This is a genomic window from Sphingopyxis macrogoltabida (assembly GCF_001314325.1).
GTDB lineage: Bacteria > Pseudomonadota > Alphaproteobacteria > Sphingomonadales > Sphingomonadaceae > Sphingopyxis > Sphingopyxis macrogoltabida.
In genome coordinates, this window is the sequence record NZ_CP009429.1 from 283,533 (window position 1) to 339,398 (window position 55,866).

58 protein-coding genes and 1 pseudogene (2 of these 59 running past the window's edge) are annotated in these 55,866 nt (G+C 64.2%); 40 read left to right on the plus strand and 19 right to left on the minus strand.

Translation table 11 applies throughout. The features are described from left to right. Positions 1–48, plus strand: partial view of an OmpA family protein gene (locus LH19_RS01435; RefSeq protein ID WP_054724277.1) — the 3' end only. The gene continues 552 nt to the left of window position 1, outside the view; the window shows 48 of its 600 coding nt (coding positions 553–600); the start codon falls outside the window, past its left edge; the stop codon is at positions 46–48. 21 nt (positions 49–69) lie between these two features. On the opposite strand, the gene LH19_RS01440 is transcribed toward LH19_RS01435, so the two are convergent. Both LH19_RS01440 and LH19_RS01445 read right to left on the minus strand, forming a co-directional pair. Then, positions 70–516 (minus strand): NfeD family protein, encoded by a 447-nt coding sequence (locus LH19_RS01440; protein WP_054724279.1) that lies wholly within the window; start codon positions 514–516, stop codon positions 70–72. A 1-nt stretch (position 517) separates the two neighbouring features. Beyond that, positions 518–1,429 (minus strand): SPFH domain-containing protein, encoded by a 912-nt coding sequence (locus LH19_RS01445; RefSeq protein WP_054586585.1) that lies wholly within the window; start codon positions 1,427–1,429, stop codon positions 518–520. 83 nt (positions 1,430–1,512) lie between these two features. On the opposite strand from LH19_RS01445, the gene LH19_RS01450 reads away from it, so the two are divergent. After that, positions 1,513–2,322, plus strand: a complete 810-nt coding sequence (locus LH19_RS01450) for an HpcH/HpaI aldolase/citrate lyase family protein (RefSeq protein WP_054724281.1) — start codon at positions 1,513–1,515, stop codon at positions 2,320–2,322. A 70-nt stretch (positions 2,323–2,392) separates the two neighbouring features. Beyond that, a complete protein-coding gene (locus tag LH19_RS01455; protein ID WP_234716050.1) occupies positions 2,393–3,889 on the plus strand; it encodes a M28 family peptidase in 1,497 nt (498 codons plus the stop codon). A 99-nt stretch (positions 3,890–3,988) separates the two neighbouring features. On the opposite strand, the gene LH19_RS01460 is transcribed toward LH19_RS01455, so the two are convergent. Then, a complete protein-coding gene (locus LH19_RS01460; protein ID WP_054724284.1) occupies positions 3,989–5,362 on the minus strand; it encodes a class II 3-deoxy-7-phosphoheptulonate synthase in 1,374 nt (457 codons plus the stop codon). A 263-nt stretch (positions 5,363–5,625) separates the two neighbouring features. Between LH19_RS01460 and LH19_RS01465 the strand changes: the two genes are divergently transcribed. Next, complete coding sequence (locus LH19_RS01465) at positions 5,626–6,303, plus strand: Crp/Fnr family transcriptional regulator (protein ID WP_054724286.1); 678 nt, start codon at positions 5,626–5,628, stop codon at positions 6,301–6,303. A gap of 115 nt (positions 6,304–6,418) precedes the next feature. Further along, complete coding sequence (locus tag LH19_RS01470; RefSeq protein ID WP_054724288.1) at positions 6,419–6,763, plus strand: arsenate reductase; 345 nt, start codon at positions 6,419–6,421, stop codon at positions 6,761–6,763. Positions 6,764–7,165: 402 nt separating this feature from the next. On the opposite strand, the gene LH19_RS28335 is transcribed toward LH19_RS01470, so the two are convergent. Next, entirely contained in the window at positions 7,166–7,495 is a 330-nt protein-coding gene (locus LH19_RS28335; protein WP_145923321.1) for a hypothetical protein, read from the minus strand. A gap of 219 nt (positions 7,496–7,714) precedes the next feature. Continuing rightward, a protein-coding gene (locus LH19_RS01475; RefSeq protein WP_145923318.1) for an IS3-like element ISSpma3 family transposase occupies positions 7,715–8,886 on the minus strand; the annotation gives its coding sequence in 2 pieces (ribosomal slippage) (positions 7,715–8,634 and positions 8,634–8,886; 1,173 coding nt in all). Positions 8,887–9,020: 134 nt separating this feature from the next. Between LH19_RS01475 and LH19_RS01485 the strand changes: the two genes are divergently transcribed. From LH19_RS01485 to LH19_RS28980, 3 genes are all read left to right on the plus strand, one after another. Next, the gene (locus LH19_RS01485) at positions 9,021–9,287 is read left to right on the plus strand and encodes an ATP-binding protein (RefSeq protein ID WP_054724290.1); all 267 of its coding nucleotides are present in this window, start codon (positions 9,021–9,023) and stop codon (positions 9,285–9,287) included. 121 nt (positions 9,288–9,408) lie between these two features. Continuing rightward, positions 9,409–10,041, plus strand: coding sequence for a DUF6641 family protein (locus LH19_RS01490; protein ID WP_234716051.1), 633 nt, complete (start codon positions 9,409–9,411; stop codon positions 10,039–10,041). Continuing rightward, positions 10,038–10,379: a DUF3768 domain-containing protein gene (locus tag LH19_RS28980; protein ID WP_054724292.1), complete on the plus strand. Its 342-nt coding sequence runs from the start codon at positions 10,038–10,040 to the stop codon at positions 10,377–10,379. Before LH19_RS01490 ends, LH19_RS28980 begins: the two co-directional genes overlap by 4 nt. 171 nt (positions 10,380–10,550) lie before the next feature. Here the strand turns inward: LH19_RS28980 and LH19_RS29290 are convergent. Next, a pseudogene (locus tag LH19_RS29290) lies at positions 10,551–11,384 on the minus strand (recombinase family protein); the annotation flags it as partial. 49 nt (positions 11,385–11,433) lie between these two features. Between LH19_RS29290 and LH19_RS01505 the strand changes: the two are divergent. Genes LH19_RS01505 through LH19_RS01515 form a run of 3 tightly spaced genes read left to right on the plus strand, consistent with a single transcriptional unit; the run spans position 11,434 to position 13,762 of the window. After that, positions 11,434–11,757, plus strand: a complete 324-nt coding sequence (locus LH19_RS01505) for an ArsC family reductase (protein ID WP_201258405.1) — start codon at positions 11,434–11,436, stop codon at positions 11,755–11,757. Continuing rightward, entirely contained in the window at positions 11,754–12,830 is a 1,077-nt protein-coding gene (locus LH19_RS01510; protein WP_054724298.1) for a glycerophosphodiester phosphodiesterase, read from the plus strand. Before LH19_RS01505 ends, LH19_RS01510 begins: the two co-directional genes overlap by 4 nt. After that, positions 12,827–13,762: an aldo/keto reductase gene (locus LH19_RS01515; protein ID WP_054724300.1), complete on the plus strand. Its 936-nt coding sequence runs from the start codon at positions 12,827–12,829 to the stop codon at positions 13,760–13,762. The genes LH19_RS01510 and LH19_RS01515 overlap by 4 nt, the downstream gene beginning before the upstream one ends. A gap of 67 nt (positions 13,763–13,829) precedes the next feature. Here LH19_RS01515 and LH19_RS01520 read toward each other — a convergent pair whose 3' ends face one another. The 3 genes from LH19_RS01520 to LH19_RS01530 form a co-directional block, all read right to left on the minus strand. After that, complete coding sequence (locus tag LH19_RS01520; protein ID WP_054724302.1) at positions 13,830–14,051, minus strand: helix-turn-helix transcriptional regulator; 222 nt, start codon at positions 14,049–14,051, stop codon at positions 13,830–13,832. Then, entirely contained in the window at positions 14,044–14,469 is a 426-nt protein-coding gene (locus tag LH19_RS01525) for a hypothetical protein (protein ID WP_054724304.1), read from the minus strand. The genes LH19_RS01520 and LH19_RS01525 overlap by 8 nt, the downstream gene beginning before the upstream one ends. A 66-nt stretch (positions 14,470–14,535) precedes the next feature. Next, a complete protein-coding gene (locus LH19_RS01530) occupies positions 14,536–14,955 on the minus strand; it encodes a hypothetical protein (protein ID WP_054724306.1) in 420 nt (139 codons plus the stop codon). 128 nt (positions 14,956–15,083) lie between these two features. Between LH19_RS01530 and panB the strand changes: the two genes are divergently transcribed. From panB to LH19_RS01560, 6 genes are all read left to right on the plus strand, one after another. Beyond that, positions 15,084–15,947, plus strand: coding sequence for a 3-methyl-2-oxobutanoate hydroxymethyltransferase (gene panB, locus LH19_RS01535; RefSeq protein WP_054586593.1), 864 nt, complete (start codon positions 15,084–15,086; stop codon positions 15,945–15,947). A 111-nt stretch (positions 15,948–16,058) separates the two neighbouring features. After that, positions 16,059–16,874: a tetratricopeptide repeat protein gene (locus tag LH19_RS01540; RefSeq protein ID WP_082395371.1), complete on the plus strand. Its 816-nt coding sequence runs from the start codon at positions 16,059–16,061 to the stop codon at positions 16,872–16,874. A gap of 1 nt (position 16,875) precedes the next feature. After that, complete coding sequence (locus LH19_RS01545; RefSeq protein ID WP_054724308.1) at positions 16,876–18,210, plus strand: outer membrane protein assembly factor BamB family protein; 1,335 nt, start codon at positions 16,876–16,878, stop codon at positions 18,208–18,210. Between the two features lie 47 nt (positions 18,211–18,257). Beyond that, the gene (gene der / locus LH19_RS01550) at positions 18,258–19,646 is read left to right on the plus strand and encodes a ribosome biogenesis GTPase Der (RefSeq protein WP_054724310.1); all 1,389 of its coding nucleotides are present in this window, start codon (positions 18,258–18,260) and stop codon (positions 19,644–19,646) included. After that, on the plus strand, positions 19,636–19,863 hold the full coding sequence (locus LH19_RS01555) for a sulfurtransferase TusA family protein (protein WP_054724312.1): 228 nt from the start codon (positions 19,636–19,638) through the stop codon (positions 19,861–19,863). Before der ends, LH19_RS01555 begins: the two co-directional genes overlap by 11 nt. A 116-nt stretch (positions 19,864–19,979) precedes the next feature. After that, positions 19,980–20,384, plus strand: a complete 405-nt coding sequence (locus LH19_RS01560; RefSeq protein ID WP_234716052.1) for an Hpt domain-containing protein — start codon at positions 19,980–19,982, stop codon at positions 20,382–20,384. Here LH19_RS01560 and LH19_RS01565 read toward each other — a convergent pair. Then, the gene (locus LH19_RS01565) at positions 20,378–21,628 is read right to left on the minus strand and encodes a DUF418 domain-containing protein (protein ID WP_054724314.1); all 1,251 of its coding nucleotides are present in this window, start codon (positions 21,626–21,628) and stop codon (positions 20,378–20,380) included. The genes LH19_RS01560 and LH19_RS01565 overlap by 7 nt on opposite strands. 131 nt (positions 21,629–21,759) lie before the next feature. Between LH19_RS01565 and LH19_RS01570 the strand changes: the two genes are divergently transcribed. Next, positions 21,760–22,539, plus strand: coding sequence for a Coq4 family protein (locus LH19_RS01570; protein ID WP_054724316.1), 780 nt, complete (start codon positions 21,760–21,762; stop codon positions 22,537–22,539). A 67-nt stretch (positions 22,540–22,606) separates the two neighbouring features. Here the strand turns inward: LH19_RS01570 and LH19_RS01575 are convergent, their stop codons facing one another. From LH19_RS01575 to LH19_RS01595, 5 genes are all read right to left on the minus strand, one after another. Further along, positions 22,607–22,957, minus strand: a complete 351-nt coding sequence (locus LH19_RS01575; protein ID WP_234716053.1) for an endonuclease domain-containing protein — start codon at positions 22,955–22,957, stop codon at positions 22,607–22,609. A gap of 100 nt (positions 22,958–23,057) precedes the next feature. After that, positions 23,058–23,798: a DUF72 domain-containing protein gene (locus LH19_RS01580; RefSeq protein ID WP_054724318.1), complete on the minus strand. Its 741-nt coding sequence runs from the start codon at positions 23,796–23,798 to the stop codon at positions 23,058–23,060. Between the two features lie 17 nt (positions 23,799–23,815). Continuing rightward, complete coding sequence (purL, locus tag LH19_RS01585; protein ID WP_054724320.1) at positions 23,816–26,071, minus strand: phosphoribosylformylglycinamidine synthase subunit PurL; 2,256 nt, start codon at positions 26,069–26,071, stop codon at positions 23,816–23,818. A gap of 84 nt (positions 26,072–26,155) precedes the next feature. Beyond that, positions 26,156–26,446: a hypothetical protein gene (locus LH19_RS01590; RefSeq protein WP_054724322.1), complete on the minus strand. Its 291-nt coding sequence runs from the start codon at positions 26,444–26,446 to the stop codon at positions 26,156–26,158. Positions 26,447–26,578: 132 nt separating this feature from the next. Beyond that, entirely contained in the window at positions 26,579–27,238 is a 660-nt protein-coding gene (locus LH19_RS01595; protein WP_054724324.1) for a metal-dependent hydrolase, read from the minus strand. 84 nt (positions 27,239–27,322) lie between these two features. On the opposite strand from LH19_RS01595, the gene LH19_RS01600 reads away from it, so the two are divergent. From LH19_RS01600 to tgt, 13 genes are all read left to right on the plus strand, one after another. After that, positions 27,323–27,586: an exodeoxyribonuclease VII small subunit gene (locus tag LH19_RS01600; RefSeq protein WP_054724326.1), complete on the plus strand. Its 264-nt coding sequence runs from the start codon at positions 27,323–27,325 to the stop codon at positions 27,584–27,586. Positions 27,587–27,589: 3 nt separating this feature from the next. Beyond that, entirely contained in the window at positions 27,590–28,507 is a 918-nt protein-coding gene (locus tag LH19_RS01605) for a polyprenyl synthetase family protein (RefSeq protein WP_054724328.1), read from the plus strand. Continuing rightward, positions 28,507–29,013 carry a pantetheine-phosphate adenylyltransferase gene (coaD, locus tag LH19_RS01610; RefSeq protein ID WP_054724330.1) on the plus strand — a complete coding sequence of 169 codons (507 nt, stop codon included), beginning with the start codon at positions 28,507–28,509 and terminating at the stop codon, positions 29,011–29,013. Before LH19_RS01605 ends, coaD begins: the two co-directional genes overlap by 1 nt. 86 nt (positions 29,014–29,099) lie before the next feature. Further along, entirely contained in the window at positions 29,100–29,927 is an 828-nt protein-coding gene (locus LH19_RS01615) for a peptidylprolyl isomerase (protein ID WP_054724332.1), read from the plus strand. A gap of 36 nt (positions 29,928–29,963) precedes the next feature. Then, entirely contained in the window at positions 29,964–31,001 is a 1,038-nt protein-coding gene (gene queA / locus LH19_RS01620; RefSeq protein WP_054724334.1) for a tRNA preQ1(34) S-adenosylmethionine ribosyltransferase-isomerase QueA, read from the plus strand. A gap of 136 nt (positions 31,002–31,137) precedes the next feature. Then, positions 31,138–31,368, plus strand: coding sequence for a hypothetical protein (locus tag LH19_RS01625; protein WP_234716054.1), 231 nt, complete (start codon positions 31,138–31,140; stop codon positions 31,366–31,368). Positions 31,369–31,414: 46 nt separating this feature from the next. Next, on the plus strand, positions 31,415–35,614 hold the full coding sequence (locus LH19_RS01630) for an RHS repeat domain-containing protein (protein ID WP_234716055.1): 4,200 nt from the start codon (positions 31,415–31,417) through the stop codon (positions 35,612–35,614). An 11-nt stretch (positions 35,615–35,625) separates the two neighbouring features. Next, positions 35,626–36,090: a tetratricopeptide repeat protein gene (locus LH19_RS27620; protein ID WP_158514379.1), complete on the plus strand. Its 465-nt coding sequence runs from the start codon at positions 35,626–35,628 to the stop codon at positions 36,088–36,090. Between the two features lie 470 nt (positions 36,091–36,560). After that, positions 36,561–37,064, plus strand: a complete 504-nt coding sequence (locus LH19_RS01635; RefSeq protein WP_054724339.1) for an RNA polymerase sigma factor — start codon at positions 36,561–36,563, stop codon at positions 37,062–37,064. Further along, positions 37,061–38,062, plus strand: coding sequence for a FecR family protein (locus LH19_RS01640; RefSeq protein WP_054724341.1), 1,002 nt, complete (start codon positions 37,061–37,063; stop codon positions 38,060–38,062). The genes LH19_RS01635 and LH19_RS01640 overlap by 4 nt, the downstream gene beginning before the upstream one ends. Positions 38,063–38,212: 150 nt before the next feature. Next, positions 38,213–40,399: a putative bifunctional diguanylate cyclase/phosphodiesterase gene (locus LH19_RS01645; protein WP_054724343.1), complete on the plus strand. Its 2,187-nt coding sequence runs from the start codon at positions 38,213–38,215 to the stop codon at positions 40,397–40,399. A 49-nt stretch (positions 40,400–40,448) separates the two neighbouring features. After that, positions 40,449–40,937: a hemerythrin domain-containing protein gene (locus LH19_RS01650; protein ID WP_054724345.1), complete on the plus strand. Its 489-nt coding sequence runs from the start codon at positions 40,449–40,451 to the stop codon at positions 40,935–40,937. 44 nt (positions 40,938–40,981) lie between these two features. Next, positions 40,982–42,106, plus strand: coding sequence for a tRNA guanosine(34) transglycosylase Tgt (tgt, locus tag LH19_RS01655; protein ID WP_054724347.1), 1,125 nt, complete (start codon positions 40,982–40,984; stop codon positions 42,104–42,106). Between the two features lie 2 nt (positions 42,107–42,108). Here the strand turns inward: tgt and LH19_RS28345 are convergent, their stop codons facing one another. Then, a complete protein-coding gene (locus tag LH19_RS28345) occupies positions 42,109–42,279 on the minus strand; it encodes a NepR family anti-sigma factor (RefSeq protein WP_156343990.1) in 171 nt (56 codons plus the stop codon). Between the two features lie 210 nt (positions 42,280–42,489). Between LH19_RS28345 and LH19_RS01660 the strand changes: the two genes are divergently transcribed. The 8 genes from LH19_RS01660 to LH19_RS01695 all read left to right on the plus strand — a co-directional run bounded on the left by LH19_RS01660 (position 42,490) and on the right by LH19_RS01695 (position 50,315). Further along, positions 42,490–43,284 carry a response regulator gene (locus LH19_RS01660; protein ID WP_054724349.1) on the plus strand — a complete coding sequence of 265 codons (795 nt, stop codon included), beginning with the start codon at positions 42,490–42,492 and terminating at the stop codon, positions 43,282–43,284. A 53-nt stretch (positions 43,285–43,337) separates the two neighbouring features. Continuing rightward, positions 43,338–46,055: a bifunctional [glutamine synthetase] adenylyltransferase/[glutamine synthetase]-adenylyl-L-tyrosine phosphorylase gene (locus tag LH19_RS01665; RefSeq protein WP_054724351.1), complete on the plus strand. Its 2,718-nt coding sequence runs from the start codon at positions 43,338–43,340 to the stop codon at positions 46,053–46,055. Beyond that, a complete protein-coding gene (locus LH19_RS01670) occupies positions 46,052–46,519 on the plus strand; it encodes a peroxiredoxin (protein WP_054586615.1) in 468 nt (155 codons plus the stop codon). The genes LH19_RS01665 and LH19_RS01670 overlap by 4 nt, the downstream gene beginning before the upstream one ends. 1 nt (position 46,520) lies before the next feature. Then, on the plus strand, positions 46,521–47,312 hold the full coding sequence (locus LH19_RS01675) for a ferritin-like domain-containing protein (RefSeq protein ID WP_054586616.1): 792 nt from the start codon (positions 46,521–46,523) through the stop codon (positions 47,310–47,312). 141 nt (positions 47,313–47,453) lie between these two features. Next, positions 47,454–48,128, plus strand: a complete 675-nt coding sequence (locus LH19_RS01680; RefSeq protein ID WP_234716056.1) for a M23 family metallopeptidase — start codon at positions 47,454–47,456, stop codon at positions 48,126–48,128. Between the two features lie 88 nt (positions 48,129–48,216). Next, the gene (gene erpA / locus LH19_RS01685; RefSeq protein WP_054586618.1) at positions 48,217–48,558 is read left to right on the plus strand and encodes an iron-sulfur cluster insertion protein ErpA; all 342 of its coding nucleotides are present in this window, start codon (positions 48,217–48,219) and stop codon (positions 48,556–48,558) included. A gap of 39 nt (positions 48,559–48,597) precedes the next feature. Next, positions 48,598–49,368, plus strand: coding sequence for an exodeoxyribonuclease III (gene xth, locus LH19_RS01690; RefSeq protein ID WP_054724355.1), 771 nt, complete (start codon positions 48,598–48,600; stop codon positions 49,366–49,368). Positions 49,369–49,580: 212 nt separating this feature from the next. Beyond that, positions 49,581–50,315 (plus strand): TorF family putative porin, encoded by a 735-nt coding sequence (locus tag LH19_RS01695; protein WP_054586620.1) that lies wholly within the window; start codon positions 49,581–49,583, stop codon positions 50,313–50,315. 60 nt (positions 50,316–50,375) lie between these two features. On the opposite strand, the gene LH19_RS01700 is transcribed toward LH19_RS01695, so the two are convergent. Continuing rightward, positions 50,376–51,941, minus strand: a complete 1,566-nt coding sequence (locus LH19_RS01700) for a toll/interleukin-1 receptor domain-containing protein (RefSeq protein WP_054724357.1) — start codon at positions 51,939–51,941, stop codon at positions 50,376–50,378. A gap of 179 nt (positions 51,942–52,120) precedes the next feature. Here LH19_RS01700 and creD point away from each other — a divergent pair, with 179 nt between their 5' ends. After that, complete coding sequence (creD, locus tag LH19_RS01705; protein WP_082395374.1) at positions 52,121–53,596, plus strand: cell envelope integrity protein CreD; 1,476 nt, start codon at positions 52,121–52,123, stop codon at positions 53,594–53,596. An 82-nt stretch (positions 53,597–53,678) separates the two neighbouring features. Here the strand turns inward: creD and LH19_RS01710 are convergent, their stop codons facing one another. After that, on the minus strand, positions 53,679–54,827 hold the full coding sequence (locus tag LH19_RS01710; RefSeq protein ID WP_054724360.1) for an alpha-hydroxy acid oxidase: 1,149 nt from the start codon (positions 54,825–54,827) through the stop codon (positions 53,679–53,681). A gap of 19 nt (positions 54,828–54,846) precedes the next feature. Then, positions 54,847–55,866: the 3' portion of an NAD(P)/FAD-dependent oxidoreductase gene (locus LH19_RS01715; protein WP_054724362.1), read on the minus strand. Its footprint extends 252 nt past the window's final position; the window shows 1,020 of its 1,272 coding nt (coding positions 253–1,272); its start codon lies off the right edge, out of view; it ends in the stop codon at positions 54,847–54,849.

Here is a 55,866-nt window from a genome sequence, read left to right on the forward strand (position 1 = left end):
GCGAAGAATCGGCGGGTCGAAGTGGTGGTGCCGACGGCAGCCGGCTGAACTGCGGCGCCGCCGGTGGCGTCAGACGGCTTCGACGACCAGCACGCCGCCATCGGCGCTGACGACACGGACCTTGGCGCCTTCGGCGACGTCGGGCCCGCGCACCGGCCATTCGCCGTCGCCGACCTTCGCGCGACCACGACCATCCTCGATCGCCCGCGTCACCGTCAGCACTTCGCCGACCAGCCGCCCGCCGCGCTGGTTGAGGTGCGGATCGGTGGTGGTGATCGGGTTCGCCTTCAGCCAGCGGCGACCGCCATAAAGCGCGACGATCGCCAGTACGGCGAAGATACCGAGCTGAACCGGTATGCTGAGCGGGAGCACCCAAGCGAGAACCCCGGTGACGATCGCGGCGGCACCGATCCAGATCAGGAAGAAGCCAGGCGCGACGATTTCGGCGGCGACCAGCAGTACGCCGACCGAGAGCCAAACCCAATGCGGGTCCATATCGGCGATGAAGTCGGGCATGTCAGGCTCCCTTGCGTTCGAGCGCGTCCTTTGCGAGTTCGCCAATGCCGCCCAAGGTACCGATCAGCTGCGTTGCCTCGACGGGGAACAGGATCGTCTTCGCATTGGGGCTGGTCGCGAACTGGCTTACCGCCTCGACATATTTCTGCGCGATGAAGTAGTTGATTGCCTGCGCATTGCCCCCGGCGATCGCGTCCGACACCATCTGCGTCGCTTTCGCTTCGGCTTCGGCCTCGCGCTCGCGCGCCTCGGCGTCGCGGAAGGCGGCCTCGCGGCGACCCTCGGCCTGCAGGATCTGGCCCTGCTTCTCGCCCTCGGCGCGCAGGATTTCGGAGGCGCGCATGCCTTCGGCCTCAAGGATGTTGGCGCGCTTCTCGCGCTCGGCCTTCATCTGGCGCGCCATGGCGTTCGAAATGTCGGCGGGCGGGCGAATGTCCTTGATCTCGACGCGGGTGATCTTGACCCCCCACGGGGTGGTCGCATCGTCGACGACGTGGAGCAGGCGGGTGTTGATCTCGTCGCGCTTCGACAGCGTTTCGTCGAGGTCCATCGAACCCATCACGGTGCGCAGGTTGGTCGTCGTCAGGTTCATGATCGCGAGATAGAGATCGCTGACCTCATAGGCGGCGCGCGCGGCGTCGAGTACCTGGAAGAAGACGACGCCGTCGACCGCGACCATCGCGTTGTCCTTGGTGATGATCTCCTGCCCCGGAATGTCGAGCACCTGTTCCATCATGTTCACCTTGCGCCCGACGCGGTCGAAGATCGGCATGATGAAGTTGAGCCCGGGCTGCGCGGTGTGGGTGTAGCGGCCGAAACGTTCGATCGTATAGGCGTAGCCTTGCCGCACCGGCGTCAGCGCCCAAACGAGAAACACCAGCGCCAGAACCACCAGTGCGAGTGCGAATTCCATCGAACATCCCCTCTGCAAAATTGCGACTTTGCAAACCCGCTTCCTTATTGCGGCAATGGCGGGGTTGCGCCACAGAAAAGCGCATGACCCCAATCGAATATGCCCCCCGCTCGCTCCTCTATGTTCCCGGCTCGAACGCCCGCGCGCTCGAAAAGGCGCAGGGGCTGGCGGCCGACGTACTCATCATCGACCTTGAGGATGCGGTGCCCGCCGACCGCAAGGGTGCGGCGCGCGAGGCGATGCGCGCGGCGGTTCTGGCAAGCTTTCCGGGCAAGCGCGTCGCGGTGCGGGTCAACGGCACCGGCAGCGCCGGGCAGGCGGCCGATATCGCCGCGCTGGCGGGGCTGGAACTCGACGCGGTCGTGCTGCCGAAGGTCGACGCGGTCGCCGATCTCGATCCCTTGCGCGGGCTCGGTTTGCCGATCTTTGCCATGATCGAGACCCCGGTCGCCATCTATGCCGCACGTGATATTGCCGCCGACCGCGACGTGCGCGGATTGATCGCGGGGCTCAACGACCTTGCACATGAACTCAGGCTGCCCGACGGCATGGACCGGGGTGCGATGAGCCATGCGATCCAGGCGATCGTCCTCGCTGCGCGCGCGGGCGGCTGCTGGTGTTTCGACGGCGTCTACAATGCGATCGACGATGCCGCGGGCTTCGTCGCCGAAGCGGACGAAGGACGCCGCCTCGGGTTCGACGGCAAGACGCTGATCCACCCGTCGCAGGTCGATCCGTGCAACAGGGCCTTCGCGCCATCGCCGCGCGAGATCGCGGCCGCCGAAGCGCTGGTAGCGGCGGCCACCGGCGGGGCGCAGCGGCACGACGGGCGGATGATCGAGGATATGCACGTCGCCGCAGCGCGCGCGTTGCTCGAACGCGCCGGGCGCTGAATTCACGTACCGTTCGTCGTTCGACGAACGCGCCTTGCCTGCCCAAGGCGAAAATGCGATGCGCCGCGTCATGCAAAAAAAGACGTTTCGCGCCGGATTGACGGCTCTCGCTCTCGTTGCTTCTGCCAGCCCGGTTGCGGTTTTGGCCGCCGATGCGCCCGTCACCGAGGCCCAGCTTGCAGAACATATCAAGGTGCTGGCGAGCGATGCGTTCGAAGGGCGCGCGCCGGGAACCGAGGGCGAGGATCGCACCATCGCCTATATCGTCGGCGAATGGGCCAAGGCGGGGCTCGAAGCCGTGCCGGGGAGCGCCACACCCTGGTTGCAGCCGGTGCCGCTGATCGAAAGCCAGTCGACGGGCAGCTCTGCCAAATTCAAGGTCCGTGGTCGCGATTTCGCGCTGGCCGACGACGGGATCATCCTGACCGGCCGCGAGCCTTCGGTGTCGCTGGCGGGCGTGTCGGCGGTGTTCGTCGGCTATGGCGTCGACGGCGCTGGCAAGGTCAATGCCGACGTAACGGGCAAGCTCGCGATCATGCTGTTCGACAATGCGCCGTTCGGCGACAAGCTGCCGCGCTATCGCGAACGGCGGCAGATGCTGGCCGATGCCGGCGCGGCCGGCGTGCTGGTGATCGCGACCGATGCGCTGCCGTGGGAACAGCTCCGCGAGGCGGTGGGAGAGAAGTCGACGCGTCTCGCCAACGCCAAGGCCGGGCCGCAGATCAGCGGTTTTCTGTCGGCGGAAGCGGCCGATGCGCTGCTCGCCGGGGCGGGACAGGATGGCGCAGCGTTGCGCGAAGCCGCGAAGTCGAAGGATTATCTCGGGCTGGCGCTGCCGGTCACCGCCGACCTTGCGGCGACTTCGACCATCCGCGCCTATGACAGCCACAATGTCATCGCGAAGCTGCCGGGCGCGAAACCCGACGGTAAGGCGGTGCTGTTCCTCGGGCATTGGGACCATCTGGGCATCTGCCGCCCCGACGACGCCACCGACCGCATCTGCAACGGCGCGGTCGATAATGCGAGCGGCATCGCGGTGCTGATCGAGACGGCGAAGCGCCTCGCCACCGGACCGCGTGCCGATCGCGACATCTATTTCCTCGCGACGACCGCGGAAGAGAAGGGACTGCTCGGCGCCCATTATTTCGCCGATCATCCGGCCCTGCCGCTTGCCGACATCACCGTCGCGCTCAACGTCGACACCATCGCCATCTCGCCGCGCGGCACGCCGGTGGCGACGATCGGACGCGGCCAGCCGGCCTATGACGCGGTGGTACGCGACGTGGCGACGAAGCTGGGACGCAAGCTCGACGACGACGGCGAGGCCGACGCCTTCATTCAGCGGCAGGACGGCTGGGCGCTCGGCGCCAAGGGCGTCACCTCGCTGATGGTCGGCGGCAGCTTTTCGGACATGCCGCTGCTCGAGGTTTTCCTCGGCAGCGACTATCATCAGGCGAGCGACAATTTCTCCGACCAGATCCCGCTCGGCGGGGCGGCGGAGGACGCCGACCTGCATGTCGCGCTGGGGCGGGCGTTTGCCGATACCAAGCGGTGGCCGGGGAAGTAGTTTTTCAGATCGTCATTGCGAGCGAAGCGAAGCAATCCAGAGTAGGCGTAAACCGCTCTGGATTGCTTCGCTTCGCTCGCAATGACGAAGGTGGTGGCTTTACGCCGCCTGCTTTGCCCGATCGGCCATTTCCTGATTGAGCATCTCGGCCAGCAGGAACGCCAGTTCGAGGCTCTGCCCCGCGTTGAGGCGGGGGTCGCAATGCGTATGATAGCGGTCGGCGAGATCCATCTGGGTCACGTCCATCGCGCCGCCGGTGCATTCGGTGACGTTCTGGCCGGTCATCTCGATATGGATGCCGCCGCCATGCGTGCCCTCGGCGCGGTGGACGGCGAAGAAGCCGCGCACTTCGGCGAGGATGCGCTCGAACGGGCGCGTCTTGTAGCCGTTGGGCGTCTTGATGACATTGCCGTGCATCGGGTCGCATGACCAGACGACCGGGTGGCCCGATTCCTTCACCGCGCGCACCAGCTTGGGCAGATGCGCCTCGATCTTGTCGTGACCGTAACGCGTGATCAGCGTCATGCGTCCGGCTACATGGTTCGGATTGAGCGTGTCGAGCAGGCGCAGCAGCACATCGGCTTCGAGGCTGGGGCCGCACTTCATGCCGACCGGATTGCCGATGCCGCGCAGATATTCGATATGGGCAGAGCCTTCGAAGCGGGTGCGGTCGCCGACCCAGAGCATGTGGCCCGACGTGTCGTACCAGCCGCCGGTCAGGCTGTCCTGCCGGGTCAGCGCCTGCTCATAGGGGAGCAGCAACGCCTCATGGCTCGTATAGAAGCTGGTTCCCTTGATCTGCGGGACCGTCTCGGGGGTCACGCCGCAGGCTTCCATGAAGGCAAGCGCTTCGGAAATCCGCGCTGCGGTTTCCTGATATTTCTTCGCCCACGGGCTGCGGTCCATGAAGTCGTGCGTCCAGGCGTTGACCTGATGCAGGTTGGCATAGCCGCCGTTCGCGAAGGCGCGCAGCAGGTTCAGCGTCGCCGCCGACTGGTTATAGGCCTTGACCATGCGCTGCGGGTCGGGCTCGCGACCTTCGGCCTCGAAGGCGATATCGTTGATGATGTCGCCGCGATAGCTCGGCAGCGAAACACCATCGACATCTTCCATGTCGGCAGAGCGCGGCTTGGCGAACTGGCCCGCCATGCGGCCGAGCTTCACCACGGGCATCTTCGACGCAAAAGTCAGCACGACCGCCATCTGGAGCAGGACGCGGAAGGTGTCGCGGATATTGTTCGGATGGAATTCGGCGAAGCTTTCGGCGCAGTCACCGCCCTGCAGCAGGAAGGCCTTGCCCTCGGCGACGCGGCCGAGTTCGGTCGTCAGGTCGCGCGCCTCGCCGGCGAAGACGAGCGGCGGATAGCCCGCAAGCTCGCGCTCGGCGGCCGCCAGCGCGGCGTCATCGGAGTAGGTCGGAAGCTGGCGGGCTTCGTGCGAGCGCCAGCTATGCGGCTGCCATGGTTGCGTCATCGTCCCTAAATCTTCTGTGTTTCCGAGCGCCAAAAATCGACTCGCGCGCCGCCATGGCGCGAATGCACCTTGGAAGCAAGGAACCGGAAATTAGCATCGCGGTGCGATTTGCGCACCCCCTGCTTTTCTTCACCTGCGAAAACTGGTAGTTTGCGATGCTTCGGGAGGGTGTAGCCGGGAGCGCGCCCAAGGCGTTTGGTAATCGGTAACGTTATATACCTAAGTGTCCCAGCTGCGGGACCGCGACGCGAAACGACTTGGTTATGGCGAATTTCAATCCGGCTCTGTTCGGTTATGGGGCGTTGCTGCTGCTGCTTGCGGCCTCTTTTGTCGCACGCCTCGATCATTTTCGCCTCGGGTTGGCGGTCGCGGCCCTGCTTGCGATGCCGGTTGCCGTCTTCAGCCCCGGGGGCATGGGTTATGCGGCGTTTTTGCTGGTGATCCTGATCGTCAATCTCGGCATGGCGGCGCGTGTCTGGCTTAGCGATGCCGCGATCCGCTTCTCGACCGAGGAGCAGTCGCTCCGCCGCCAGCATTTCGAGGGATTGAGTCCGGCGACCGCCCGCCGCCTCATCGATCAGGGCCACTGGATTTCGGCACGCCGCGGCGAAGTCCTGATCCGCGAGAACCAGGCGGCGCCGAGCCTGTTCTATCTCGCCGAGGGCGAGGCGCTGATCCAGCGCGACGGGATCGAGGTCGGCACCGTCTCCGGGGGGACCTTGATCGGCGAAGCGACGGTGCTCGACGGTGCCCATGCGACGGGCACGGTATCGCTCGCGACCAATTCGCGGCTGTGGTTCGTGCCTGCGGCGGCGCTGCGCGCCTTCCTCGCCGCCAATCCCGATATCGCCGGTGCCCTTCACGAAGGCTTTGCGCGCGCGCTGCGCGGCAAGCTCGCGAATGCGAATGCTCGCATTGCCGACATGCCGCCGCTATCCTGAGGGGATGACGCTGATTCTCTATGGTATCCCGAACTGCGAGTTCATTGCAACACTGTAGACAAAATTTTCTACGATATAACCCGCTGATTTTAATTTGAAATTTGAAGGTATAAAAATGCCCGTCACCGTATTTGGGATACCGAACTGCGATACCGTCAAGAAAGCCCGCGCCTGGCTTGCGGAGCGCGGCGTCGATTATGCGTTTCATGATTACAAGAAGAGCGGAGTCGACGCCGACAATCTGGCGGATTGGACCCAGCGATTCGGGTGGGAGAAGGTGCTCAATCGGTCCGGCACGACCTTCAAGAAATTGCCCGACGACGTGAAAGTGGATTTGGACGCCGCGAAGGCCATAGCGATCATGACCGAAAATCCGTCGGCCATTAAGCGTCCGATCGTGATTTATGATGGCGGCGCGTTGCTTGGTTTCAACGCGGCGGAATGGGAGAAGGCGCTATAGCGGAGCGCGCCGTATAAATACGGTATGAGATTTTGCGAGTTCGCTACCACCAAACCTAAGAAGCCGAAGAAACCGAGCAAGCCGCTAACGCCTGAGCAATCGGTTGTGGCCGCCCGAAAGAGCGATGTGGATCAGGCCAAACAGGCTTTGGATCGGACGAAGGATCAGCAGAAGCGCCGCAGAGAATTCGAGAAGGCGATCAAGGCATCCTATATCTTCAAACTACAGGATCGCTGAATGCCCCGCCGCGCCGGGCGGCAATTTTCACTTCGGGTGGGAAGGATATATGAAAACGCTCCCACGGACATAATCTTTGAGAGCGCATCAACGGCCATCGCTAGGACGCATAAAGCACCTATGGGCTAATATGTACTGCCACACTGACGCGGTGGCAGGCGGCGTTTAGACTATGCGACTTTCCCAAGGGCTATTATCGCCAATCGCTGCGTCAAAAATTTTCTTGACTACAGCAGCGAGCTTCGCGTCACGCAAATTATGGGTCATTGCTAAATCGCAATAATGACCAGTAACTCTGAAAAAAGATTCTCGAGCATTTTTGATATTTTTCAGTTCTTTCTTTAATGCCTTAATTGTATTTTTTCCACTTGGTATAAAATTAGTCCCGCATCCAATGGGTAGGTTTATGCCAATTGCTACGCCGTCCCTTCCAGTTCTTGCACAATTTTTTAAAAGCTCTGAAGTGACAGCATTTTCAAAATCAGATGTATTCATTCGATATACTCCTTTTATCAGCAGGCTTGATTGCGGCTGATGAAAGGATTTTCGCATGGACCATCGGCTCGTAGTCAATACCCCTACGGTATGTTTATTAACGGCCTAAGATCAGGCAGTTATGTGTCGTTTTCCCGAATAAATGCCGATCTTGGCCGCGTTAATTTTTTCGGGGCCGAGCAGTTTATGACGTGACCCCCTGGTTTCCACCAGCCGGGATTAGAGCCCAGCAGCTTTGTTGCGCATGAGCGCGGTGTAAGCAATGGCCTGCGCAGCGGAGCCCGAAGGGCGTAGCTGCGCAGGCCATTGCTTATGCAGTTCGGCGGCGAACGCCGCCGGTGTCTCATATCCAAGTGCCGAGTGCGGCCGCGACTGGTTGTAATCTTCGGCCCAGGCCGCGATCACTGTGCGGGCATGGTCGAGGTCGAGGAACAGCGTCTCGTTCAGAAGCTCATCACGCATCCGGCCATTGAAGCTCTCGACATAGCCGTTCTGCATCGGCTTGCCGGGTGCGATATAATGCCACTCGACGCCGACCTCACCGCACCATGCGAGCACCGCGTTCGATGTCAGCTCGGTCCCGTTGTCGCTGACGATCATCCCCGGCCTGCCGCGTTCCTCGATCAGATCGCTGAGCTCGCGCACGACCCGGCGCCCGGAGATCGACGTGTCGGGCACCGCGCGCAGGCACTCCCGCGTCACGTCGTCGACGATGTTGAGCACCCGGAACCGCCGGCCTGACGCCATCTGATCATGCACGAAGTCGAGGCTCCACCGCTGGTTCGGTAGCGCCAGCACCGGTGCGGGCGCCCGAGCACCGATCGCCCGGCGCCGGTTACGTCTTCGTCGGACCATCAGTCCTTCCTCCCGATACAGGCGCTGAGTCTTCTTCCTGTTGATCATCACGCCCTCCCGGCGCAGCAGGATATGCAGGCGTCGATAACCGAACCGGCGACGCTGCTGCGCCAGCTCGCGCAGCTTCTCCCGAACCTCGGCATCGTCACCACGCTGCGACCGGTAGCGCATGCTCTTCCGATCGGCCCCTGTGACACGGCACGCCCGCCGCTCGCTCATCCCATGGCAAGCCTGGAGATGGGCGACCGCTTCCCGCTGAACGGCGGGCGTCACCATTTTTTTGTGAGAAGATCCTTCAGCGCCGCATTGTCGAGCATCGAGTCCGCAAGCAGCCGCTTCAGCTTCGCGTTCTCGTCCTCGAGCGAGCGCAGCCGCTTCGCCTCGGACACCTCCAGGCCGCCATACTTGGCCTTCCAGTTGTAGATCGTTGCTTCCGACACCCCGTGTCGCCGCGCCAGCTCGCCGGTCTTCGCGCCCGCCTCCGCTTCCTTCAATACCCCGATGATCTGCTCTTCCGAAAACCTCAAACGCTTCATCTGTCCGTCCTTCCTTCAAGGCCGGACTCTAATCACTGTTGGAGGAAAATCAGGGGGTCACGTCAGTCAGTTCGACACCATCAAGCAGGCAATCAAGGACGCGAAGAAGATCAAGCGTATCTGGCCTTAAGCGAGTGCTTGGCCGTGAGCTTATCACCAACGATGAAGTCGCGATCTTCGAGCTGGTAAAAAACTCCTTCGACGCAGGAGCCGACAAGGTCCAACTCTACTTCGGAGAGGATTGCGTGCTCATTGCGGACAACGGAAGCGGTATGAGCTACGACGATGTAACAGGGAAATGGCTGTTCGTCGCGTACTCGGCTAAGCGTGATGGGAATGATGACGATTTCCGGGACCGTACAGGTCACCAGGTCAAAAACGCGTTATTGTCCAGCAAATAATATGACTTCGCCTTCAGCGGGCCACAAACGCAATCTCCTCGATCCCACTTCGAGTGCGAAATGACCGCGTTCTTCCAGCCCCCCATATCTTGTCGTCGCCATCGGATTAGTGGCGGCGAAAGTGGGGCGCTCAGATTGCATCAGAACGCATTTTCGACTGTGGCTCCGCTGCGACGTAGCTGCTGACCGCATTATCTCCCCAGAAAAATCAGAACGATACCTGCCTTCTTCGATCGACTGTCTGGTCGTCGGTATTACCGACATGGCTCTCAACAACGGCCAAGGAGGTGCCAATATGTCGATCCTCAAGAACCTGAAACTTGCCACCGCCGCGCGCGGCAATCCCGCTTCATCGGAATTCGGTTTCCGCGCCAAGGTGCTCGCCTATCTCGCGGAGCAGAAAGCTCTCGCCGAGGCCGAGATTGCGGGAACGCCCTTCACCGCGACCAAGAGGGTCACGCGCAAGAACGCCGAGGGCGAAGACATCCGCGTTGATGTTCCCCGCAATGTCCGCAAGGGCTGGTTCACCGACGCTGGCGGCAAGATGTTCTTCCAGATTCGCTACGGCGGCAAGCCGCTGGAATTTGCCAAGGGCATGAATGCGGTCGAGGTCGAAAATGTCGCCGACGTTCCGGTCATCATTGCGTCGATCATCGAGGCGATCAACGCGGGCGAGTTGGACCCCCAGCTTAACGCCGCTCGCGCTTCCCGCCGTGCTAACTTTACGACCAAGCAGAAGAAGATTGCGGCATGACCGAACAGGCAAAGAGGCGGGCGACCATTGCCCGCCTCAATGACCAGCTTCGTTCCACCGGCGAAGATGGCTGGACCTATTTGTCGCGCGGCGTTTCCCGGCTGCCTACCGTAATTCAGGAGGACGTGATCCGAGCGATTCGCCTGTTCTGCGATTTCACGCCGGACAATGACCCACGCGGCGAGCATGACGGCGCGGCCCTGACGGTCGGCGAACATCGTATCGCGTGGAAGATCGACTATTATACGCGCGGGCAAGCCTGCAACGGAAAGGTAGATCCCGCCGACCAATCCGCCACGCTGCGGGTGATGACGATCATGTTCGTGGAAACGATTTGATACAGCGCCTCGCTTACAGGACATCGCAATCGGCCGATCAGGTAAGGCGTTGCTGCCCTTATGCTCATAGCAGCCGGTCCCGTTGCAGACCGCGCAGCTTAGGAGGCCACTCAGCAAATTATAGCTGCGGTTGTAATCGCGCCCGCCGCTCTTGGCTTTCGTGCTGCGGACCTCCTGCGCGCGAGCGAATTTCTCAGCAGTAATCACCTGCGGGAAATAGTCCGCCGCGAGGCATTCGCCTTCCAGCGTGATATATTCTCCCAACACGGCCCGATTGTTCAGCAGCCGATGGACATAGGGCATATACCAGCCGCCCGCGCCGTCCTTCTTCCTGATCGGCCAAGACGGTTCCTTGCGGTCGTTGAGGCGCTGGACGATCTTATAGATACCAAGGCCCGCAATATAGAGGTCATATATCTCGTTGAGCACCTGTTTGCGGTGCTCGATCGCGTGGTATTTGCCGTCGCGGATGGTGAGCCATGCAGGTGCGCGTCCGGCCATCGTCGCTTTCGACCCGTTCGCGATTTCGGCGTGCCGCTTGTCCCAACTCGCCTTTGTCCGGCGGCTCTTGTTCGCGCTTTCCTCGTGGGCGAGCTGCGCTTTGATGATGACGGAGAACAACTCCATCATGTCGCCGTTATTGCCTGTCTTGTAGACAAAACCGTCATGATAGGTGGCTACATCGACACCATGTTCGTTGAGCGCCCATATCAATTGCGCTGCGGCCTTCGCGCCCTGCCTGCTGAGGCGGTCGATATTTTCGACGATCAGCACCTTACCTTGATGCAGGCCGTTCCGGGCTTCGAGTTCGAAATCGTGAAGGGCAGCGCCTTCGAGGCGATTGGCACCGTGAAATGCGCTGCGGCCTTCGTCCGCGATTTCCTGTTCGATCTGCCAACCCATGCGCGCGGCATATTCGCGCCCCAAGTTTTTCTGGCGATCGGGACCGTAGCCCTTGATTTGTTCCGTGGAGGAAACTCTAAGGTAAAGGATGGCGGGTTTCATCCGTATGGCTTCGCAGCTAGGGGTTAGTATTCTGTCTACAACCTACACAATGAAGGATACGGTGAAAAAGGCGCGGCGCTGGCTCGACGAGCGGGGTGTCGCGCACCGGTTCCACGATTTCCGCAAGGACGGACTCGATCCCGGCCTTTTGCAAGGCTGGATCGACGCGCTCGGCTGGGAAAAATTGCTCAACCGGAGCGGCACGACCTTCCGCAAGCTTCCCGATGCGCAAAAGGACGGGCTCGATGCGGCAAAGGCCAAGGCGCTGATGCTCGAGCAGCCTGCGATGATCCGCCGCCCGGTTATCGAAGCCGGCGGCGACGTGTCGGTCGGCTTTTCGGCCGATGACTGGCAATCGCGCTTTGCGGCATGACGCGCAGGCTCGCGGCGCTGCTGGCGGCTTTGTTGTCCGCCGGTTGCAGCGCTGATGCCGTGACTGCGCAGCCGACCCTTGACGGCGAGCCGCCGATTGTCATCGCGCACCGGGGGGCGTCGGGCGAACGTCCCGAACATACGCTGGCGAGCTACCGGCTCGCGATCGAATTGGGCGCCGACTATATCGAACCCGATCTGGTGCTTACCAGGGACGGCGTGCTTGTCGCGCGGCACGAGAACGAGATTTCGGAAACGACCGATGTTGCCGATCATCCGGAGTTTGCGGGGCGGAAAACAACGAAGACGATCGACGGGCACGCGGTGACCGGGTGGTTCACCGAAGATTTCACGCTCGCAGAACTGAAGACGCTGCGCGCGCGCGAGCGGCTGCCGAAATTGCGCAGCACCGAATATGACGGTCAATATGAGATTCCGACGTTCGAGGAAATCCTGACGCTTCTCGCCGAGGCGAATAAGGGTCGCGCCAAGCCTGTCGGCGTGTATCCCGAAACCAAGCACCCAAGCTATTTTGCGTCGATTGGGCTGCCGCACGAGACGCCTTTGCTCGCGCTGCTCGACCGATATGGCTATTGCGGTGCCGATGCGGCCGTCTTCATCCAAAGTTTCGAGGTTGCAAACCTCAAGACGTTGCGTGCGAAGAGCGATCTGCCGCTGATCCAGTTGATGGACGGGGAGGGCGGTCCCGCCGACGATCCGAAGCAGACCTATGCCGCCATGGCGAGCCCGGCGGGGCTGAAGGCCGTTGCCGCTTATGCCGATGGGATCGGCCCGAACAAGGCGATGGTGATCCCGCGCGGCGCGCTCGGAACGCTGGGCGAGCCGACCTCGCTGGTCCGCGATGCCCATGCTGCGGGACTGAAGGTTCATCCGTGGACCTTTCGCCGCGAAAATTATTTCCTGCCGCTCGCCGACAAGGGCGGGATCAACCCGGCTGGACACGGCGACCTCGCGGCCGAGATAGAGACCTATCTGGCGACAGGCATCGACGGTTTGTTCAGCGACAATCCGCGCGAGGCCGTCGCGACCGTGAAGAAAGGATCTGTACGATGACCGAACGCGCGCTGGGCCGAAGCGGCCTTTCGATCAGGCCTTTCGTCCTTGGCGGCAACGTCTTCGGGATGACCGCCGATCGGGCGGCGAGTTTCGCGATCCTCGACCGCTTTGTCGAACGCGGTGGCGGCATGATCGATACCGCTGACGTCTATTCGGCATGGGTCCCGGGACACAAAGGCGGTGAGTCCGAAACGATGATGGGCGCCTGGCTCAAGGACAGCGGCGCTCGCGGCAAAGTCTTGGTCGCGACGAAGGTCGGAATGATGCCCGGCGGGCTGCAGCCGAACAGCATCCGCAAGGCGGTGCAGGGGTCGCTCGATCGCCTTAGCACGGACGTTATCGACCTTTATTTCGCGCACAAGGACGATCCCGACGTACCGCTCGACGAGGTGCTCGGTGCGTTTGGCGAACTGGTCGATGCCGGCACGGTGCGCGCTATCGGCGCGTCTAACTATTCGGCCGAGCGGCTTGCCGAAGCACTGCGTCTCGCCGACACTAAGGGACTGCCGCGCTTCACCGCGATGCAGCCCGAACTCAACCTGCTCGACCGCGATCAATATGAAGGCGCGTTGCAGCGGCTTTGTATCGAAGAGGGGCTGGGCGTCGTCACCTATTTCAGCCTCGCTTCGGGCTATTTGTCGGGCAAATATCGTAGCGCCGACGATCTCGGCAAAAGCCCGCGCGGCGCGCGCGCCAAGGCCTATCTGGACGGCAAGGGGCCCGCGGCGCTGGCGGTGATGGACCGGATTGCCGCCGAAACCGGCGCGAGCCTGTCGCAGGTCGCGCTGGCATGGGTCGCGGCGCAGCCGGGCGTCACGGCACCGATTGCGAGCGCGACATCGGTCGAACAACTCGACGACATCCTCGCCAGCGAGGATCTGGTTCTGACGGGCGACCAACTCGCGGCGCTGACGGCGGCCGCGGCTTAGGACCGAATATCGGCCCGGCATCTGCCCCGGGGAGAGCCTGATGCCGGGCCGGCGCGGCCGCGCGGTCTCAATTCGTGCCTTCGCTCCATTGGAACACCGCTTCCAGCGGCTTGTCGAAGCAGCGGGCGATACGGAAGGCGACTTCGAGCGACGGCGAATATTTGCCCTGCTCGATCGCCGCGATCGTCTGGCGTGTCACCCCGACCCGGTCGCCGAGTTCGCCCTGCGTCATCTCGCCCGCAAGAAAGCGCAAGGTACGGATGTCGTTGGTGAAGGGGAGGCTAGCCATGCCAGCCCCGCCGGTAGCTCATGAGCACGACAAAGCTGTTCACCAGTTCGGCGGCGACGATCGCGAACAGGCCGGCATTCGCCAGTGGCACCCCGCTTTCGACGAAGGGCATGTAGACGCCGACGACCATCATCCCGACGAGAAGTACATAATAGGCCATGGTCGCACCGCGGCGGCGGATCGCACGGTCGCGCTCGTCGGCGCGTGCGCGGTCGGACTTCGCCGCCTGCGCGGACAGGATGACGGTGCCGACGATGACGATCACCGCATGCGCCACGGCGATCGATCCGAACAGCCACAGCATGGGAAACACCTCGCGCCCGGCGGGATGCCCCGAGAGGAGGAACCCGAAATATACGCTGTAGGCGGCAAGCATGGCGATGACGTTCAGCCAGGCGGTTTTTTCACGGAAGTTCATGGACGTATCTCCGGTATCGGCGTCGGCAAGCTGTCGTGGTGATGCGAGGATGGCGGGAGGCACGGTTCAATACCCCCGGCGATAGAGATGAAGCTGGCTCGCGAGGCGCACGAGTTCGGCGGCGACGATCGATCCGAGCAGCCCGTTGAGGACCGCGGCGACATCTCCGATCCAGTAACCCAGCGCAAAGCAGCAGCTGGCCCCGATTATCAGCACATAATAAGCGCGTGTCGTCGCCTTGCGGGTAATCTCCCGGTCGCGTTCGTCGGCGGCGGCGTTCGCATCGCGCGGGCGGTGCAGCGCCAACAGGATGGCCGCGACGGTCAGGACCAACGACATCGCGACGAGCACGACGAGCAGCAGTCCCCCTTGCGCCGCAAGCGCGGGGACACCGCGCAGCCCCCAGGGAAAGACAATGGCGTACCAGCCGAAGGCAAGCGCGATCACCGTCATGGTCAGCCAGTCGATCTTTTCACGAAATACCATCTGCGAATCTCCTGATGTTCGCTCTGTATGACGTAATGTTAAAAATAACATACATGGAGTCAAGGAAAATTCACATCGGCGGAGTTCTGTCTTTCGCTGGGACGGGCAAAGGGCTAAGCCACCGCCCCATGTCTACGCTCCCAAAAACGCTCACCCTCGACACCTCGACGAGCCGCGCCAATCCGACGCCGCAGCCGATGAAGCGGCTTACCGTGCCGCGCATTCGCCAGCGCAAGGGCGGCGAGCCGATCGTCATGCTGACGGCTTACACCGTCCGCATGGCGCAGTTGCTCGATCCGCATTGCGACATGCTGCTCGTCGGCGATTCGCTGGCGCAGGTGATCTACGGCCTGCCGCACACGGTCGGGGTGACGATGGACATGATGGCGCTGCACGGCGCGGCAGTCGTCCGCGGCAGCTATCATGCCGCGGTGATCGTCGACATGCCGTTCGGCAGCTATGAAGGCAGCCCGCAGCAGGCGTTCGACAATGCGGCACGGCTGCTCAAGGAAACAGGCGCTGCGGCGGTGAAGGTCGAAGGCGGCAAGGTGCTGGCGCCGACGATCGAATTCCTGACGCAGCGCGGGATTCCGGTGATGGGCCATGTCGGCCTGACCCCGCAGGCGGTCAACATTCTCGGCGGCTATGGCGTGCGCGGCAAGAGCGAGGAAGAAGCCCGCTCGATCGTCGAGGACGCGGTCGCGGTGGCGCAGGCCGGGGCGTTTTCGATCGTCATCGAGGGCGTGCTCGAATCGATCGCGATCGAGATTACCGAGAAGGTCGCCTGTCCGACGATCGGCATTGGCGCGTCGGCCCAATGCGACGGCCAGGTGCTGGTCACCGACGACATGCTGGGCATGTTCGAACGCGTCCCGAAGTTCGTGAAGCGCTTCGGCGACATGGCGAGCGTCGTCAACGGCGCGGTCAAGGATTATGCCGACGAGGTCAGGTCCCGTTCATTTCCGACAGACGATCAGATTTACGCCGGTTGAAGCCCGGCAGCGCCGTCCCGGCGGGCCAAGCGTTTCGCTTGGCCTTTTTCGGCGTCGTCGCTAAAGGAAGCGACCGGCCCGGGGCCACGAACAGAGTTTATGGAGGTTTGATTGGCCCTGAGCCCGACGAACGACGCCGCGCTGTTGCAGGAAGTCGACGAAGCTGTCCGCAAGGACCGGCTCGATACGATCATGCAGCGCTATGGCCGCTGGATCATCGGTGCGGTGCTCGCCGGCCTGCTGGCATTCGGCGGCTATCTCTATTGGTCGCACCGGCAGGACGTCGCACGCGGTGAAAATGCCGAAGTTCTCCTCGGCGCGCTCGACAAGGCGGCGGCGGGAACGAAGGACCTCAAGCAGCTCGAGGATGGAAAGGCGCCAGCCTATCGCGCCGCAGCCATGATGCAGCAGGCGAATATGAAGGCCGGCACGGGCGACCTCAAAGGTGCCGCCGCGCTGATGGCGAAGGTCGCGGCCGACACCGGCGTCGACAAGACGTTGCGCGATCTGGCGCTGATCCGCCAGACCGCATTCGAATTCGACACGCTGAAGCCCGAAACGGTGATCGCACGGATGAAGCCGATGGTCGATGCCAAGGACCCGGCGTCGAGCTGGTTTGCGAGCGCGGCCGAACTTTCGGCCATCGCGCATTACCAGCTCGGACAATATGATCAGGCCGGCGCGCTTTACGGACGTATTGCCAAGCTGCCCGACGCCACCAAGACGCTGCAATCGCGGAGCGTCCAGATGGCGGGCATGCTGGGCGTCGATGCAGTCGCCGACCGGGCGGCAGACAGCGTCGCTGCCGAGAAGAAAGGGGCGGCGGAAGCCGCCGGGGTCGAAAAGAATGCGGCGCAGGCCGCCGGGGACCAGAAAGGCGCCGCGCCGAAGGCAGCGGCCGCCGGAAACACTGAGGAAGCCAGATAATATGCTGAAGAGGCAGTATGTACTTTGCGCGGCGCTGTTCGCGCTGCCGCTTGCCGGTTGCGGCGTGTTCAAGGGTGATGGCGGCCCGAAGACGCCGACGGTCGGCGATCGCGTGTCGATCCTGTCGAATGACAATAGCGTCAAGGTCGATGATGCAACCGCGGCGATCGCCGTCGTCCTGCCCGAACCCGCCGTCAATGCCAACTGGAGCCAGTCGGGCGGCAATGCCTCTAAATCGATGGGGCATCCCGCGCTCGGCGCGACGCGCAGCCAAGTCTGGCAGGCGAGCATTGCGGGGAGCAACAAGAAGCAGCGTCTCGCTTCGTCGCCGGTGATTGCCGACAACCGCCTGTTCGTTGTCGATACGGACGCGGTGGTCACGGCACTGTCGGCCGACACGGGCGCGCCGCTGTGGCGGACGGCGATCGGCAGCACCGGCAAGGATTACAAGGATTCGCTGTTCGGCGGCGGCGCCGGGGTCGATGGCAATGTCGTTTATGCGACGAGCGGGGCCGGCGACGTCGCGGCGCTCAACGTCGCCGACGGCTCGGTGATCTGGAAGGTCAAACCAGCGGGCCCGCTGCGCGGTGCTCCGACCATTGCCTTCGGCGGCGTCTATGTGATCAGCCAGGACAACCAGATTTTCGCCCTGAACGCCGCCAATGGCGCGGTGCAGTGGCAGGCGACGGCGTCGCTCGAAGCGGGCAGCATCTTCGGCGCGGGCTCGCCCGCTGCGGGGCAGGGGACGATCGTCGCCGGCTTCTCGTCGGGCGAAGTGCAGGCCTATCGTTACGAAAACGGCCGCGACCTGTGGGAAGATGCGTTGGCGCGCACGTCGATGGCGTTGTCGGTGTCGACCCTTTCGGACGTCGACGCCGATCCGGTGGTCGACCGTGGCCGCGTCTTCGCGCTGGGCCAGGGTGGGCGCATGGCGAGCTATGAGCTCGTGACCGGCCAGCGGACGTGGGAAATCTCGATCGCCGGCATTTCGACGCCGTATGTGGTCGGCGAATGGGTCTATGCGATGACCGACGACGGCAAGCTGCTGTGCGTTGCGCGCGGGACCGGCAAGGTGCGCTGGTTGCAACAGCTCGCGCGTTTCCGCGTCGAGACCGAAAAGAAGAAGAAGGACCCGATCCGCTGGACCGGTCCGGTCCTCGCGGGTGGCCGTCTGCTCGCGGTGAACAGCGAAGGACAGCTCGTCGAATTTTCGCCGACCGATGGGTCGACGCTCGCAACGACCGATTTCAAGTCGCCGCTGTCGCAGTCGCCGGTGGTCGCGAACAACATGCTGTACATCTTGGCGGACGACGGGCGGATCACCGCCTGGCGGTAACAGGGCGGAAGCGCGCAAGCGGTTCCGGCGAATGATAGGATAAGCAAATGTCGCGATTCGCGACGATCGCCATTGTGGGCCGCCCCAATGTGGGCAAATCGACGCTGTTCAACCGGCTGGTCGGCAAGCGCCTTGCGCTCGTCGACGACCAGCCGGGGGTGACGCGCGACCGGCGCGAGGGCGACGGCGAACTGTTGGGCCTGAAGTTCACGATCGTCGATACCGCGGGGTTCGAGGATTATGACGCCGCGACGCTGCCCGGCCGGATGCGCGTGCAGACCGAAAAGGCGGTGCGCGGGGCCGACGCCGCGCTGTTCATGATCGACGGCCGCGCCGGGGTCACCCCGCTCGACGAGGAAATCGCGCGCTGGCTGCGCAGCGAGGACACGCCGATCATCCTGCTGGTCAACAAGGCCGAGGGGAAGCAGGGCGAAAACGGCCTGATGGAAAGCTATTCGCTCGGCTTCGACAATCCGATCGCGCTGAGCGCCGAGCATGGCGAAGGCGTCGTCGATCTGTTCGACGCGTTGCGTCCGATTGTCGAGGCCTATGACGCGGCGGAAGCCGAGGCCCTGCCGCCGCTGGCGGACGGTGAAGAGGATGAGGATGCGCCGCTTGGCCCGATGAAGCTTGCCATTGTCGGCCGTCCGAACGCCGGCAAGTCGACGCTGATCAACCGCATGATCGGTGAAGACCGGCTGATCACCGGGCCCGAAGCCGGGATTACGCGCGATTCGATCCGCGTCGACTGGCAGTGGGAACAGGATGGCGAGGTCCACGAAATCCAGTTGTTCGACACCGCAGGGATGCGCAAGCGCGCCAAGGTGGTCGACAAGCTCGAGAAGCTGTCGGTCGCCGACGCGCTGCACGCGGTCGACTTCGCGGAGGTGGTTGTGTTGCTGCTCGATGCGACCAAGGGGCTGGAAGCGCAGGACCTGCGCATCGCCGACAAGGTGCTGCAAGAAGGCCGCGCGCTGATCGTCGCGCTCAACAAGTGGGATATCGCCGAAGACCCGTCCGCGCTGTTCAACGGGGTGCGGGGCGCGCTCGACGACGGCCTGTCGCAGGTCAAGGGCGTGCCTGTGCTCAGCATTTCGGGGGCGACGGGCAAGGGGATCGACACGCTCGTTCGCGTCGCGTTCGAACAGCGCGCGATCTGGACCAATCGCGTTTCGACCGCGCGGCTCAATCGCTGGTTCGAAGGCGCGGTCGAGAGCAATCCGCCGCCGGCGCCGGGCGGCAAGCGGATCAAGCTCCGCTATATCACGCAGGCGCGAACACGGCCGCCGACCTTCGTCGTCTTCGGGACCCGCACCGATGCGCTGCCCGGCAGCTACGAGCGCTATCTGGTCAACGGTATGCGCAAGGAGCTGGGTTTTCAGGGCGTGCCCGTCCGGCTCAATTTCCGCAATTCGCGCAATCCCTATGACGAGTGACGCGGCGGCGGTGATCGTCGATGCGCGCGGCATGCGTTGCCCGTGGCCGGCATTGCGGCTGGCGCGGGCGATGCGCACGGCGACCGAGGTGCTGCTGATCGCCGACGATCCGCAGGCGGGCCGCGAAGTTGCGGCGCTTGCTTCCGAGCAGGGCTGGCGGTGGGCCCCCGAAACCGGTTCGGCCGACGCCGAGCAATGGCGCGTCTGTCGCGACTGATCCGAATAGGGGCGGCATTCGTCGCTGCGGGACGTCGGCGTAACCTCTTTTTTACCGGCCTTGGCGCATGGGATGTCCGGGACCACGGACCAAATGTTTGCCAAGGAACGAAAGCAGTGGACGAAATCCTGGTCGATTGGGATGAATTTCGCGCCACGCGTACCCAGCTGGGGGCCGAGTTCGTGCGGATTCTCGGCTATTTTCGGGAAGACGGCATCAAGTCGGTCGCGGCGATCGAGGATGCGATGCGCGCCCGCGATGCGCGCGGACTCGTCATGCCGGCGCATACGTTGAAGAGTGAAGCGCGGCAGTTTGGCGCCGAAAGGCTGGGCGCGCTGTCCGAGGATATCGAAATTTTTGCGCGCCACTGCCTCGAAAGCCAGATCAGCCCCGAAGAATATCTGCCGCGCGTCGTGACGCTGCGTCCGCTGTTCGAGGAAACGCTCGCCGCGCTCGAGCGCGAGGCCAATCCGCTCGTCCAGCGCCGCGCGCCGGGTTTCGGACGCGCCGCCGGTTACTGAGTTGGCGATCGCCGCATCGGCTGCCACTTTCCACGCGCGAGGCTGCGCCATAGCCATTCGAGCGGACCATAATGGAAGCGCTCGAGCCACGGCTTCGACCAGAGCAGCATGAGCCCCCACACGCCGACGCAGACCAGATAGAGCGGCCAGCGCCCGACCTCGCCGAACCATCCGAGGCCATAGCCGTAGAACAAAGTCGTCATCGCGATGCTGGTGCCGAGATAGTTGGAGAAGGCGGCGCGGCCCGCCGCCGCGACGCGGGCAAGCCATGCGCTGGCGTGCGCGTGCCGGATCAGGAGCAGGAGGAGCGCGGCATAGGCGACGGTCATCATCAGCCGTCCCGGTCCCGCCCACGCCATGAAGGCATTGACCCCGACAATATAGTCGAAGCCCGACCGCCATTGGAGCCAGGCAATGGCGAGGGTGAGCAGCAGCCCCGGCGGCAACCACCGCCACGCGACCCGCCGGTAATCGCCCGGCGCCCAGCGGCCGGTCAGGAAGCCGTTCCGGAACAGCGCCATGCCGAGCATCATCAGCGGCAGCGTTTCGAGCATCGACATCAGCACCCCGACGAAGGGGTTTGCGGCGCTATCCAGCCGTTCGTCCAGCATCGGCAGGTAGGGGCCGCGATAGAGCGCCAGTTCCTCGGTCACCTCATCGTCGATCTCGCCATAATCGTCGCGCAGATCGCTTCCCGCCGCCGCAAAGGGCGACGCTGGATCGTCCGCAAAGCTGGCGAGAGCGAGCTGGCCGCCGAAGAGGAGCGACGTCAGCAACGTCCCCAGCGTGAACAGCCCGATCGCCCATTTGATCAGCCGGCGCGCTTCCCAATGGCGAAAGCCGAAGGCGACGCAGCCGACGGCGGCGTAGAGAAACAGGATGTCGCCCCACCAGAGGAAGAAATAATGGCAGAGGCCGAAGATCGCGAGCCAGACCATGCGCCGGTAATGAACGGCGCCGGCGTCCTGTCCGGCGGCTTCGGCGCGGTCGACGATCAGGAGCATGCTGGCGCCGAACAGGATCGAGAACAGCCCGCGCATCTTGCCATCGACGAGGATGAATCCGAATAGCCACGCCGCAATGTCGGCGGGCGTTTCGCCGCCATAGGCCTTGGGCGAGACATAGGCCATTTCGGGCATCGCGAAGGCGACGATGTTCATCGCGAGGATTCCCATCACCGCAAAGCCGCGTAACGCGTCGAGGGTGACGAGCCGGGCCGGTGCAATTTCCTGATCTTCGCGCATCGCTTCCGCTCACTGTATTATTAATATATAACAGTCAAGCACGCTCCCGCAGCCGATGCTGCAAATCACTATTGACATCACTGTCAGTAATGCTAGATGTGCAGCATCAACCGATTCGAACGAGAGCGACCATGACGCCGACCATCTTCTCCCATCCCGACCGCCAGCCTGCCAAATTTCGCCCGTTCAAGGCGCTGGCGCATTTCCGCAAGCTCATCAAGGACAAGGAAGACACCGAACAGGTCTTCCACATCTTCGAGAACCTGCCGCGCAAGGGTTTCCTCGACGACGCCCGCGCCTTCGTCGAAAGCGATCTCGGCAAGCGGTTGATGGCGAGCGAGCCCTATCTGCCCGATCTGCTCGACGATCATGCCTGGATCGACGAACTGCCCGAGGGGAGCGTCGGCCATGCCTATGTGACCTTCATGCGCCGCGAAGGCCTTTCGGCCGCCGGGCTCGTCGCCGAAAGCGACAAGATGGGGCGCCCGAAGTTCGACGACCAGCTCCAATGGTATGCGAACCGCCTGCGCGATACGCACGACCTGTTCCACATCCTGACCGGCTATGGCCGCGACGCACTCGGCGAACAGTGCGTGCTCGGGTTCACCTATGGCCAGACGGGCAATTACGGCAATGCCTTCATCGCCTATGCTGGCGGCTATGAGGTGAAGCGCAGTATCAAGAGCGATGCCCCGGTGATGGGCGCGATCCGTCAGGGCCAGCGCCACGGCAAGGCGTCGAAGGCGATCATCGAGCAGGACATCCGCGCGCTGCTCGCCGAACCGCTCGAAGCGGCGCGGGCGCGGCTGGGGATCGGGGAACCGACGCTCTACAAGGAAGCGCACCGGGCGTACCGCAGCCGCGGCATCGATCCGTACAACTTCCTCGCGGCAGAGGCCGCGATGGCGTGATCCAGATCCTCCCCATCGCGCAGCGTTGGGGAGGGGGACCGCTCGCGTAGCGAGTGGTGGAGGGGTATTAGCTCGCGGTACAAAGCCGTACGATGCTGTCCGCGACTGCGGCCGGATCAGCAAGGACATCTGTCGCGGCGATCCGCAGCACTCGTATCCCTTGCGATGCAAGCCATCGGTCGCGGGCCTCATCGCGCTCCGGTCGATCGTCCATGCCGTGAGCTTCACCGTCGATCTCGATCCCGAGCTTCAATTCCAAGACGTAGAAATCGAGTATATATCGGCCGATCGGATGTTGGCGCCGGAATTTGATATGGCCGGGCTGTTTTCTCAGTATCTGCCAGAGCAACACTTCGGGAAGCGACATATTGCGGCGCAATCGCCGCGCACTCTTATAGGCGTGATTGCTTGCCGGCACGCTTTCACCCCTCCACCACGCCCTTCGGGCGCGGTCCCCCTCCCCATGCCTGCGGCAAGGGGAGGATCGGGTCAACGCCGGTCCCGTCCGGTCTGGAGTTTTACGTTCCCAGCCGCGCGATCAGCGCCTGCGCGGCCGCCGGGTTGCGCACTTTCGCGCCGGCGATGAAGAAGAGGAAGACGTCGCGGTCGCCCTTCGCCCAATCCTTCGCCTGCTTTGCCCAACCATCCAGCGCCGCGTCTGTGTAGCCGGTTTCGACATCCTCCTGCGACCGTTGCAGCCGGGCATAGGTGAAGTCGGCGGTCTGTTCGTCGATGCAGGGAAATTCGTCGCTGTCGGCATAGACGACCGCCATGTTGCGTTCGCGCAGCATGGCGATGAACGCCTGATCGCGAAAGCTTTCATGACGGACCTCGATCGCATGGCGCAGCGGCAGGCCGTCCTGCGTGTCGGGGAGCAGGTCTAGGAAGCCCGCGAAATCGTCGCGGTCGAACTTCTTGGTCGCCATGAACTGCCAGTGGATCGGGCCCAGCCGGTCGCCGAGCCGGGTGAGGCCTTGCGTCAGGAATTTCTCGATCGAAGCGGCGCCTTCTTTCAGCACCTTGCGGTTAGTGGTGAAACGTGATGCCTTGACGCTGAACTTGAACCCGTCGGGAACCGAGGCGGCCCAGTTGGCGAAGCTTTCGGGCTTCTGGCTGCCATAGTAGGTGCCGTTGATCTCGATCCCGGTCAGATGCTGACCGGCATATTCGAGCTCGCGCTTTTGCGCGAGGCCGGCGGGGTAGAAGGGGCCGCGCCACGGTTCGAAGGTCCAACCCCCGATTCCGACATGGATGCTCATCGGCCCCTCTCTTTCGGTTATGCGAGCGCCGCGTCGGCCCCCATCAGTGTCGGGAAAAAGCCCTCATGCGCTTCGCGGAGTTCGGCGAGCGTCACCTGATGGTCACTGCCCTCCAGTTCGAAGACGATGCGGTCCTTGATCGTGCGGCCGACGGGGTCGACCGGCACGTCGGCACGGCCCGCGGCGTCGAGGAAGTCGGCGAGGCAGGTGTCGCAGACAGTGACGAGATAGAGGCCCTGATCCTCGCCGAAGAAGCTTTCGGCGACGCCGAAGGGCTGTTCTTCGCTGACCAGCACGCCGATGTTCGACTTCAAGGCCATTTCGGCGAGCGTCACCGCGATACCGCCGTCGGAGACGTCGTGGCAGGCGGTGATCCAGCCGGCGTTGATCGCGCCGCGGATGAAGTCGCCGGTGCGCTTTTCGGCGCGCAAGTCGACGGGCGGGGGCGGGCCTTCCTCGCGGCCGAGGATTTCGCGCAGCCAAACCGACTGGCCAAGGTGGCCGGCGCGTTCGCCGACCGCCAGCACGATGTCGCCGGTGCGCTTGAAGCCGATACCGACGGCGCGGTTCAGATCCTCGATCACGCCGACGCCGCCGATCGCGGGGGTGGGCAGGATCGCGCTGCCGCCGCCGGTCGCCTTGCTCTCGTTATAGAGGCTGACGTTGCCCGAGACGATCGGATAGTCGAGCGCGCGGCACGCCTGCGCCATGCCGTCGAGGCAGCCGGTGATCTGGCCCATGATTTCGGGACGCTGCGGGTTGGCGAAGTTGAGGCAATTGGTGATCGCGAGCGGGGTGGCGCCGACCGCGCTGATGTTGCGCCAGGTTTCGGCGACCGCCTGCTTGCCGCCCTCGACGGGGTCGGCATAGCAATAGCGCGGGGTGCAGTCGGTCGACATGGCGAGCGCGCGGGTGGTACCGTGGATGCGGACGAGTGCGGCGTCGCCGCCGGTCTGCACCGTGTCGGCGCCGACCTGGCTGTCATATTGTTCCCAGATCCAGCGGCGGCTGGCGATGTCGGGGGTGCCCATCAGCGTCTTGAGGTCGGCCGCGACGTCCTTCGTCTCGGGGACGTTCGTCAATTCGGCCTGCTTCGGGGTCGGGACGTGCGGGCGGTCGTAAAGCGGGGCATCGTCGGCGAGCGGGGCGAGCGGGATGTCGCAGACGATCTCGCCATGATGTTCGAGCACCATGCGGCCGGTGTCGGTGACGGTGCCGATGACCGCGAAGTCGAGTTCCCATTTGTGGAAGATCGCTTTCGCAAACTCTTCCTTGCCGGGCTTCAGGACCATCAGCATGCGTTCCTGCGATTCGGACAGCATCATCTCGTACGCCGTCATGCCGGTTTCGCGCTGCGGCACGTCGTCCATCTTGAGGTGGAGGCCGACGCCGCCCTTCGACGCCATCTCGACCGACGAACTGGTGAGGCCCGCGGCGCCCATGTCCTGAATCGCGACAATCGCGTCCGACGCCATCAGTTCGAGGCACGCCTCGATCAGCAGCTTTTCGGTGAAGGGGTCGCCGACCTGCACGGTCGGGCGCTTCTCTTCGGCGTCCTCGCCGAAGTCGGCCGATGCCATGGTCGCGCCGTGGATGCCGTCACGGCCGGTCTTCGAGCCGACATAGACGATCGGATTGCCGACGCCGCTTGCGGCCGAATAGAAGATCTTGTCCTGCTCGGCGACGCCGACGGTCATCGCGTTGACGAGGATGTTGCCGTCATAGGCCTTGTGGAAATTGACCTCGCCGCCAACCGTCGGCACGCCGACGCAATTGCCGTAGCCGCCGATGCCGTGGACGACGCCCGAGATGAGATGCTTCATCTTCGGATGGTCGGGGCGGCCGAAACGCAGCGCGTTGAGGTTCGCGACGGGGCGCGCGCCCATCGTGAAGACGTCGCGCAAAATGCCGCCGACCCCGGTCGCCGCGCCCTGATAGGGTTCGATGTACGACGGGTGGTTGTGGCTCTCCATCTTGAAGATCGCGGCGAGCTTCTTGCCGTCCGGGCCGGTGCCGATGTCGATGACGCCGGCATTTTCGCCGGGGCCGCAGATCACCCACGGCGCCTCGGTGGGCAGTTTCTTCAGGTGAATGCGCGAGCTTTTGTAGCTGCAATGCTCGGACCACATGACCGAGAAGATGCCGAGTTCGACAAGGTTCGGCTCGCGCCCGAGCGCGGACAGGACGCGCTCATATTCTTCCGGAGACAGGCCGTGTTCGGCGACGATCTCGGGGGTGATGACGGAGGCGGGCGCGGTTGCGGTCTGAGTCATGGCGCGCCTTTAGCGACACAGGTGCAAAACGAACAGACCCCATGATGCTTTTTGCACCATGGGGCCTGCGGCCGGAGCCGGTTATCAGCGTGAGGCGACAGTGGTGACAGGTGCGGCCAGCGGCTCGACGTCGCGGAGCGGGAAGCTGACCTGTTGCGACCCGACGGTACCGCGCACGCGATGTTCGCCGACGCGCAGCCTGAAGGGCTTGCCGGTGCGTTCCTCGACACCGCTGATGATGCGATGCTCGCCGACCTTGGTAACGGTATAGCTGTAGGTCACGCCGCGATGTTCGAAGCGGTGGGTTTCTTCGGCATGCGCCGCAACTGGCACCAGCGCAAACAGGCCGAGGGCAGGAAGAATGACATTTTTCATAGCGCAAGTCCTTGTCTGAACGAACAAAACTTGCCTTTACGCCCCTCTCTCTTGTGCGGTGCAACATGACTGGCATGCCGGGCAGCGGCAATTGCAAAAACCCGAATTGCGATTGCGCCGCAGCGCAGACATTCAAGCGGCCGCGAAGCTCGACCGGCGGTTCCAGCCCGCCCAGCAGGCAGCAAGGCAGAGCAGCGCATAAGCGCCGAGCATTGTTGCCGGAATGGCAAGCGAATAGCTTGCCTCCTTCGGCCCGAACCAGTCGACCGCCTGTGCAAAGGCGAGAAGTGCCGCCAGCACCCACAGGCGCCGATTGCCCGACGGTGCCGCGGTGCGCCGGGCGTAATAAACGAACGCGCTGCCGATCAGCGCAATTTCGAGCGGCATTGCGATGGCGGGATGATCCCAGAGGCCGAAGCCGAGCTTCGGCGGCGCCCCGGCGAGCGTCAGGTCGGGGATATGGACGAGCAGGTCGACGAACCAGTGCGAAACGACGACCAACGCGGCGCCGATCGCGGCCTCGCGCCGTTTGGTGGCGAACCAGACCAGCGCGCCGAAGATGGCGCCCCACAGTAGCGCGCCGAGCAGGCTGTGGGTGTAGGGCATATGGTAGAGGTCCATCGGGTTCATGGCCGCGATACCCGGTACGATCCGCATCTTCTCGACCCCGGGCACGAGCAGCGCGGCAAAGCCGATATCGACGAGTTGCGCCGCGACGAACAGCGTCCCGAGTCCGGCGGCTTTCGGGCGGGCGGCGGCGACCAGTGCCGGAGCGAAATGGCCGATGAACATGCGCGCGATGCTATCGACGGGGGCTGCGGCGTCAAGCTCGACCGCACTTGACCATCGGGGGGCGAAAGGGCCAAAGCAGGCGCCATGACGGACATTCCCGAACCTTCCGCCGAACCGGCTATCGCCTCGCTTTCGTTCGAGGCCGCGATGGGCGAACTGGAGACGATCGTGCGGCGGCTCGAAAGCGGCGACGTCAGCCTCGAGGAATCGGTCGCGTTGTACGAGCGTGGCCATGCGCTGCGCGCCCATTGCGAGGCGCGGCTTGCTGCGGCGCAAGCGCGGATCGAACAGGTCAGCCTTGGTGCGGACGGTCAGCCGGCGGGAACCACGCCTTTCGGCGAAAGCTGAGCGGTGGCGAGCGCCGACGGCGATTCGGGTGAGACCCGGTTGCTCCTTGCCACGCAGGCCGAGGTCGTGGCCGGAATCGATCGCCTGTTCGACCAGTTGCTGTCCGTGCCGGCCGATCCGCGCGAACGTTTGTATCAGGCGATGCGCCACGCCGCGATTGCGGGCGGCAAGCGGCTGCGGCCGCTGCTCGTCCGCGCGGCGGGCGACCTGTTTCACGTCGACCACAGGGTTTCGCTGCGCGTCGGCGCCGCCGTTGAGGCGATGCATGTCTATTCGCTGATCCATGACGATCTGCCGTGCATGGACGATGACGACATCCGCCGCGGCAAGCCGACCGTGCACAAGGCATATGACGAGGCCACCGCAGTGCTCGCGGGCGATTCGCTCCATGCGCTGGCATTCGAATGGCTTTGCGATCCGGCGACCAGCGCCGATCCTTTTGTCCGCAGCGAGCTGTGTTGCGAACTGGCGCGCGCGGCGGGGCCGGCGGGCATGGCGGGCGGGCAGATGATGGACCTTGCCGCCGAAACGTCGGACTTCGACCTGCGCACCGTGACGCGGCTCCAGCAGCTCAAGACCGGGGCGCTGATCGCCTTTTCGGTGGAGGCGGGGGCCATCCTTGCGCGCATCCCGCCCGAAGGGCGTACGCCGCTGCGCGGTTATGCGCGCGATATCGGGCTCGCCTTTCAAATCGCCGACGACATCATGGACGTCGAAGGCGACGAAGCGCTTGCCGGCAAGGCGCTGCACAAGGACGATGCCGCGGGCAAGGCGACCTTTGTCACGCTGATGGGGCTGGAGCGTGCGCGCGAACAGGCAACCGCGCTGGTCGATCAGGCGATCGCGCATTTGTCGGGTTATGGCGAAGAGGCGGCGCTGCTCCGTGCGATCGCACGCTATGTGGTGGAAAGGGACCATTGATGCGCATTGGGGTTTATCCCGGAACATTCGATCCGATCACGCTCGGGCACATGGACATCATTCGCCGCGGTGCGAAGCTGGTTGACCGGCTGGTGATCGGCGTCACCACCAACATCACCAAGTCGCCGCTGTTCGACGATGACGAGCGGATCGAGATGGTGCGGAACGAAGTCGCGGACATCGACGGCGATATTCGCGTTGTCGGCTTTAACGCGCTGCTGATGGATTTCGCCGAGCGCGAGGGGGCCAGCGTCATCGTCCGCGGGCTGCGCGCCGTCGCCGATTTCGAATATGAATATCAGATGGCGGGCATGAACCAGCAATTGAACGACCGGATCGAGACGGTCTTCCTGATGGCCGACGTGGGGCTGCAGCCGATCGCGTCGCGATTGGTCAAGGAAATCGCGATTTTCGGCGGCGCTATTCACAAATTCGTCACCCCCGCAGTCTGCGAAGCGGTGGTAAGCCGCATCGCCGAGCGGGGTCTCAGGCAGGGCGAAGGCTGATCCCAATCATTGAGCGTTCAGCTTTTTCCCGCTAGGGCGCGCCTGACGGGGCGCAAACCGCAATTTATGACAAGGGCCGATCCAGCATGAAATTCACCTTCCGCCCCCTGATTTTGACGGCGATGGCGCTCGGTCTTGCGGCTGCGGCCGTTGCGCAGGAAGCGCCGCCGCCCCCGGGGCCGACGCCTGAAGAGACGCCGGCGCCGACCGAAGTTCCGGCCCCGACGCCGCCCGTCGAAACGCCCCCCGCGCCGCTTGCCGAAGCACCTGCTCCGGCCGCCGAGGCGACAACCGATGCGACGGCCGCAGTCGAGCCGCCGACGATCCCGGCGATGCAGCCAGAGCAATATATGGGCGTCCCCGAATATATGCTGAACATCGACCTTTCGACCGGCGGCCGGGTGGTGATCCAGCTCTATCCGAACGTCGCGCCAAACCACGTCGAGCGGATCAAGCAGCTCGCGCGCGCCGGTTTCTATGACGGCGTGAAGTTCCACCGCGTGATCGACGGCTTCATGGCGCAGACGGGCGACCCGACCGCGACCGGGCAGGGTGGCTCGCAGCTTCCCGACCTCAAGGCCGAATTCAACCCGACCCCGCATCTGCGCGGGACGGTGTCGATGGCGCGCGCCGAAAGCGAGGACAGCGCGAACAGCCAGTTCTTCATCATGCTGCAGCCGCGTTTTGCGCTCGACCGCCGTTACACCGCGTTCGGCCGCGTCGTGTCGGGCATGCAATATGTCGATGCGATCGCGAAGGGCGAACCGCCCGCGGTGATGTCGCGGATGGTGCAGGTGTCGGTCGCCGCCGACAACAAGCCGGTGCCGCCGGCGTCGATGCTGACTGAAACGCCGCCCGCGCCGGTGGCGCCCGAAATCAGCGTCGACGAGCTCAACGCGCCGATCAAGCAGTAAGCGCGGGGACGCGCGAAGCAGGTCGGATTCCGGGCTATGCGCGTCGACGCCTTCGATTTCGAACTGCCTGGCGAGCGTATCGCGCTGCGTCCGGCGCGGCCGCGCGATGCGGCGCGGATGCTGGTCGTCGCCGGTAACGACATGGCAGACGCCGGCGTCGCGGAGCTGCCGAAATGGCTGCGTCCCGGCGATTGCCTCGTTTTCAACGACACGCGCGTCATTCCGGCGCAGCTCGAGGGGCGCCGGGGAGAAGCGAAGATCGGAGCGACGCTGCACAAGCGCATCGACCTTCGCCGCTGGCAGGCTTTCGTGCGCAATGCGAAGCGGCTGCGCGTCGGCGAAACGATCGATTTCGGTGCGGGGGTCGCGGCCATTGCCGAGGACCGGCTGCCCGACGGCAGTTTCATCCTCGCCTTTGGCGGCGATAAACCGGTCGAGGTGCTGCTCGAACGCGCCGGCACGATGCCGCTGCCCCCCTATATTGCGGGCAAGCGCGCGACCGACGAAGAGGATCGCGCCGATTACCAGACGATGTTCGCGCGCGAGGACGGCGCGGTTGCCGCGCCCACGGCGGCGCTGCACTTCACGCCCAGACTGCTCGATGCGCTGGCGGCGGCGGGCGTCGCCAGCGAAACGCTGACCCTGCATGTCGGCGCCGGCACCTTCCTGCCGGTGAAGGCCGACGACACCGAAGATCATGTCATGCACGCCGAATGGGGACGGATCGAAGCCGATACGGCGGAGCGGCTTAACGCCGTGCGTGCCGCGGGCGGGCGCGTGATCGCGGTCGGCACGACCAGCCTCCGCCTGCTCGAAAGCGCTGCCAGCGCCGACGGCACGATCGAACCTTTCGCCGGCGATACGTCGATCTTCATCACCCCGGGCTATCGTTTCAGGGCGATCGACGGGTTGATGACCAATTTCCACCTGCCGCGTTCGACCTTGTTCATGCTGGTCAGTGCGCTGATGGGGCTGGAAACAATGCAGGCGGCCTATGCGCATGCCATTGCCGGAGGCTATCGCTTTTATAGCTATGGCGACGCCAGCCTGTTGCTGCCCGAGCGTTCTGCCTGAGCGTAGCGCGTGCTTGCGCGGTCATATGACGAAATAGGAACATAAAGAGAACATTTTCTCTTTCCTACATTATTCCAGCACCATAGCTTTTCCCTATTCCGACGCGAAACGGCGCCTTTGGGCGCGAATCAGGGGAATGCTCATAAAGAAGATTTGCGGGCCGGCGCTGGCGCTGGCGATACTGGCAACGGGGTGGCCGGCGACGGCGGCCGAGACAATCACCTACACCTACGACGGCAAGGGGCGTGTGGTGAAGGTCGTCCGCACCGGAACGGTGAACAACAATGTCACCGTCGAATATACCCACGACAAGGCCGACAATCGCACGCGATTGAAGACGACGAACTCGCCCAATCCGCCACCCTAGAGCTTCCCTTCGACACGTTAAATTCAGGCGAATTCAGGAGGCATCTGTGGCTATCATCAAGAACAAATATGCTATTGTATCAAGGGCGGCGCTTTGCGCATCGACGATTTTGGGCGTCGGCCTTGCTCCGCAACTCTGGGCACAGGCTACCCCGCCGCCCATCCGGTCGGCGATCGACGAAAATGGCGTCGATGTCATCACGGGCAATCTGAATCTGGCCCAGACCGATTTGTCGATCGGGGCCGATGCGCGCCAAGGCATGGTTTTCCGGCGAACCAACAACGGGACGGGCTGGTGGAACAATCTCGTCGGCTCGATCGACAAGCAGGGCATCGCCTTCACCGTATCGTTCGACGGATTCACCGATCGCTTCCTGCTGTCGGGATCGACCTACACGCCGACCGAAGCCAATGGCGCGGCGCTGACGAAAAGCGGAACCACTTATACCTACACCGGGCGTGATGGGACGGTCGCGACGTTCGCTGCACAAGGCGACAAGTTTCAGGTTTTCAGCGGCAACGAGGCCCGGATCACCAGCATCGTGTATCCCAACGGCGCGAAACTGAGTTTCGACTATGATTTGGCAGGTTATTGCGAAGGTGAAATCGAAGGAGGCGAATGCACGGGCCAGAGGGTTCGGCTCGCGCGATTGACGTCGGCTGTTCATAGCAATGGATATCGGCTGCTCCCGAGCTACGAAACGGATTTTTTCTCGCCAGAAACCGTCCCCAGCTGGCTCAAGGTGCAATCGGTCAAGGCGATCAACCTTGGCGTCGAATATTGCTCGTCGTCTTGCACGAATAGCTGGCCGACGGCGAGTTACTCCAGCTCGTCGCCCGGAGGCGGGCTGACCTATAATTTCGTGACCGACGCTGGCGGCGAGCAAACGCGTTACACGACGAGCGGCGGCAAAATCGTCGGCATCAAGCGCCCCGGCGCGTCGGCCGACAATGTTCAGGTCACCTATACGTCGAACCGCGTGTCGTCGATCACCAGCGAGGGCGTGACCTACGGCTATAGCTATGCCGACAGCGGCGCGACGCGCACGACGACGGTAACGGCACCGGACAGCAGCCAGCGCATCTATGTATCGAACACGACGACGGCCCGGCTGACCTCCTTCACCGACGAACTCACCCGCACGACCAGCTATCTTTACGATACGGACGGTCGCGTGACGCGCATCACCAGCGCCGAGGGGAATTATACCCAGCTTACCTATGATGGTCGCGGCAATGTCACTCAGACGCAAAATGTCGCCAAGTCCGGTTCGGGCCTCGCGGCGATCACGACGTCGGCGAGCTTCCCGGCTTCGTGCACCAATGCCAAGACCTGCAACCAGCCCGCGACGAGCACCAATGCCATGGGCGATGTCACCGACTACACCTATAACAGCACGCATGGCGGGGTGGCGACAATAACGCTGCCGGCCGCGGCGTCGGGGGGCATTCGCCCGCAGCAGCGGATCAGCTACACGGGGCTGACCGCCTATTTCAAGAACAGCGCCGGATCGATCGTCTCGTCGGGCCAGACGACCTATGTTCCGACGCAGAGCGCCGCGTGCCAGACGACCGCGTCCTGTGCCAACGGCGCCGACGAAACGAAGACCGTCGTCGGCTACGGACCGCAGACGGCCGGGACCGCGAACAATCTTTTGCCGGTCAGCGTCACGAGCAGCTCGGGCAATGGCTCGGTCAGCTCGGCGACCGCTCTCGGCTATGACATGGTCGGCAACCGGATCACCATCGACGGGCCGCTGACGGGAACTGCCGATACGACCCGATATCGCTATGACGGCGCCCGCCGCGTCGTCGGCGTGGTCGCGCCCGATCCCGATGGCGCTGGCAGCCGCGTCCACAAGGCCGAAAAGTTCACCTATAATGACGACGGTCAGGTGACCCTCGCCGAAGTCGGGACGGTGACGAGCCAGACCGATCCTGCCTGGGCGGCTTTCTCGTCGCAGCAGCAGGTCGCCACCACCTATGACGCCAATGCACGCCCCGTCCGCTCCGAATTGAAGTCGGGCGGCACGACCTATGCGGTGTCCCAGACCAGCTACGATGCGCTCGGCCGCGTCGATTGTGCGGTGACGCGGATGGACCCGGCGCAATGGGCGAGCCAGCCTAACGCCTGCCTCCCGCAGACGAGCAATACGACCACCGGCGCCGACCGGGTCGTCAAGACGAGCTACACCGATGCTGGTGAGGTGGCGCAGGTGCAAACTGCCTATGGGACGACCGCGGTCGCGAACGAAGTGACCAACACCTACAGCAACAACGGTCGGCTTGCGTCGGTCAAGGACGCCGAGAATAACCTGACGACCTATATCTACGACGGCCATGACCGTCTGTCGCAGACGCGTTTTCCGTCGACGACCAAGGGGGCGGGGACGAGCAACGCAGCGAATTACGAGCAGCTTACCTATAACGCCAATGGCGCGGTGACGCAGCGTCGGCTGCGCGATGCCCAGACGATCGGCTATAGCTATGACGATTTGGGCCGGGTCACGCTCAAGAATCTGCCGGGTACCGAGCTCGATGTCAGCTATAGCTACGACCTGCTCGGCCGTCCGACGCAGGCGAGCCAGACGGGCAATATCCTCGGCTTCACTTATGATGCGCTCAGCCGCAACCTGACGCAGAGCGGGCCGCTCGGTACCACCACTTACACCTATGACGCTGCAGGTCGGCGGCTGACCATGGCCTATCCCGGGACCACGGCGCTGACGCTCAACTATGACTATGACGTGACCGGGAACGTCACCAAGATTCGCGAGAATGGCGCGACGTCGGGCGTGGGCGTGCTCGGCACCTATGCCTATGACAGCCTGGGGCGCCGGACGACGCTGACGCGTGGCAATGCGACGGTTACCAGCTACAGCTTCGACCCCGTGTCGCGGCTGTCGAGCCTCACGCAGAATCTGGCGGGCACGGCCTCCGACCTGACCATCGGGTCGATCACCTATAATGCCGCCTCGCAGATCGTCAGCCAGCAGCGCAGCAATGACGCCTATGCCTGGACGGCGCATTATAACGTTGATCGTTCCTATGTGGCGAACGGGCTCAACCAGACGACTTCGGCGGGTGGTACGGCGATTGGCTATGATACGCGGGGTAACCTCACGAGTTCGGGGACCGACAGCTACACCTACAGCTCGGAGAATCTGTTGAAGACCGGTCCGGGCAGCGCGACGCTGGCCTATGACCCGGCGCTACGGCTGTACCAGACAGTCGGGACGGCGACGACGCGCTTCCAATATGACGGGCCGAGTCTGATCGCCGAATATAATGGGTCGAACGTCCTGCAACGGCGCTTTGTCCATGGTCCCGGCGTCGACGAGCCGCTCGTCTGGTACGAGGGGACGGGGCTGACCGACCGGCGCTGGTATCACGCCGACGAGCGCGGCTCGATCGTCGCGGTGTCGAACGGCAGCGGCGCGGCGCTGGGGATCAATGCCTATGATGAATATGGCATTCCGGCCTCTACCAACCTCGGCCGGTTCCAATATACGGGGCAGACGTGGCTGCCCGAACTCGGGCTCTATTATTACAAGGCGCGCATTTATTCGCCGACTTTGGGGCGGTTCATGCAGACCGATCCGATCGGCTATGCGGACGGCATGAACTGGTATAATTATGTCGGTAGCGATCCGGTCAATTTTATCGATCCCACCGGGCTTCTGAACGCCTGTGATGCAAACAGGGATTGCCCCAAACCCACAGGTTATGATCTTGATTATGCTGCCCAAGAAAATCTCAGGTGGGACAAGGAACTCGTCGTAAACGGAACCAAGCAGGAAAATGGTCCCTCCGATCCGATCCCAGTCTACGCGGGCGGAGGACCAAATCCGAACGGAATGGGCTATGGTGGCTACGATGGCGAGGCTATTGTTGTTCTAGGAGAGAGGCACAAGCAGCAGTCGCGACGTTTCAATGGTTGTGCAAGCGCCGCGTGTATGGTGATGGCATCCAATGAGCATACTAAAAACAAGCGCCCATCTACCAAGGGCAAACATGAGAAAGGTAAGGCCCGGAAAGGAACCGATCGAGGTGGGGAAAAGGGCGACGAAGGACGCCGCGCGCCTCGTACTCGTCCGCCGGGCTGGAAAGGGCCGTGGCCAATGCGAATGTTTCCTCCGCTGCTGATTCCGGATTTTATGCTAGATCCTTGTTGGTCTGGGAATCCGGCGAGAGAGGCAACCTGTGGGGATTTGATTGCTGCTGTAGATGCAACGGGAACTGGTTAATGAGGAATCATATGGATACCGAAGCGTATAGTAAAGCATTGGCAATTTGTCGCGCCCCCGAAGCCGATATTTCTGAAGCATACAAGTTGCTTTCCCAAGCCTCTCAAGAAGGTGATACACGAGCTACATATGCTCTATCAACTTGGTACTTATTTGGGAATGAAGTTGTTGAAAAAAATGAAGAATATGGAGTAAAATTACTAAAAACACTGGAAAAATCAAATATTGCAGAAGCAATTTTTGATTTAGCTGTATCATATGATTACGGTAAGCACGTAAAGAAAAATAACAGAAAGGCAATGTCACTTTATATGCGTGCTGCTCTTTTGGGGGATAAGGCTTCGTGTGAACAGGTTTCTCAGTATTATAGTGAAGGTAAATCAGTTCCTTATGATAAATTACTAGCAGATGCTTGGAAAGAGAGGGCGGAGCAAGAAGAAAATTCGATATCTCCGTCTTATAGGGTCTGGTTATAAGAATTTATAATTAAGATATTTGCAGTGACAGGTACAACAACTCCCAAATGCAAGGAGATTGTAGTACCTGTCGCCTTACTTCGATGCCCGCGTCAGCCCCTCGGTTGATCCGATCCGGCGACAACGCCGGCTTGACCGGTTGAGTTTGCCCGGCTGCTTCGCCAATCCATGGCATGGCCCGGCTTCCCCGCATCGTGCTTCCCGGCATTCGCATCATGTGACTCAGCGGAGCAACCGCCGCGAGCGAGTATTCTTCGAGGACGGCGATTATGCGCTTTTACGCGATATGCTCGCGGACGCGGCGAGCAGGGCGCGATAGGCATAAGAGCCCGCTCATCCATGGCGGAACCGTCCGCGACCGCCAGCCCTCGCCCTTCTAACCCTAAGCCGGAAAATTTCTAATGTCCGTCGCTCGGGGTGGTGCGTCTATAGGCTCATGCTTCTAAATTCGCAGGACATGCCGGCCGGCCATGCAGCCCTCAAGAGACCAGCTCGATCTGGGGCGCCGTTGGCGGCCCGCGCTCCTGTCCTATTTCCTCCGGCGGGTGCGCGATCATGCCGAGGCGGAGGATCTGACACAGGAACTGCTTGCGAAGCTGCTGAAGCATGACGGCGACGATTTTGCCTCGCCCGAAGCCTATATCTTCCAGATGGCGTCGAACCTGCTCGCCGACCGCGCGCGGCGGCACAAGGTGCGCGCGCAATATCGCGAGTTCGTCGGCCGCAGCGAGGACGCGGGGATCGATCCGATCGATCCGTTCCGCATCGCGGCGGGGCGCGCCGAACTGGCCGACCTGGCGCGCGCACTGGGCGCGCTGCCCGAACGGACGCAGACGATCTTCATCCTCTACCGGCTCGAAAACCTGTCGCAGGACAGGATCGCCGAAACCTTCGGCATTTCGGTGAGCGCGGTGAAGAAACATGTCGCGCGCGCGATGGCGGGGCTGATGAAAGCCATGAGGAGCGCGCCATGAGCGCCGGCGACGATGCGATCGAAGCCGCGGCGCTGTGGTGCGTGCAACTGTCCGAGGGCGAACTGGACGAACAGGATTGGCGCCGGTTCGAGGCGTGGCTCGAAACCCCGGGTCATGCCGGCCTGTTTCAGGATGCGGCCGCCGTCTGGCAGGCGTCGGGGGCGGTCGGCGACTGGCCCGAGGTCATCGCGCTGCGGACCAGGGCGCTCAATCGCTTCGGCAACGCAAAGCAGCGGCGCTGGCCCGTCGCCTCGCCGGGGCGGCTCAAATGGGCGACGGGCTATGCTGCGGCGCTGCTGCTCGTCGTGACGGTGACGTTGTTCTGGTATGGCAACCGGCCGCGGCAATATGAAACGGGGATCGGCGAGCGGCAGGTCGCGGTGCTTGCCGACGGATCGCACGTCTCGCTCGACGCGGTGACCGCGATGAAAGTGCGGATGAAGGACGAGGGGCGGCAGGTCGAACTCGTCGAAGGGCGCGCCAAATTCGATGTCGCGAAGGATCCGCTGCGCCCGTTCACCGTCGCCGCCGGCGACAAGCTGATCGTTGCGGTCGGCACATCGTTCAGCGTCGAACTGATCGGCGGGCAGGTGCGCGTCGTCCTGTACGAAGGGCAGGTCGAGGTTCGCGACCGCGCCGATACGGCGCGCGTGGCGGGTGCTGCGGCGCGGCGGCTGGTGATGCGGCCGGGCAGCGAGCTGGTCGGGGCGGTTGGCTCCAGCGAGCCCGCACAGCTCACGCGGCCCGACCTGTCGCAGTCGCTGAGCTGGGAGCAGGGGCTGGTCAATTTCGAGGGCGAGCCGCTGGCGCGCGCGGTCGAACGGATGAACCGCTATTCGGCCAAGCGCATCCGCATCGCCGACCCGGCGCTCGGCGCGATCCGGGTCGATGGCGTCTACCGTGCCGGCGATCTCGACGCCTTCGTGGAAGGGATTACCGCGCTGCACCCGGTACGGCAGAATACCTTGGGCGACGAGATCGTTCTGCAGGGCAAATGACGAATGCGGCGGCCAGTGCTGCGCGAGACGGGCAGCGCATGGTCAAGAAAGTTTACGGTCGGGAAACCGGCAGGTCGTCAAATTTACCTAATCGCAATTCATTATTGCCATAGCGATTGCAGGAGTGGGGCCAGCAAGAGACTGTATTTGATGGAAATGCCAGCGCGGATCGAATCCGACGACGTGGGGAACGTCGCCAACGAGAGTGTTTCGCGCGGCTTTTTCGGCAAGCTCGGCGCGCGCAAGACGGCCCAGCGTGCCGCGACCGCGACCCTGCCGACCCACGAAGCGCTCCTTCTCCTCCAGAATTACGAGGAAAGCGGACAGGGCTGGTTCTGGTCGACCGACGCGCAGGGCCGCATCACCTATATCACCGATGCGACCGCAGAGCTGATGGGGCGAACCGGCAGACAGTTGCTCGGCACCGCCTTTACCGAATTGTTCTTGCCGGTCGACAGCCAGGGCGAGCGGCAGCGGACCTTGCCCTTCCTGCTCACGAAACAGTCGAAGTTCGAAGAGCTGCCGCTGCGCAGCGCGTTCGAGGGCGACGACCGCTGGTGGGCGGTGTCGGGGCGACCGCAGTTCGACAACTCGGGCAATTTCGCCGGCTATCGCGGCAGCGGCATGGACATCACCGCCCAGCGCCGGTCGGCCGAAGACGCATCGCGACTGGCGCTCTATGACTCGTTGACCGGGCTCGCCAATCGCTTCAACATCTCGAAAACGCTCGAAACGACGCTTTCCGCCTTTGCCACCCAGCAGCGTTCGTGCGCGATCATGCTGCTCGACCTCGACCGCTTCAAGCAGGTCAACGACACGCTCGGTCATCCGGCGGGCGACGCGCTGCTCAAGCAGGTCGCCGAACGGCTGCTCAAGATCGTCGGCGACAAGGAAATGGTCAGCCGGCTGGGCGGTGATGAATTCCAGATCATCCTCCCCGATCAGGAAGACCGCGGCAAGCTGGGCGATCTGGCGGCCGACATCATCGCCAGCCTGTCGCAGCCCTATTCGGTCGAAGGCAGCCGCTGCATCATCGGCGCGTCGGTCGGCGTCGCAATTGCGCCGTTCGACGGTACGAGCCGCGACGATCTGGTGCGAAATGCCGATCTTGCCCTCTATGCCGCGAAGGGCAACGGCCGCGGCCGTTTCCGTTTCTATTCGAACGACCTGCATCAGGCGGCCGAGGATCGCCGCGCGCTCGAGGAAGATCTGCGCGACGCACTGTCGCGCGGCGAGATGCAGCTCGGTTATCAACCCGTCGTCCAGTCCAAATCGAACATGGTGACCGGGGTCGAAGCGCTGGTTCGCTGGAACCATCCGGAGCGGGGGATGATTTCGCCTGCGACCTTCGTGCCGATCGCCGAAGAGGCGAATATGATCTGGGCGCTCGGCGAATGGGTATTGCGCAAGGCGTGCGAGGACGCGGCAAGCTGGCCCGGCGACATGCGCGTTGCGGTCAATGTTTCGCCGATCCAGTTCGCGAACGAGGAATTGCCGAAGATCGTCGCGAGCGCGCTCGCCTCGACCGGCCTGCCGCCCGACCGGCTCGAACTCGAAATCACCGAAAGCGTCTTCCTTGGCGATTCGGCCGAAACGGCGCGCATGTTCAAGGCGCTGAAGGGACTCGGCGTCCGGCTGGCACTCGACGATTTCGGCACCGGCTATTCGTCGCTCGGCTATCTGCAGTCGGCGCCGTTCGACAAGATCAAGATCGACCAGAGCTTCGTGCGCGGCGCGACGGTGCCGGGATCGCGCAACGCCGCGATCATCGCCGCGATTGTCGCGCTCGCCGAGGCGCTCGAGATGGAAACGACCGCCGAGGGCATCGAATCGCTCGACCAGCTCGACCTCGTCCGCAAACTGGGGGTCAGCCATGTGCAGGGCTATGTCTACAGCAAGGCGGTGGCGCACGACGAACTCCTCGAACATGCCGAGGCGCGATCGTGGACGATCAAGCCGGCCGGCCCGGCCAAGCAGCGCAACGACCGTTTCCAGATGTTCCGCAAGGCGGGCGCGATCCACGACAATCATCGCTATGCCGTGGTCATCCGCAACCTGTCGGCGACGGGCGCCTTTATCGAAGGCATTATCGACGTGCCGACCGGCACCCGGTTCGTCATCGATTTCGGCGAAGGGCAACTGGCGACCGCGACGGTGCGGCGGTCGATGAAGCACCAGCAGGGCGTCGAATTCGAACAGTCGCTGGTCAGCGACGGCAATGGCGGGCTGTGCACGCGCCACCGCGTGTCACCCTATCTGATTGCGGCGGCCACCCAGCAATCGGGCGGTTTGTCGGTTCCGCTGTTCTCGACCACCAGCGACTATACCGGAACCTGATCTGCCGCTGTCCGTTTCATCTTCGACGATCGATCGACGGAGAAGAGGAATGGCAGAAACGAAAATCTTCGCGCGGCTGAAGGCCGACCACGACCGGCACCGCAAATTGCTCGACCAGATCGATGCGACGCAGGGCGACAGCGACGACCGCGAAAAGCTGTTCGAGGCGTTTCGCGTCGAAGTGACCGCGCATGCGGCGTCCGAAGAGATGTCGCTTTACGCTACGATGCTCGCCGATCCCGACCTCCGCGAAGAGGCGCAGCACAGCGTGTCGGAGCATAAGGAAATCGACGACATGCTCACCGAACTCTACGAGATGGACTTCGCTTCGACCGGCTGGCTGACGCGCTTTCGCACCATGAAACACCGTTACCTCCACCATATCGATGAAGAAGAGGAGGAGATGTTCCCCGCCGCCGAGAAGGAGCTGTCCGACGCGCGGAAGAAGGAACTGATCAAGATTTTCGAAAAGGAAAAGCCGAAGGAAAAGGCAAAGGCGGCGGCCGAGGAGCCGTCGAGCGAAGAGGCGCGGGACTAACCCCGCCTCGACTTTCCGCGTCTTCCCCGTCATAGGCGCGCGCCATGACCGACAGATTCGCATTTCGGGTCGCCGCGACCGACGGCGCCGCGCGCACCGGCGTCATCGCCATGCAGCGCGGCGAGATCCGTACCCCCGCTTTCATGCCCGTCGGCACCGCCGCGACGGTCAAGGCGATGCGCCCCGCCGAAGTGCGCGCGACCGGCGCCGACATCATCCTCGGCAACACCTATCATCTGATGCTGCGGCCCGGCGCCGAGCGGATGGCGCGGCTCGGCGGTCTCCACAATTTCATGGGTTGGGACCGCCCGATCCTGACCGACAGCGGCGGCTATCAGGTGATGAGCTTGTCGGCGCTGACCAAGCAGAGCGAGGAAGGCGTCGCGTTCAAGAGTCATCTCGACGGCTCGCGGCATATGCTGACCCCCGAACGCTCGATGGAAATCCAGCGGCTGCTGGGCAGCGACATCGTGATGGCGTTCGACGAATGTCCGCCGAACGGCGTCGACGCAAAACGCGCCGAGGCGAGCATGGAGCGTTCAATGCGCTGGGCGGCGCGCAGCCGTGCGGGTTTCGATGCAGGCGGCGAGCATGCGGAGCGGGCGGCGCTGTTCGGCATCCAGCAGGGATCGTTGGACGAGACATTGCGCGCCCGCTCGGCGGCGGCGCTGACCGACATCGGCTTCGACGGCTATGCGATCGGCGGCCTCGCCGTTGGCGAGGGGCAGGATGCGATGTTCGGCGTGCTCGATTATGCGCCCGGCCAGCTCCCCGCCGACAAGCCGCGTTACCTGATGGGGGTCGGCAAGCCCGACGACCTTGTCGGCGCCGTGGCGCGCGGGGTCGATATGTTCGATTGCGTGCTGCCGACGCGGTCGGGACGTAACGGGCAGGCCTTCACCTGGGACGGCCCGGTCAATATCCGCAACGCCAAACATGCCGAGGATATGGCGCCGCTCGACGCCGACTGTTCCTGTCCCGTCTGCACGACCTGGTCGCGGGCCTATCTCCACCACCTCGTCCGGGCCGGCGAGATGCTGGGCGCGATGCTGATGACTCAGCATAATCTTCATTTCTATCAGGTACTGATGCAGCGCATGCGCGATGCGATCGCCGCTGGCAGTTTCGCGGCGTTCCGGAGCGATTTCGAGGCGCGCTACCGGCGCTGAGATCAGCTCAGCTTGTTGAGAAGGTCGATCATCGACTGCGGGATCGATTCATCGACCGCAGTATCATAGGCCCGGCGCAGCGCGAGGTTTACATCCTGCGCCTTGCGGGGATTTTTCTTTTCGGCATCTTTCCCGGCCGGCTTTTGGGGCGACGAACCGGGTTCAGATGGCATTATCGAAGCATCCGCTGGACATGGGGCCTTGTGCTAAACGTGCGTTCGCCAAACTGCAATGGCGCGTTTGTTCCTTCCGCAGGAAACTAATTTGCGGCTAAATCGTTCCCTTACGGCGTAATTTGTCCGGCGCAGGATGCGTCGTGACCGGGTTTCGCTTGGTTTCGTGCGGGTTTCGGGGCAGGCTCTGCCTGTATCAGGAGGTATATCATGTCATTGGGTCAGGCGATTGCGCCGCATCTTCCCTATCTCCGGCGCTATGGCCGCGCGATTTCGGGGAGCCAGCAGAGCGGCGATGCGCTGGTCGCACGCCTGCTCGAGACGCTGGTCGCCAACCCCGGGTCGGTCGATGCGGAAGCCGACCTGCGCATCCAGCTCTACCGCATGGTCCACGACAATTTCGGCCTGATGAATCAGGAAGCGGCGAACGACGACCAGAAGGCGCTGTCCGAGATCGCGATCGCCGACGCGCGGCTGCGTCGCATTCCCTCGCTCGCGCGGCAGGCGCTGCTGTTGACCGCGGTCGAAGGGTTCAGCCCCGAAGACACCGGCCGCATCATCGGCCGCGACGCCGGCGCCGTCGATGCGCTGATTGCCGAGGCGACCGACGAGATCGACCGCCAGACGCGCGCGCGCATCCTGATTATCGAGGACGAGCCGATCATCGCGATGGACATCGAAATGATCGTTCGCGACTTGGGTCACGACGTCGTTGCCGTCGCGACGACGCACCGCGAGGCGGTCGACGAAGCGCAAAAGCATCAGCCGGGGCTGGTGCTCGCCGACATCCAGCTCGCCGACAACAGCTCGGGGATCGAGGCGGTGCAGGAGATCCTCTCCGACGTGAAGCTCCCCGTCATCTTCATCACCGCTTTCCCCGAACGACTGCTGACCGGCGACCGGCCCGAGCCGGCGTTCCTGCTGACCAAGCCCTATCAGCCCGCGACCTTGCGCGCGGCGATTTCGCAGGTGCTGTTCTTCGACGAAAGCACGGTCCCGGCCTGAATAGCCGCGGCGGGGGTTGCTACCTTGTCGGCGGCGGGCGATAGCCGCCGTCGATGACTGTACCCGACGCTTCCGCCCGCCAGTCGGCGCTCGACCGCCTGACCGCCCACGCTCCTTTTCTTGCGCGGCTGGTGGATATCAATCCGGATGATATCCAGCGTTTCCTTGCCGAAGGAACCGATGCTGCGCTGGCTTCGGTCACGCCGCCGCAGGTCGACGACGATATCATGCGGACGCTTCGCCAGTGGCGCGGGCGGATGGCGCTGCTCCTCGCGCTGGGCGACCTGTCGGGCGAGCATGATGTGGCGACGACGACGCGGTTGCTGACGGCCTTTGCCGACGAAGCCTGCGATGCGGCGCTTGCCGCCGCCTTCGCGGAACGCGTGCCGGGCGAAGAACCGCGCGGGCTCGCGGTGATCGCGCTCGGCAAGCTCGGCAGTCACGAACTCAACTATTCGTCGGACATCGATCCGATCCTGATCTTCGATCCCGACACCATGCCGCGGCGCCAGCGCGACGACCCCGACGAAGCGGCGGTGCGGATCGCGCGGCGGATGGTCGAAATCTTGTCGGCGCGTACCGGCGACGGCCATGTGCTGCGCGTCGATCTGCGTCTGCGGCCGCATCCCGAAGTGACGCCGATCGTGCTGCCGGTGAATGCCGCGATTTCCTATTATGAATCGGAAGCGCTGGCGTGGGAGCAGGCGGCCTTCATCCGCTCGCGCGCCTCGGCTGGCGACCGGGCGCTCGGCGAGCGCTTCCTGAGCGCGATCCAGCCCTTTATCTGGCGCCGCAGCCTCGATTTCCGCCAGCTCAAGGAAATCGGTGCGATGAGCGACCGCATCCGCGACCATTTCGCGCAGGGGCAGGCGTTCGGTCCGGGTTACGACCTGAAGCGCGGTCGCGGCGGAATTCGCGAGATCGAGTTTTTCGCGCAGGTCCACCAGCTCATCTACGGCGGGCGCGATCCGTCGCTGCGCCCGCCCGCCACGGTCGATGCGCTCGCGGCGCTTGCCGAGGCGGGGCGGATCGAGGCTGAAATCGCCAAGCGCCTGTCGGGCCATTACGCGACGCTACGCCGTGTCGAGCATCGGCTGCAGATGATCGAGGATCAACAGACGCATAGTCTGCCGGTGCAGCCGGCGGCGCTCGATTGCGTCGCCCGGCTCGACGGGCATGCCGACGGTGCGGCGCTGCTCGCGATGCTGGAGCCCGTCGTGACCGATGTCGGGGCCTGCTACGACCGGCTCGTCGCCGAACGTGCGGTGACCGCTGGCCTGCCGAAGGGCGAAGGCGAACTGGCGGCGCAGCTCATGGGTGCGGGGTTCGACCCGCCCGATGCGGCGCTACGCACGATCGCCGAATGGCGCGGCGGCAAACAGCGCGCGCTGCGCAGTCCGGCGGCGCTCGATGCGCTGGAAACGGTGCTCCCCGAACTGGTGAAGGCGCTCGGCGCCGCACCCGATCCCGATGGCGCGTTGCTGCGCTTCGACAAACTTGTCGCCGGCCTGCCGAGCGCGGTCAATTTCTTCCACCTGCTCGCGGCGCAGCCCGCCCTTGCGAAGGTCGCGACTCGGGTGCTGTCGCTCGCGCCGACGCTCGCCGATGCGCTGGCGACCCGGGTTGAACTGATCGAAGGGCTGATCGACAGCCGCGCCTTCGATGCGCCCGCCGACACCGAAGCCTTGCGCGCCGAATGGGCACCAGGGCTGGCGGGGCTCGATTATGAGCGGCTGCTCGATCGCGTACGCGATCGCGTCGGCGAGCGGCGCTTCGCCTATGGCGTGCAATTGATCGCCGGAGCGACCGATCCTTTGATCATCGCGCGCGGTTACGCCGATCTCGCCGAGGCGGCGCTCGGGGTGCTTGGCGACGCGACCGTTGCCGAATTCGTCGCGGCGCACGGACGCATTGCGGACAGCGAACTGATCGTGCTGGCGCTCGGCCGGCTGGGCGGGCGGGCGCTGACCCACGCGTCGGACCTCGATCTCATCTATCTGTTCACCGGCGACCATCTCGCCGAATCGGACGGACCGCGGCCGCTGGGTGCGACGACCTATTACAACCGCCTTGCGCAGCGGGTGACCGCAGCGATGTCGGTGCCGACCGCGGCAGGCAAGCTGTATGACGTCGATACGCGGCTCCGCCCGTCGGGGGAGCAGGGGCCGCTCGTCGTCACGCTCGACAGCTTCGAACGCTACCAGCGCGAGGAGGCGTGGACGTGGGAGCATATGGCGCTGCTTCGCGCGCGTCCCGTCTATGGATCGGCCGGGCCCCGGGCCGATGTCGGCCGGATCATCGCCGAACTGCTCTCGATGCCGCGCGATCCCGCGAAGCTGGCACAGGACGCGGCAGAAATGCGCGACAGGATAGCGGCGCATAAGCCCCCCAAAGGGACGCTCGATATCAAGGGCGGACCCGGCGGGCTCGTCGACCTCGAATTCGCGATGCAGGTGACGCAGCTTGCCAGCGGGCAATGTCACGACCCCAATATCGCCGCCGCGCTGGCGTGCCTGAAGGCAGCCGGACTTGCGCCGGCGGAGGTGTGTGACGCGCACGGGCTGCTGGCGCGAATGCTCGTGATGCTGCGTCTCACCGCGCCCGAGGGCGAGCCAGCCACCGCCGCAGCGCGGCAACTTGTCGCGAGTGCGTGCGGCGAGCCGGGCTGGCCGCAACTGCTTGCCGCGCACGACGCGGCACGGCAGGAGGTCGCGAGCTGGTGGGCATCGATTCGCCCGCAAATGCCGGTACAGCAGGAGACAGGATCATGAGCGGCCCGCAAATCGGAGATGCCATTCCGGCGGTCAAACTTCTCGATGCCGACGGCGCGACGATCGACGTCGCCGCGATGAAGGGCGCGCCGCTGGTCGTCTATTTCTACCCCAAGGCCGATACGCCCGGCTGTACGGTCGAGGCGCAGGATTTCACGCGTCTCGCGCCCGAATTCGCGCATCTGAAGGCGCAGGTGCTCGCGGTGTCGCGCGACGCGCCGGCGAAGCTCTGCAAGTTCCGCGACAAATACGGGCTGACCGTCCGCCTCGCTTCGGACGAGGACGGCGCGGTGTGCGAAGCGTTCGGCACATGGGTCGAAAAGCAGAATTACGGCCGCACCTATATGGGGATCGAACGCTCGACCTTCCTGTTCGGTGCCGACGGCAAGCTGGCGAAGGAATGGCGCAAGGTCCGCGTGAAAGGCCATGCCGAGGCGGTGCTGGAGGCGGCGAAGGCGCTCTGACATGACGAGTTTGGGTGAAGCCGCACGGGCCGTGCTGCTGACGCCGGACCCGCACGACAAGCGCCGCGCCGCGCGCAGCCTAGCGCGCGCGTGGCGGCAGGGGCGGCTCGACCATCGCTGCGACGTCGCGATGCCCTACCAGCCCGCCTGGCCGGCGACGCCCGAACTGCTGCCGCCGAACCAGATGCCGCGGCGGCGCAAGGGCGGGTCGGAGCGCGGTCGGATCGCGCTACTCCACGCCCTCGCGCACATCGAATTCGTTGCGATCGATCTGGCGGTCGACCTGATCGGACGCTTCGGCGGTGAATTTCCGCGCCAGTTCGTCGACGACTGGATCGGCGTCGCCGCCGACGAAGCGATGCATTTCGCTCTGCTCGACCGTCGTTTGCGCGGCCTCGGCAGCCACTATGGCGCGCTGCCCGCACATGCCGGCTTATGGGAAGCGGCGCAGTTGACCGTAGACGATGCGCTGGCCCGGCTGGCCATCGTGCCGATGGTGCTCGAAGCGCGCGGGCTCGACGTCACACCGGCGACGATCGACCGCTTCCAGGGCGTCGGCGACGAGGTTTCGGCGCGGATATTGGCGCGAATCTATAGCGATGAGATTCGCCATGTGAGCGCGGGCACAGTCTGGTTCGGCTGGCTGTGCGACGAACGGGGATTCAACGTCGTCGAAACGTGGCAAAGCCTCGTAAAATCGCGATTCCGGGGCGCGCTCAAACCGCCGTTCAACGACTCGGCGCGCCGTGATGCCGGTTTAACGCAAGAATTCTACGCCGTTATTGCTTCGTAAGGATTGGAACAGCACACAGGCTTCGCGGGGGATGAGCAATCATCCAAACCAACAAACACCGGCGCCAAAGCCCTTTTGTGACTTTGGCGACATGGCAAATGCGGGGTCGTCGTTTTGATAAACACTCTTCTGGCGCAGAAGTTGCACCAAGTCGCAATCATCTGCGCGGCAGCATGTTTCGGACTGGCCGCCCCGGCCGTCCACGCCGCCGACACCAGCGCCGATGCCAGCATCAACGTTCCCGACGAACCCGATGACGACAGCTTCATCGCCGGCCGGATTTCGCCGAGCGAGGACACCGAAGCCCGCGCGATCTTCCAGGCCTGGAAGCGTCTCGACACCGGCCTCTCGGCTTCGATCGGCGTTGCAGTGCCGTCGCGCCGCCCGATCGAGCAGATGTCGCTCTCCTCGTCCTACGGCATGCGCGTTCACCCGATCACGGGCAAGGTCGCGCGCCACAACGGCATCGACATTCCGGCGCCGCATGGCACCCCCATCTATGCCACCGCCGACGGCATCGTCGGCCGCGCCCAGCGTCTGGGCGGCTATGGTAATTATGTCGAAATCGAACATGGCAACGCGATCCAGACGCGCTACGGCCATATGTCTTCGTACATCGTCACCCCCGGACAGTCGGTCAAGAAGGGCCAGATCGTCGGCTATGTCGGCTCGACCGGGCGTTCGACGGGCAACCACCTCCATTATGAAGTCCGCATCGAAGGCGCGCCGGTCAATCCGATGCCCTTCGTTCGTTCGGATTCGATGGCGATCGCCGCGCTGACGGGCGACAAGCTCGCAATGGGCGGTCCCGAGTAAGAAATTCAGGGTCGGAGAGGAGGGGGCGTCCGCCGGCCTTAGGCCGGGGCGCCCTTTTCATTTGCGATAAAGCGCCTATCTAAGCCCCATGGCCACCCAGCTTTCCGATATCACCCTGTCGCCCGCCGCCGCTGCGCGCGTCCGCTGGATTGCGGAACGCAAGGGCGGGGCCGCCCCGGCGCTGCGCCTCGCCGTCGATGGCGGCGGCTGTTCGGGCTTCACCTATCGTTTCGGCTTGGCCGAGAGCATCGAGGGCGATGATATCGTCACCGAAACCGACGGCGTGAAACTGGTCGTCGATCCGGTCAGCATCGACCTTGTGCGCGGCTGCGTCGTCGATTTCGTCGATTCGCTCGGCGGGTCGTCCTTCAAGGTCGAAAATCCGAACGCCGCCTCGGGCTGCGGTTGCGGGTCCAGCTTCTCGATCTGACGCCTTTCTAAGCTGCCAGCTTGCTGGCATAGGTGCGCCATGAAAATCGCGACCTTCAATATCAACGGGATCAAGGCCCGTCTGCCGCGCCTCGTCGAATGGCTCGAGGAAACGCAGCCCGATATCGCCTGCCTGCAGGAACTGAAGTCGAGCGACGAGACGATGCCGACCAAGGAGATCGAAGCCGCGGGTTACGGCTTCCTCTATCATGGGCAAAAGGGCTTCAACGGCGTCGCGATCCTCGCCAAGGGCACGCAGCCTGTCGAGGTGCAGCGCGGGCTCGCCGGCGAAGCCGAGGACGAGCAGTCGCGTTATCTGGAAGCCGACGTCCACGGCCTCCGCGTCGCGTCGATCTACCTCCCCAACGGCAATCCCCAACCGGGGCCGAAATTCGATTACAAGCTGCGCTGGATGGCGCGGTTGCGCGAGCGCGCCAGAGCATTGCTGGCGGCCGAAATTCCGACAATTCTCACCGGCGACTATAATGTCATCCCGCACGACGACGATGTGTGGGATCCGCGCGCGATGGCGACCGACGCGTTGATGCAGCCCGAATCGCGCGATGCGTGGTTCCGCCTGCTCGGCGACGGCTGGACCGACGCCATCCGCAGCCGCCATCCGGCGGGCGGCGTGTGGACCTTCTGGGACTATCAAGCCGGCGGATGGCAACGCGATCATGGTTTCCGGATCGATCACCTGCTGCTCAGCCCGGCGTTGGCCGACCGGCTGGTCGATGCCGGGGTCGACAAGGATCATCGCGGCCGCGAAAAGGCGAGCGACCATGCGCCGACCTGGGCGGTGCTGTCCTGATATCCACGCGCGCTGGCAAGTGCCGGCGGTTGCATCGACTGTTGCAAAAAAGTCGCAGCGCTTCGTTTTACACGGCGCGCATCGACTTTTCGTTTGTGCGCCGCAACAAATTCGCTGACAGGTTGATCACGCGAGACCGGACTGGCCCGAAAAGAGGCTGGCCGTCGCGCGGCAGGCAGGGACGATCCGTTTAACCAGTCAGGGATCTGTCCATGAAAAATCTCTCCCGTGCATGCTTCGGCGTGCTTCTCGCCGCTTCGGCCCTCTCGACCCCCGCCTTCGCGCAGGACGCCGAAGAAGATAGCGACGGCATCACCATCACCGGCAGCGCCACCGTCGTCAGCGACTATCGTTTCCGCGGCTTCAGCCAGTCGAACGAAGAGGCCGCGATCCAGGGTGGCTTTACCATTGGCCATGACAGCGGCCTGTATGTCGGTACCTGGGGATCGAGCATCGGCTTCAACAACGGCACCGAAATCGACGTCTTTGCGGGCTTCGCCAAGGAGGTCACGCCCGGCCTGACCGCCGACATCGGCGCGACCGTCTATCTTTACCCCGGCGCCAACAACACGACGGTGATCGAACCCTATGCCTCGCTGACCGGCGCGATCGGCCCGGCGACGGTCAAGGGCGGCATCGCCTGGGCTCCCGGTGGCCAGAATTCGCTCGGCGATGCGAGCGGCGTCTACATCTACAGCGACGTCGGCGTGCAAATCCCCGACACCCCGTTCAAGCTGAAGGGCCATGTCGGCTATGCCAAGAGCGACAGCTTCCTCGGCGGGCTCGACGGCGAAGTGTTCGACTATTCGGTCGGGGTCGATGTCACGTGGAAGGTGCTCACCCTCGGGGTCGCCTATGTGAATACCGACGCCCCGAAGTTCGGCGGTTACAAGGAAGCGGTCGGCGCCGACGGCGCGGTCGTCTTCTCGCTCGGCGCAGCGTTCTGACGCCGGGCCGGAGGCGGCCTCTGGGGGGAGGCCGCCTCCACCAATTCCAGGGTCAGGATCTCAGGGTTTTCCGGACGCGAGCGCATCGCGGGCGCCGCGCCAACCCATATATTGTTCGGCGAGCATCCAGTCCTGCCGCGCGAGCTGCGGGTCGGAGAGGCTAATCGTTCCGGCCTGATCGAGCAGGCGCTCCGCCTTCGTCGCCGCATCGCCCGCGAGAAGCGGGTAGCTCTTTGCGAGCGCGTGGACCTCCCACCCCGCGGGAACATGGCGATAGGTATCGACATAGGTCTCGCCATCGGCACGCGTCACCATGACGTCGGTCGAGAAATTGGTCTGGATCGGCGACAGCCTGTCGATGCCCGCGACGAAGTCGGCGGCGAGGCCCTTCGCTTCGGCATCGCCGACCTCGGGGATCAGCGCGAGCGTCGCCATGGCGGAGATCGACGGCGTCTCGGTGCGCAGGCTGTTGTCGGGATAGTCGGCCCAGTTGACCCCCGCTTTCGGCCGCCGCCGCATCAGCCATTCGACCGCCCGGCTCCGCGCCGTACGGACCTTTTCCTGCAACGCCGGTTCGCCCTTCAGTGCGGCATCGATCTCGCGCAAGGCAATCACCGCGAAGGCGGTGACATAGGTCGCGGCATTGTCGGGCCGGTCGGCGGCGTCCATCGCGCTCGACCACCAGCCTTCGCGATTTTGCGCCGCGAGCAGCGCCTCGACGACGGGCACGGGTGGCGGCCGGTCGGCGGCGCCATAGGCCTTGAGCGTCCACAGCGATACGACGGTAAAGGGCGCGCCTTCGACCATGACGCAGTGGCAGCCGCCGCCCATGAATTTGGCGACCATCGCGTCGAAGCGCGACAATTTGTCGGCGGCCGTGGCCTTGTCGACCGCGATCAACTGCGCGAGTCCCCAGAAAATCTTGCCGTTGGTCGCCTTTTCGGTGTCGCCCAGCGCGCTGACCACGGCGTTGGCGATGACCGGTTCGGTTGCCGTCACCGTCCTGTCGAAACCGTCAGCGACCGCGGTCCGATCGAAGGCGGCCGAATGGGCCGTATAATACCAGCCGCCGCCAGCCAGTGCCGCGACCGCGAGCGCCGCGGCGGTTCCCACGGCAAGCGGGGAGAAACCCCGCCGGGATACGGGCGCGCGGACGGGCTCCCCCGCCGGCGCAGCGGCCGGGCCGCCTCCGCCCAGACGCCGGTCGATCGCCGCCAGCACCCGCTGCCAGGCCGGATGCGCCGCGCTGCCGTCGAATTTCGACAGATCGACGACGTTGACGTTGTAAAATTCGGCGGGCAGCGCCTCCGGGTCCATCTTCTCCAGTCCGATCGCGACGAGCGAACCGCGGTCGAGGCCGATGCGGCTTTCGATGCGGACCCAGCGGCGCTGGATCGCGGCGGGTGTCCAGCAGCCCAGAACGACCTTGGCGCCCTTGACCGCGCGGTCGATGACGTCGGGAAATTCGGCGCCGGCGTCGATTCCCTCGGCATCGAAAAAGACATGGTGGCCGCGCGCGGTCAGCAGGTCGCGAATCTGCCCCGCCTTGACGGCGTCGGCGCGGCTGTAGCTGATGAAAATATCATAGGGGCGTTCGGCCGCGTCATCCGCTGCATTTGCCGTCATCGTCACTGCAATCCCGCAAATTTTCGCTTGTGCCGCGAAATCGTCTTGCAGCGATAGCAGCCCCGCCGATGTTGGCAAGCACCGGCAATCACAGGCGCAATCCACCGCAAGCTGCTTGACCATGTCGATGAAGCGTGCAAATCCATCGACGAATTGAACCGATAGGAGAACTCATTCCCATGGCTCAAGCCCCCCGAAATACGTCCGTTCCCGCCGCCGCGCCGCCCGATCCTCCGGCGCGCGGCGAGCGCAGCCCCGGCGTCAAGCTGGTCATTGCGGTGCTCATCGCCGTCGCGCTGATGGTCCCGCTCCTGATGGTCTATGGCCTGCTCTGGGATCGCCAGCAGCAGGCCGAAACCGCGCAAGCCTCGATCGGGCAGGGCTGGGGCGGGCAGCAGACGATCGCCGGGCCGGTGATCGTCATTCCCTATCGCGCCACCGAAACGCAGACGGTCACCGAAAACGGCCGCGACGTGACGCGTTCGGTCAACATGATCCGCAACCTCTATCTCTCGCCGCAGAGCAACAAGGCCGAGGTGACGATCAAGCCCGAGAAGCGGAAAAAGGCGATCTACGAAACCGTCGTCTATGAAAGCCAGATCGCGGGCAGCGCCGAATTCGTCCTGCCGGCGGATATCGCGCGCTATGGCGTGACGCGCGATGCGCTGATGCTCGACCGCGCCGAGGTGCGGCTGGGGGTCAGCGACGCGCGCGGGCTGGTCGACGGCAACAGCCTGAGCATCGACGGCAAGCCGCTGGCACTCCAGCCGGGCAAGGGGCTGCTCTCGACCGGCAATTCGGGGACCTTTGCGTTCGTCGACTGGAGCGCGGCGGCGCCGATGAAGATCGATTACCGGGTCGGCGTGCGCGGGCTCGGCGATTTCAAGCTGATCCCGCGCGGGGTCGACACGCGCTGGACGGTCAAGTCGAGCTGGCCCAACCCGAGCTTCGGCGGCGATTTCCTGCCGGCGAAGCGCAATGTGACGGGCAGCGGCTTTACCGCGACCTATGCGATCCCCAACCTCGCGCTGGGGCAGGCGCAGGTGCTGACCGGCGACCTGTCGCCGCCGGTGTCGACCAATTATGGCGGGCGCGGCTACGCCGAATCGGTGCCGGTCGAGGTCGCGGCGGACACAGCCGTCGAGGCATCGGGCGGTACCGCAAAGGCGGTCGCGATCAGCCTGATCGAACCCGTCGACCTGTACAGCCAGGTCGATCGCAGCATCAAATATGGTTTCCTGTTCATCGGCTTCACCTTCGTCGCCTTCCTGATGTTCGACATCATCGCGGGGGCGCGGGTCGCGGCGGCCGAATATCTGCTCACCGGCGTCGCGCTGGTGCTGTTCTTCGTGCTGCTGCTCGCCTTTGCCGAAGTGATCGGCTTCACGCCCGCCTATCTGCTGGCGTCGGCGGCGATCATCGGGCTGCTCGCGGCGTATAGCGCGGCGGTGCTCAAGAGCTGGAAGCGCGCCCGCTTCCTCGCCGCGATGCTGATCGGGCTCTACGCGCTGCTCTATGTCCTGCTCAACCTCGAGGCCTATTCGCTGCTGATCGGGTCGGTGCTGATGTTCTTCGCGCTCGCAGGCGTGATGTACATGACGCGCAACATCGACTGGGGCGGATTGGGGAAGAAGGAGGAGGCGATTGCCGCATAGGTTGTGCCCCGGCGAAAGCCGGGGTCCAGCGATAGCGTAAATTTCGTGGGCCCCGGCTTTCGCCGGGGTTCACTCTATTTGGTCAGCGCCAGCGCAGATTGTGGGGGCCGAGATCCGCGAGGGTCTTGGCCCCCATCAGCTTCATCCCGCGCTCGATCTCGGCGCGGAGCAGCCCGATCGCACGGCTGACGCCATCCTCGCCCGCCGCGGCGAGCGCGTAGAGGTAGAGCCGGCCGCCCGAACAGGCCTTCGCGCCGACCGAGAGCGCCTTCAGGACATGCGTACCGCGGGTGATGCCGCCGTCGCAGATCACCTCGATCCGGTCGCCGACCGCGTCGACGATCTCGGCGAGCGCGTCGAAGGGCGAAATACTGCCGTCGAGCTGGCGTCCGCCATGGTTCGACACCATGATCGCGGTGGCGCCGATATCGACCGCGCGTTTTGCATCCTCGACCGCCGCGATGCCCTTGAGGCAGAAGGGGCCGTCCCATTGCTTGCGGATCGCCTCGGCTCGCTGCCAGTCGAGGCTCTGGTCGAGCATCGAGGTAAAATATTCGGCGACCGACTTGGGGACGCTCGACCCTTCGGACACATGCGTCGCGAGGTTGGGCAGGCTGAATTTCTCGCGGAGGACATAGTTGAGCCCCCAGCCGGGCTTGATCGCGTAGCTCAGCATGTTGCGCGCGGTAAAGCGCGGCGGCGAGGTGAAGCCCGACCGCAGGCAGCGTTCGCGGTTGCCGCCGACGATCGTGTCGACCGTCAGCGCGACGGCATCGAACTTCGCAGCGCGCGCGGCGTCGAGCATCGCCTTGTTGAGCCCTTCGTCGTGGTGGACATAGAGCTGGAACAGCTTGGGGCCGTCGGTGAGCGCGCCCGCCTCGGCGAGGCCGATCGTCGCGAGGCTGGAGATGCCCGCGACGGTGCCGGCGTTCGCGGCGGCGCGGAGGACGGCGCGTTCGCCCTGCCAGTGGAACAGGCGCTGAAGCGCGGTCGGCGACAGGAACAGCGGCATCGCCATCTCGCGCCCAAACAGCGTCGTGCGCATATCGATGCTTTCGACCCCGGCGAGGACGCGGGGAACGAGGTCGCAGCGGTCGAACGCATCGCGGTTGCGGCGGCGGGTTACCTCGTCGTCGGCCGCCCCGTCGATATAGTCGAACACCGGCCAGGGCAGACGGCGTTTCGCCAGCGCGCGGAAGTCGTCGATATTGTGGCAGTCGGTCAGGCGCATGCTTCCCCCCGGGGCGAAATCAGGATGGCGGCGGAGGCGGCGTGACGATGCCGCCCGTCAGCCGGGCGAGCGCCCAGCGCGGCTCGACCGGGCGCCCGGCGTCGGCGACATGCGCCGCGACGCGCGCGCCGATCGCGGGCGCCAGCGCGAAGGCGCGTCCCGCGGCGCCGCCGACGACCCATGCGCGCGGATGGTCGGGCAGACGGTCGAGCAGCAGGTCGCCGGTGGCGGTGCGGCAATCGTGCACCGCGGCGCTGGCGACGACCGGCGCGGTGCCGATGCGCGGCAGGCGGCTCGCGAGCCACTGGCGGACATCGGCGAGTGCGCGTTCGTCGGCGCGGCGGTCGAAGCTGTCGGGATCGACGCTCGCATCGCCCATGCTGCGCCAGCAGCGCACGCCCTCGCCCTCGATGTCGGGAAGCGCGGTAAAGCCATAGGCGCGGTCGATAAAGGCGGGCATCGCGGGCGGGCGATATTGCAGGTCGCCTTGTCCGGGGCCGAAATGGAAGACCTGGCTGCGCACCGCCGAAAGCCGCTGCGGCGTCAGCAACTGCGGGAAGAGTTCGGTGAGCCAGGCGCCGCACGCATAGACGATGCTGCCCGCGGTGCCGCCGTCGGGGAGGACATAGACGTCGCGGCGCTTGTCGCGGAGTGGCGCGGGCATCACCACCGCTTCGGGTTCGACCTGCGCGTCGAGCAATGTTTCGAGGACGCCGCGGCGCCCCGCAAGCATTGCGCCCTTGTCGGCAATATAGGCGGCCTCGCCCGGGTGCCAGGCGATCTGGGTGAAGCGGTTCCGCAGCTTGTCGCCGCTCTCGCGCTCGCTGCCGCGCGGTGCAACGGCCGCGTCGGTTGCGGCGAGCGTCGTCAGCGCCTGGCACGGCGTCAGGATCGGCAGGCTGGCGGTGTCGGAAAGCCGGTCCCACGCGTCGCGGCTGTCCGACACGAGGCCGGCGTACAGCGCGTCGCCGCCCTGCGCCGGGTCGAGCAGCATCGACGGCAGGTTCGACGCGGCGCGGCCGTTGCCCGCGCCATAGGC

Bases quoted from the DNA above. Each gene is read 5' to 3' on its own strand.
- LH19_RS01525 (WP_054724304.1), bottom strand. From the start codon at position 14,469: ATGAACTTCCGTGAAAAAACCGCCTGGCTGAACGTCATCGCCATGCTT.
- creD (WP_082395374.1), top strand. From the start codon at position 52,121: ATGGCTCAAGCCCCCCGAAATACGTCCGTTCCCGCCGCCGCGCCGCCC.
- LH19_RS01625 (WP_234716054.1), top strand. From the start codon at position 31,138: ATGCTCATAAAGAAGATTTGCGGGCCGGCGCTGGCGCTGGCGATACTG.
- LH19_RS01545 (WP_054724308.1), top strand. From the start codon at position 16,876: ATGCTGAAGAGGCAGTATGTACTTTGCGCGGCGCTGTTCGCGCTGCCG.
- LH19_RS01645 (WP_054724343.1), top strand. From the start codon at position 38,213: ATGGAAATGCCAGCGCGGATCGAATCCGACGACGTGGGGAACGTCGCC.
- LH19_RS01665 (WP_054724351.1), top strand. From the start codon at position 43,338: ATGACTGTACCCGACGCTTCCGCCCGCCAGTCGGCGCTCGACCGCCTG.
- LH19_RS01505 (WP_201258405.1), top strand. From the start codon at position 11,434: ATGAAGGATACGGTGAAAAAGGCGCGGCGCTGGCTCGACGAGCGGGGT.
- LH19_RS01455 (WP_234716050.1), top strand. From the start codon at position 2,393: ATGCAAAAAAAGACGTTTCGCGCCGGATTGACGGCTCTCGCTCTCGTT.
- tgt (WP_054724347.1), top strand. From the start codon at position 40,982: ATGACCGACAGATTCGCATTTCGGGTCGCCGCGACCGACGGCGCCGCG.
- LH19_RS01460 (WP_054724284.1), bottom strand. From the start codon at position 5,362: ATGACGCAACCATGGCAGCCGCATAGCTGGCGCTCGCACGAAGCCCGC.
- LH19_RS28980 (WP_054724292.1), top strand. From the start codon at position 10,038: ATGACCGAACAGGCAAAGAGGCGGGCGACCATTGCCCGCCTCAATGAC.
- LH19_RS28335 (WP_145923321.1), bottom strand. From the start codon at position 7,495: ATGAATACATCTGATTTTGAAAATGCTGTCACTTCAGAGCTTTTAAAA.
- LH19_RS01520 (WP_054724302.1), bottom strand. From the start codon at position 14,051: ATGGCTAGCCTCCCCTTCACCAACGACATCCGTACCTTGCGCTTTCTT.
- LH19_RS01450 (WP_054724281.1), top strand. From the start codon at position 1,513: ATGACCCCAATCGAATATGCCCCCCGCTCGCTCCTCTATGTTCCCGGC.
- LH19_RS01615 (WP_054724332.1), top strand. From the start codon at position 29,100: ATGAAATTCACCTTCCGCCCCCTGATTTTGACGGCGATGGCGCTCGGT.
- LH19_RS28345 (WP_156343990.1), bottom strand. From the start codon at position 42,279: ATGCCATCTGAACCCGGTTCGTCGCCCCAAAAGCCGGCCGGGAAAGAT.
- LH19_RS01465 (WP_054724286.1), top strand. From the start codon at position 5,626: ATGGCGAATTTCAATCCGGCTCTGTTCGGTTATGGGGCGTTGCTGCTG.
- der (WP_054724310.1), top strand. From the start codon at position 18,258: ATGTCGCGATTCGCGACGATCGCCATTGTGGGCCGCCCCAATGTGGGC.
- panB (WP_054586593.1), top strand. From the start codon at position 15,084: ATGTCTACGCTCCCAAAAACGCTCACCCTCGACACCTCGACGAGCCGC.
- LH19_RS01635 (WP_054724339.1), top strand. From the start codon at position 36,561: ATGCAGCCCTCAAGAGACCAGCTCGATCTGGGGCGCCGTTGGCGGCCC.
- purL (WP_054724320.1), bottom strand. From the start codon at position 26,071: ATGACTCAGACCGCAACCGCGCCCGCCTCCGTCATCACCCCCGAGATC.
- LH19_RS01675 (WP_054586616.1), top strand. From the start codon at position 46,521: ATGACGAGTTTGGGTGAAGCCGCACGGGCCGTGCTGCTGACGCCGGAC.
- LH19_RS01570 (WP_054724316.1), top strand. From the start codon at position 21,760: ATGACGCCGACCATCTTCTCCCATCCCGACCGCCAGCCTGCCAAATTT.
- coaD (WP_054724330.1), top strand. From the start codon at position 28,507: ATGCGCATTGGGGTTTATCCCGGAACATTCGATCCGATCACGCTCGGG.
- LH19_RS01445 (WP_054586585.1), bottom strand. From the start codon at position 1,429: ATGGAATTCGCACTCGCACTGGTGGTTCTGGCGCTGGTGTTTCTCGTT.
- LH19_RS01555 (WP_054724312.1), top strand. From the start codon at position 19,636: ATGACGAGTGACGCGGCGGCGGTGATCGTCGATGCGCGCGGCATGCGT.
- LH19_RS01470 (WP_054724288.1), top strand. From the start codon at position 6,419: ATGCCCGTCACCGTATTTGGGATACCGAACTGCGATACCGTCAAGAAA.
- erpA (WP_054586618.1), top strand. From the start codon at position 48,217: ATGGCCACCCAGCTTTCCGATATCACCCTGTCGCCCGCCGCCGCTGCG.
- LH19_RS01695 (WP_054586620.1), top strand. From the start codon at position 49,581: ATGAAAAATCTCTCCCGTGCATGCTTCGGCGTGCTTCTCGCCGCTTCG.
- LH19_RS01590 (WP_054724322.1), bottom strand. From the start codon at position 26,446: ATGAAAAATGTCATTCTTCCTGCCCTCGGCCTGTTTGCGCTGGTGCCA.
- queA (WP_054724334.1), top strand. From the start codon at position 29,964: ATGCGCGTCGACGCCTTCGATTTCGAACTGCCTGGCGAGCGTATCGCG.
- LH19_RS01510 (WP_054724298.1), top strand. From the start codon at position 11,754: ATGACGCGCAGGCTCGCGGCGCTGCTGGCGGCTTTGTTGTCCGCCGGT.
- LH19_RS01515 (WP_054724300.1), top strand. From the start codon at position 12,827: ATGACCGAACGCGCGCTGGGCCGAAGCGGCCTTTCGATCAGGCCTTTC.
- LH19_RS01660 (WP_054724349.1), top strand. From the start codon at position 42,490: ATGTCATTGGGTCAGGCGATTGCGCCGCATCTTCCCTATCTCCGGCGC.
- LH19_RS01530 (WP_054724306.1), bottom strand. From the start codon at position 14,955: ATGGTATTTCGTGAAAAGATCGACTGGCTGACCATGACGGTGATCGCG.
- LH19_RS01580 (WP_054724318.1), bottom strand. From the start codon at position 23,798: ATGAGCATCCATGTCGGAATCGGGGGTTGGACCTTCGAACCGTGGCGC.
- LH19_RS01710 (WP_054724360.1), bottom strand. From the start codon at position 54,827: ATGCGCCTGACCGACTGCCACAATATCGACGACTTCCGCGCGCTGGCG.
- LH19_RS01565 (WP_054724314.1), bottom strand. From the start codon at position 21,628: ATGCGCGAAGATCAGGAAATTGCACCGGCCCGGCTCGTCACCCTCGAC.
- xth (WP_054724355.1), top strand. From the start codon at position 48,598: ATGAAAATCGCGACCTTCAATATCAACGGGATCAAGGCCCGTCTGCCG.
- LH19_RS01595 (WP_054724324.1), bottom strand. From the start codon at position 27,238: ATGTTCATCGGCCATTTCGCTCCGGCACTGGTCGCCGCCGCCCGCCCG.
- LH19_RS01650 (WP_054724345.1), top strand. From the start codon at position 40,449: ATGGCAGAAACGAAAATCTTCGCGCGGCTGAAGGCCGACCACGACCGG.
- LH19_RS01700 (WP_054724357.1), bottom strand. From the start codon at position 51,941: ATGACGGCAAATGCAGCGGATGACGCGGCCGAACGCCCCTATGATATT.
- LH19_RS01600 (WP_054724326.1), top strand. From the start codon at position 27,323: ATGACGGACATTCCCGAACCTTCCGCCGAACCGGCTATCGCCTCGCTT.
- LH19_RS01440 (WP_054724279.1), bottom strand. From the start codon at position 516: ATGCCCGACTTCATCGCCGATATGGACCCGCATTGGGTTTGGCTCTCG.
- LH19_RS01640 (WP_054724341.1), top strand. From the start codon at position 37,061: ATGAGCGCCGGCGACGATGCGATCGAAGCCGCGGCGCTGTGGTGCGTG.
- LH19_RS27620 (WP_158514379.1), top strand. From the start codon at position 35,626: ATGGATACCGAAGCGTATAGTAAAGCATTGGCAATTTGTCGCGCCCCC.
- LH19_RS01670 (WP_054586615.1), top strand. From the start codon at position 46,052: ATGAGCGGCCCGCAAATCGGAGATGCCATTCCGGCGGTCAAACTTCTC.